Source organism: Stenotrophomonas sp. PD6 (assembly GCF_049199305.1).
In the GTDB taxonomy this organism is placed as follows: domain Bacteria; phylum Pseudomonadota; class Gammaproteobacteria; order Xanthomonadales; family Xanthomonadaceae; genus Stenotrophomonas.
Genome location: NZ_JBLZQD010000003.1, coordinates 312,110 through 366,699, shown reverse-complemented (window position 1 = coordinate 366,699; position 54,590 = coordinate 312,110). Strand labels below are relative to the sequence as shown.

The window sequence follows — 54,590 nt, the reverse complement described above, 5'->3', positions numbered from 1 at the left end:
GTAGAATCGCGAATCCAACGGTGAAGGATCACGACATGAATCGTATGCGGGCGGGGCGTGGCGGGTTGGCGATCACAACGGCTGCACTGGCGCTGCTGGCCGGTTGTGGCGACATGACCTTGTCCGAGCCAGGTGTGAAGGCACCCGAGGCAGAGGATGCGCACAAGCCCGTCGCTGAGCAGCCGGTTCGGACCGAGCCCGCTCCCGTGCAGGAACCTGCGCGAACCAACCCTCCACGGGAACCCGGCGCGACGCAGCCGTTCGCGTTCGAGGTGCCCGCCCGGGGCGACATTCCGCCCGCGACCTGTGCGTTCGACGGCTTCACGATGCCCGCCAACGCCAAGGTCTATGCGGCCGGTGCCTACGGCGGCAAGGAGGCCGACTTCCAGATCGACCAGAGTGGCCACCAGGCGACCACCATCCAGGTGGCGGTGCATGAACCCCACGCGCCGGTGGTGTTGTTGCTGGGCGCCTATGAGCCAACGGTATGGAGTGTGGGCTGGACGCGCGGCACCCGCATCGCCGCCGTGGTGGTGACCGGCTACCACCGGCAGCAGCTGACCGGCCTGCCTGCCAACGTGCCGCTGCTGATCAGTACCTACGACAACCGCGGGCCCTGCGGCTACGCGTACGTGGGCGGCGAGGGCTCGGCCAAGCTCAATCCGCTGGCACGTGAGGTGTTCGGGCGCGCGGTGGATGTGGCCTATCCGGCGCGTGATGGGCGCGCCGTGGTCGGCAAGCTGCCGCCGGGCGCTGCGCTGGTCACCGATGCGGCGGCAACGCCGGTGAAAGAGTTCCAGGTGAAGGACGCACCGCTGGCAGGGCAGGCGGGCATCGACGCGGCACTGCGCGACGGCACCCTGCGGCCGGCAACCCCTGCCGATTTGCGCGCATGGGAAGCTGCACGCCAGCGCAGCCAGGGCGCGCCGGATATCCCGCGCATCGAAGGCGGCGACACCGAGCGCTCATCGGGCATGCCTTACCGCAGCTACACCGTGCGCAAGGCGTTCGCGATTCCTGCCGGCCTTAACGGCGCCCACTCGGCGACGTTCTTCGTCGCGCCGGGTGTGCCCCTACCCACCGGCAACCCGGGACATTCGCAAGTGCGCCTCATCGAAGATGGGAGCTGCAGCGGCCCGACGTGCGGGATGCGATGACAATGCGACGCGCCTGTTCGCATTGGCTGGGACGTCATTCTTCCCGGATCAGACCCTTTGCGCTTTTGCTCTCTGTTCTTGCCGTCGCCGCGCCGGCCCATGCGATTCCCGGCGAGGAGTTCTGCGGCGAAGCGACCGCAGTCTATCTTCCTGAGCCCCAGGGAAAGCCGGCACCCAATATCGAGCTGGCCAACTTCCAGTTCACCAGTCCTGAAGACCGATGCGGGCGCAATCTCCCGAACGATGCGCTGATGAGGCTTCACGCGGAGATCAAGCCGCTGGCAGCGACTGCCTTTGCCGACAGCCGTGCCAGTTTTTCCGTCATGGTTCGTTACACGATCACGGCGGATAAACCGGCGACCTTCGACATGAAAGTGAGCGATGCACCCGAGAGCGAGCGGCCGCGCCTCACCCGCTTCTACACTGAAGCGGCCGCGCTGAACGACGCCCGTTCGACCAGTGGCACGGTCTATGTCGTCTTCCACTACAACATTTCCCCCCGAGCGGCCGTAGCGCGGCCGGCCAAGGGCGGGTAGGGACATCATGGAACGCGCCCGCAAACCCCTTGCCTGGCCACAGCGTTGGTTGACGTGGGGAGCAATGCTCACCCTGCTGCTGTGCTGCGCCGCGCCTGTAGTGGCGCAGACCGCACGCAAGCCTTCATCCTATGAATATCGGCCGGGCAGTGAAGACGCCCCCGTGCAGGCGACGACCGGTCCCGACTATCTGTCGCGCATCGACAGCCGTGCACAGTTCATGCAACTTGCTCGGGTCTACAACGCCGGTACGGCGCTGGAGATGCCGCACCTGATCTTCGTGATCGACCGGAAGAACGCGGCACGCATCTACTACATCAACACGCCGCGGTTCGACCTGCATGAGCAGTTCGTTCGCCGCCAGGGGCTGGTGCGTTCCCTCGACAAGGCCACGCTCAACGCGCAGTACCGCGATCCAGAGCGGCGGTTCCTGTTCGGCACCCTGAGCTGGCAGCGTGACCTGCCGGGCTATACCTACGAATTCTGGGAAGGCGACAAGCTCACCGCTCCCCTGCTGCGGCAGACTGACGAAGTGCTGCATGCCTCGTTCCGCGACCCTATCCGCTTCAAGACCAATTCCACCCAGCACGAGCAGCTGGCCGGCAGCATGAAGCTGGCCTACGTCAGCCAGGAGGCGCTGATCCGCGAGCAGCGCTTCCTGCCACTGAACACCGGCCGCGCCGAAGGGCGGATTCGGATCGTCCGGTCGGAGGCGCAGCTGCGCACTCTGACCCCGCGCGATATCCCGGTGCTGGACGAGGTGCCCATCGCGCTGGCGCCGGTAGCAGGCCTGGTAACGCAGCGCCCGTCCACGCTGCTGTCGCACGTCAACCTGCTGGCCAAGGGCTGGGGCATTCCCAACGTGTATGTGCGCGATGCGCAGAATGCGCTGCGCCAGTACGACGGGCGCTGGGTCGCGCTGGAGGTCACCAATAACGACTACCGGGTAACGCCGCTGGCTGGCCCCCCGAAGCTCCCCGCCGCCACGTCGGCTCGCCCGGTGGCACGCAACCTGCCGCGCCCGGACCTGTCGGTCGTGGCGCTCAAACCGCTGGCGGCATTGCGTGCGCGCGACAGCAGCCACTGCGGAGTAAAGGCCGCCAACCTGGGCACGCTGAAGACAGCGCTGCCCCCGGCCGCGCGCGTGCCCGACGGGTTCTGCATACCGTTCGCGCACTACCAGGCGATGACGCAGCGTCTGCATGTTCCGCAGCGCTTGCAGGAACTGCAGCGCCGCGCGGGCTTCGGCACCGACCCGAATGTGCGCCGTGACGCGCTGGCCACGCTACGCGCTGAAATCAGCAACGCCGCGCCCGATCCCGCGTTCGTGCGCGCGCTGGACACGCAGTGGCAGGGGCAGTTGAAGGGCGCCGGCGTATTCGTACGCAGCTCCTCCAATTCGGAAGATCTGCCGGGCTTCAGTGGCGCGGGTCTGTACACCACCGTGCCCAACGTGACCCGCGCCGATGCCGTGGCCAAGGCCGTGCAGACGGTATGGGCGTCGGTCTACAACTTCGAGGCGTACGAGGCACGCACGGCCGCAGGCCTGGGCCAGGATGCGGTGGCCATGGCGGTGCTGGTGCAGGTGGCCGCGCCGTCGGACAGTTCCGGGGTGATGATTACCCGCGACCCCTTCGATGCCGCCCGTCGCCACATCACCTACATTTCAGCCAAGCGGGGCCTGGGCATCCGTGTGGTGGAGGGCAAGCGCCAGGCTGAGCAGGTGATGTATTCCACCTGGTCCAAGGCGGTGCAGGTACTGAGCCGGTCGGCGGAAGACACCCAGCTGGTGACGAATGCAGGGGGTGGCGTGCGCGAAGTGCCCATCACCGGCTCGCGCCAGGTGCTGACCGATGCGCTGATCGCGCGGCTGGCCAAGGTGGGCGCAACCACCAAGCAGGCACTGGGTGGCGTGGACCAGGATATCGAGTGGGCGGTGGTGGGCGATGAGGTGCTGATACTGCAGTCCCGCCCTTATGTGGACGGGAGCGCAAAGTAGCGGGGTGCAATGGCGCTTCGGCCTCAACGCGGTGCGAGAAACCGCTGCATGCGCTCCAGTTCGTCATTCAGCGCCGTGCGGAACGTCGCGCCTTTAGGCGCGGCGCCCGAGGCATAGCCGAACGTCGATTCCAGTCGTCCGTCGCGTACCGCCAGATTGGCCCAGCCGATGACCTGGTCACCCCAGAGCATGGGCAGTGCGTAGTAGCCGAACTGGCGCTTGGCGGCGGGGGTGTAGGCCTCGAACTTGTAGGTCCAGCCCCAGAGCAGCGTGAACCGCCGGCGGTCCCAGACCACGGGGTCGAAGGGGGCGAGCAGGCGCAGCTGGTCGTCGACGGCATAGCGCCGCGAGCGCGGGTTCTCATCGGCTGGCCAGTACCACGTGGTGCCGTCGATGCGGGACGAGGCCAGGTGCTCCTGCGCCAGCCGCAACGCCGTGCGGGTGTGCGCGGCCAGGTGTGGTGCGCCATAGCCGAGCAGCCGGGCCAGGTAGGTCAGGCTGGCGGCCGGCAGGGGCGCGTACTTGCGCACCACCAGATCGATCAACGCTGCTGCGCGCAGGGCGCGTCCTGCGGGTGTCTCGTCTGCGTCCAGGTGTTCCGCCACCTCGTACACCCGCGTGCCGCTGTCGCGTCGTTTCACCCGCAGCAGACCGCGGTAATGCATGCCGTCGAGCAGGTGCGTGCTGGCGTTGCTTGAGCCGCCCCAATAGTTGGTCACGCGCCCGTGTGCGAAGTGCTGGTCTACCTCGCGCGGATGCACGCTGCCACGCTCGCGCACGAAGGCCAGCACGTCGGCCGCCTTGCGCCGCGTGGCCGCGTCCCACGCGTTTTTTGCCTGTCGCGGATGGATCAAGGCCAGGTGCGTGCGTGGCAGGAAGCCATAGTTGACCAGGTAGTCCTCGTCGATCGCCAAGCGCGCGTAGCTGCGTTCCAGATCGCCGGCGTGGTAGTCCCTGACGCGGTGGCGCAGGGTCAGGTCCTGCGCTCGCGCGGGTGCCCGGATCGGGTCGGCCTGCAGGAAGCCCAGCCGTCGGATCGCCGCCGGCAGCGTGGTCGGCGTAAACAGGGTGCGCGCCACCGCGTAGCGGCGCAGGTCATCGAGACTCACTTCATTGGCCATGGGGCAATTCAACCGGGTCGGTAGGGCCGCTGCGCCTGCCTGCGATCAACCGCGCCGCATCCTGGGAAGGCGGCAGGCCGAAGGCACGCGCGTATTCGCGGGTGAACTGGGTGGGGCTCTCATAGCCCACCTCCAGCGCGGCGGCGGTCACGCTCATGCCGTGGGCGCACAACATCTGGCGGGCCTGCAGCAGGCGCAGCTGCTTCTGGTATTGAAGCGGGCTCAGGGCGGTGGCCGCCTTGAAGTGACGATGAAACGCCGATTCGCTCATGGCGACCTGTGCGGCGAGCGCGGCGATGCGCAGTGGCTGCGCGTAGTCGCGGCGGATGCGCTGGATCGATGCACTGATGCGGGCGAGCGCGGAGTCCGGCGTGGCGAGCTGGCGCAGCATGGGTCCCTGCGGACCCTGCAGCACGCGGAACAGGATTTCGCGCTCGTAGGCGGGTGCCAGCGCCGGGATCTCGGCGGGGTGCTCCATCAGGCGCAGCATGCGCACCCAGGCGTCGATCAGCTCGGGAGTGACGGCCGCAACATTGAACGCTTCGGTCTGCGCCACCGGCTCGTTGGGTCCGGTGATGGGGGCGATGGTGTCGCCCAGCAGCGGGGAGAGGATGTCCGCGTCCAGCGTGAGGCTCACCGCCAGGTAGGGCTCACCGGTGCGGGCAGGGTGCACGGTGCCCACCGCCGGCAGGTCCACGGACATGACGAAGTACGTGGCAGGGTCGTAGTGGAGGGACTTCCCGCCCACGGTCATGGTTTTACTGCCCTGCAGGATCAGGTTGATCATGGGCTCGTAGACGGCGGCCAGCGCATGCTCGGGCACCTGGCCCTGCACCATGGCAACGCGGGGAATACCGGTCTCGGTACGGCGATTTTCGGCATGTGCCGCGAGTCGACGCAGTTCCTGCAAAGCGCTGTCCATGCCCGCATTGGACACCCACCAGCCAGGGCTGACAAGGCGGAAAGCAGGAATAGGCAGGAATCGGCGAGGATCGGGCCGGCGCTTGGAGGCTGGCGCTCCTAGCCTGTGCATCACCTCATTGCACAGGAATACCCGTATGAAACACGTACTGATCACCGGTGGCAGCCGAGGCATCGGCGCCAGCGCCGCCCTGCACTGCGCGCAGCGCGGAATGGGCGTCATCCTTACCTACAACGCGCAGCCGGACGCTGCTGCACGCGTGGTGGAGCGGATCCACGCCAAGGGTGGCAAGGCGGTTGCCCTGCAGCTGGACGTGGGCAGCAGCGGCAGCTTCGCGGCGTTCGCCACCCAGCTGAAGGACACGCTGCGGGACACCTGGGACGCGACCCGTCTGAGCGGGCTGGTGAACAACGCCGGCTTCGGGCTGTTCAACCCGATCAAGTCGGTCACTGAGGCGCAGTTCGACAGCCTCTTCAACGTCCACCTGAAGGGGCCATTCTTCCTCACGCAGGTGCTGCTTCCGCTGCTGGCTGACGGCGCAAGCATCGTCAACATCACCAGCGCCACCACGCGGGTGGCCACGGCCGGCGTGGCGCCATACGCCGCCTTCAAGGGCGGGCTGGAGGTGCTCACCCGCTACATGGCCAAGGAATTCGGCGAGCGCCGCATCCGGGTCAATGCGGTGGCACCCGGGGCAATCCGCACCGATCTGGGCGGCGGGCTCAACGACGAGTTCGAAGCCCTGCTGGCCGCGCAGACGGCGCTGGGCCGGGTAGGGGAGCCGGACGACGTGGGCCGCGTTATTGCCGGGCTGCTCGGCGACGATCAGGCCTGGGTCAATGCGCAGACCATTGAAGTAGCTGGTGGCTACAACATCTAGCGTCCTGCCCCACGCTACCGGGCGGGTACCCTCCGCGTCGATTCCGCCGCATAGTGCACTCCCCGCCAGCGAGTCCGCCCCGTGAGCACAGCCCTTCCCACGACCGTGTTCGCGCCCAGGCGCGGGAACCTGTTCTGGTTGCTGCAGACCGGTGGCTGGTTTTCGTACTTCCTGCTGAGTTTCCTGGCCGCCATGGGCGACGGCAAGCCGCTGGGGTATGGAGTGGCGTCGCTGTCGGTTGCGCTGTGTGGGTTTGCCACCACCAGCGTGTTGCGCCTTGGCTACCGCCGGCTGTGGGGCAAGCCCCTGCGGGTGATGGTGCCCGGCGCGGCGCTGATGCTGGTGGTAGCCACACTGGTGCAGATGAAGCTGCACGTGGGCATCACCTTCAGTTACTGCGACGACTGCCGCATCCACAGCCTGCTGGGCTATGTGTGGTATTTCGCATCGGCGTTCTACCTGCTGCTGTCGTGGAGTGGGCTGTACTTCGGCATCAAGCTGGCACAGCAGCTGCAGCAGCAGAAGGAAACCGCGCTGCGCGCCGCCAATGCCGCCCACGCCGCGCAGTTGCGCATGCTGCGCTACCAGCTTACCCCGCACTTCCTGTTCAACACGCTCAATGCCATTTCGACGCTGGTGATGGATGATCGGCGTGATACGGCCCACCGCATGATCTGCAGCCTGTCATCATTCCTGCGCCATTCGCTGGAGTCGGATCCGGAGCAGGCGGTAACGCTGGCGGAGGAGGTAGAGGCGCTTGAGCTCTACCTCGACATCGAGCGCCTGCGCTTTGGCGACCGGCTCAGCGTGGTGCTGGACATCGAGCCGGCGGCGGACGCGGCGCTGGTGCCCAGCTTGATCCTGCAGCCGCTGGTGGAGAACGCCATCAAGTACACGCTGGCGGCCAGCGAGGCGGGCGGCCGTATCGAGCTGGTAGCACGCCGGAGCGGCGACATGTTGGACCTCCATGTGCGCGATGACGGACCGGGCTTCGCTGCACCGACCCGCGGCCGCGGTCCCGGCGTGGGCCTGGCCAACACCCGCGAGCGCCTGCGTGTCCTCTACGGTGAGCAGCAACTGCTGGACATTGTGGCCCGGCAGCCGCGTGGTACCGACGTGCATCTGCGCCTGCCTTTCACCGCAGCGGCGGGAGGCTGAGGTGACGCGCATCCGCACGTTGATCGTGGACGATGAGCCGCTGGCACGCCGTGGCCTGCAGCTGCACCTGCAGCGCCATGCCGATATCGAGTTGGTGGGTGAGGCCGGCAGCGGTACACAGGCGACACAGGCCATTGCCGCGCTGCGCCCGCAGCTGATGTTTCTGGATGTGCAGATGCCCGGCATGGACGGTTTCGGGGTCCTTCGCGCGCTGCCGGCCACGCAGATTCCGCTCACGGTGTTCGTTACCGCCTTCGACCAGTACGCGATTGCGGCGTTCGCGGCCAGCGCATTGGACTACCTGCTCAAGCCGGTCGACGACCGCCGCCTGGACGAAGCGGTGGAGCGTGCGCGCGCACGGCTGGCCGCGCGCAAGGCCGAGGACCATTACGAGCGGCTGCTCCGGCTCATGGCCGCGACGCCCGGCGTGGACCGCCCGCAGCTGGACGCGCTGATGCTGGACGAAGTGAGCCGTACCGGCGGCACGCTGAACCTTCGCGATGGGCAACGGTTGGTCCGCATCGACCTCGATGCCATTCGCTGGGTGGATGCGGCAGGCGACTACATCTGCATCCATACCCACGACCAGACCCACGTTCTGCGCGGCACCATGCAGGAGCTGGAGGGCCGCCTGGACCCGCGCCGGTTCGCACGGGTGCACCGCTCCAGCATCGTCAATCTGGAGCGGGTGACGCAGCTGCGCCCCCACCACAACGGGGAGTACTTCCTGATGCTGGATTCGGGCCATGAGCTGAAGCTGTCGCGCAGTTACCGCGACAAGGTGCGGGTAGTGGACGGGCGGCTGCTGGCTGCGGTCTAACGCTTCATCGCAAACCGGCCACGGTTCGTCGCAAACCTGCAGACAGGCGCCCGCGGCTGTCGTTGAATGCATCGACACCCCACGACCGGAGGAACGATGCCTGCGTTTGCCTTGTTGCTTGCCGCTGCCGCCGCAGCGAACACCCCGTCCCCGTTGGATGGAGCCACGGTGGCCGCCATCGAGGCCACCTGCTTTGACTATGTGGACGGCCAGCTGGAGGCGAATCCCGAGCGGGTAGCACGGTCGCTGCATCCGGACCTGGCCAAGCGCATGGTGCTGGGGGATACGCCGGACGAACGGTTGGGCCTGCGCCGCATGAGCAGGGAAGAGCTGGTGGGGCTGACCCGGCAGGGCGCGCTGAAGACGCCGAAGGAACAGTGGAACCGCACCTGCCGCGTACTGGACGTGACCGCCAACGCGGCGTCGGTGCGGCTGGAGACGCCGTGGTTCGTGGACTACTTCCACATGGGGCGCTTCGGCGAGCGCTGGATCATCGTCAACGCACTCTGGTACAGCAAGCCCGCGCCGGCACGCACACTGCCGGTGGCGCGTGAGGAGGCGGCGCAGCTGACAGGTACAGGCTGGCTGTCGGGCACCCGCAACGACTACAACCTGAGCCTGGATGCGGCGGGGCAGCGCATGGTGTTCGCGCGCTCGGACGCCGGCTTCAAGAACAGCCGCATCTGGTACGCCCGGCGCGATGGCCAGGGCTGGAGCGAGCCGGCGCAGGTGTCGTTCTCCGATCCGCGCTACAAAGACTCGGACCCATGGCTGACGCAGGACGGCGGCACGCTGTACTTCGTCTCCAACCGCCCGGTGAGTGGTGACGTGCCGAACGCCAGCCTCGACATCTGGCGCGTCGTCGTGCGGGCCGAGGGGTTCGGTACGCCCGAACACCTTGCCGCAGTGGCATCGGACGGTGACGAGCTGGGCCCGGAGCTGCATGACGGCGCGCTGTACTTCAACAGCTCGCGCAAGGGCGGCCCCGCGCAACTCTCGCTCTACCGCGCAGCGGCCAAGGGCAACGGTTTCGATGCGCCGCAGGCGTTGCCTGCACCGTTCAACGACGGGTCCATCCAAGGCGATTTCACGCTCTCGCCCGGCGGCAAGATTGCGCTGTTCTGGAGTCGTCGCGGGGAGGTAACGGATATCGACCTGTTTGCGAGTTGCAAGGGGCCCGAGGGCTGGTCGCCGGCAGTGCGGCTGCCGGCGCCGATCAATGGCAAGGGCATGGACTTCACCCCCGCGTTCAGCGCGGATGGCCAGACGCTGTACTTCGCCAGCCTGCGCGGCGCCGAGGGGGCGGCCGATTCGAACGGCGTGTTGAACGGGCAGTCCAACCTCTACACCGTGCCAGCGCGGCTGGTGCGTGCCGCGTTGGCGCAGGAGCCCTCCTGCTGACCGTCCCGGGCTTGCGCAGCGAGCGGGTGGCGCGGCTTCCGTAGCCTGTGCTTTGATGGGGGCGCATGCAGCCGCATGTGCCCGGAGAACGCCGCCATGCCGTTGGCCCGCATTGATCTACGCAAGGGAAAGCCGGCCGAGTATCGCCGGCGTGTCGGGCAGGTGGTGTACGAGGCCATGCTCAGCGTGGGCGTACCGCCTGATGACCGGTTCCAGGTGCTCACCGAGCATGACCCCGATGGCTTGGTCTACGACCCGGGCTACCTGGGTATCGCACGTACCGACGATTTCATCTGCATCCAGGTCACCTGGAACGAGGGGCGCACGCTGGAGCAGAAGAAGGCGTTCTACCTGGCCATCGCCGATGGGCTGCACGCGGCGGTGGGTATCCGCCGCGAGGATGTGTTCATCAACCTGGTGGAAGTGAAGCGGGAGAACTGGTCGTTCGGCAATGGGCTGGCGCAGTACGCGCCCTGAAAACGGCTCAGCCCTGCGGCGCGCCAGCGAACGTCATGTCAGTCAACGAGGGCCAGTTGCCGCTTGAAGCTCGGCCACAACGCCAGCTTGTGGGTGATGCTGGTGATGGTCCGTCGCGTGTCGGTGGGATGGGGCCTGGAGGCAGTGCTGCTCTTTCCCTGCCGCCACAGGCCGAACATCACGACCTCCGCGCCTACCGGAAAGGATTGCAGCCACGCGCTATCGGCGTGGCCCACACTGACTTCGTAGAAGTCCCTGCGATCGGTCACACCGGTGTGCTGGTACTTCGGGGCGCAGTTGAGGAACACGGTGCCGGGCTGCGACGCACGGTGTGACCTGACCGTGCCGACCAACGCCATCGGCAGGTCGGTAGTGCTCGCACCCAGCCGTTCCCATGCGGCGTCGTAGCGCTCCTGCGTGTAGAAGAAATTCTCCCAATCAACCTTCTTCTTGCCCAGCCGCAAGGTCACCTGGGCCGCCAGCAGGTCGTCGCCTTCGCACATCGTCCGCAGGATGAGCAGGTCGGCGAGGGTGCGCAGGTAGCCATCGAGCGGCAGGTCCGTCTGCTGACGTTCGCCGCCGCCACGCTTCAGGGCCTGCTGCAGGAGCAACAGGCGCAGCTCATGTTTCCCCTCGCCCAGCGGCGGCAGGAAATCCGGATCGGTGCCGGCCGCCAGCACGGCCTGCAGGTGAGCGGGCGCGTTGTACCTGCAGCCTGGCTGGTGCTCGGCACCCTTGGTCAGGGCAATGTAGCCGTGCTCGGCCACGAATTTCACCGAGGCACCGCACCCCGGGCTGTCGCACAGCAGGGTGGGCAACGTCTGCTTGGCGTCATGGCGTTTCTGAAGGTCTTCGATGCGGTGCAGGGTGCCGTGGGTTCCAACGGCCCTGCGCATCTTGATTCCACGACTCATCCAGCCATCAACCCGGGAACGCCGGGAAGCGCTCGTCGGGGTGGTGCTTTTTCCATTCGGTATGCGCCACGGTGCCTTCCCAGGCCAGGAAGGACTGCGGGATGCGGCCGCGGCCCGACCAGGTTTCCTGGCTGTGCGGCAGCCAGTAACGCGGCGGGAGCTCCTGCCCAGCGGCCTTGGCCGGCTTGGCGCGTTTGACCGGGCTGGCCGCTGCCTCGCCCGCGACCAGCGCACGGATCCGGCGCTGCTGCTCGGGGCTGAAATCGGCATAGCTGGCGTTGAGCAGCACGGTGACGCGGTCATACGCCTCCTTGGTGGCGGCCCGCAGAACGGCCTGCGGGGTGGGGGAGGCGGATGATTTACGGGGCATGGGATTCCAGGGAAGGAAGAACTGACGGTGGGCACGATAGCAAATGCCTGCGTGAAGCTGTCGATGGCCGAGCGCGGCCGTCGGGTGGCTGAAGGGGGACGTGAGCCCCCCTCTTTCGAGGCATGCACGCGGGCGGCGATGGGTCCTGAATGTGGGCGACCCCATCGAACACGGGCGGTGACCAGTGCAGTTCCTGCACGCCACATTTCCAGATCGGCTGGCGGGCACCGGCGCGCTCATGCTGCGCCTGCTGTTGGCATCGATGCTGGTCTGCCCCTGGGGGCTGCGCGCGGCGTTGCCGGCCGCCGACCTGCTGGGCTGGGCCTGGCTTGCCGCGCTGCTGCTCGCCTCGGGCAGCCTGTCCCCGCTTGGAGCTGGGGTATCGCTGGTGGTGGGCAGCCTGGACCCCGGCCTCGACGGCTGGCCCTTCGCAGGCCTGGTGATCTCCCTTTCGCTGGTGGGCCCCGGGGCTTACTCGCTAGATGCGTTGCTGTTCGGTCGCCGCGTGCTGCGTCGCCCGGCAAGCCGGGGCGGCAACAACCCGAAAGAGTAGTCGTGGTCTGGACCGTTTGGGGGTGGGGGCAGGCAGCCCGTGGGGCCACCATGTCCGACAACTCCCGCGAGGTCGACGCCCGTGCAAGCCAACCCAACGGCACCCTCGGTCGAACACGTGATGGGCCCCGCTGCCCGCATGACGGTGCATGGGGCTGCGGGGAGCTCGTTGGCGGTGGCCAAGGCGATGGAGTACATCGACGCCAATCTCTGCGAGCCGTTGCAGCTCAGTGCGATCGCTGCCGTGGCGTGCATGAGCCGCTGCCACTTCGCACGCCTGTTCCGCCACCAGGTCGGGGTCAGTCCGATGGAATACCAGCGCCTGCGACGCATCGAGCGCGCCCGGCACCTGCTGCGCAAGGATGGGCGGCGCATCGGCCAGATCGCCACCGACCTGGGCTTCTACGACCAGAGCCACTTCGTGCGCTGGTTTCGCCGCACGCTGGGATGTACGCCCACCGCCTATGCACGCGCCGCACATCCGTTCGCGTGTGAGCCTGCCGACAGGGCGAGCTGAGCTTTTTTGTATGATGGCCTGAGCGCCGCCTGCGACGTCGCGTGCGCGGGGGCAAGGGGCTGACAATGACGTTCATATTCCGGGGCATCGCCTGCGCATGGCTGCTGCTCCTCAGTGGACATGCAGCCGCGCTGGATCCAGCCCGCAGTCTGGCGCAGTTCCACCACACGGCATGGACGGTGAATCAGGGCGCGCCCGGGCAGGTCACCGCGCTGGCGCAGACAGCGGATGGCTATCTCTGGCTTGGAACGGAAATCGGCCTGTATCGGTTCGACGGCGCGCGCTTCACCCGCTTCGTGCCGCCGGGGAACAACGGCTTCCCTGCGACAAGTGTTTCGACGCTCTATACCTCCGCCAGCGGCGGGCTGTGGGTGGGCTTCCGCTATGGCGGCGTGAGCCTGATCGAGGGTTCCCGGGTCCGCCACTACGGCCAGCGTGATGGCCTGCCCACCAGTACGGTGTTCCGCTTCGCGGAAGACGGTGAGGGCCGATTGTGGGCCGCCACGTTCACCGGCCCGGTGTCACTGCAGGGCCAGCATTGGGTGCGTCCCACGCCGGCCATGGCGTATCCGGGCCGCCAGGCGCGCACCCTGTTCACCGACCGCGACGGCACGCTGTGGGTGGCAACGGAACGCGGCATGGTGGTCCTGCGACGGGGCGCCCGTGCGTTCGCCAGTGTGCCGGCCAGCGTCGGGCGGGTCAGCCAGATCGCGCAGGCGCCCGATGGGGCGATCTGGGTGGCCGAGGCCGATGGCGGGGTGCGCCCGCTGCTGGAAAAAGGCGAGGCAGGTGCCTCCGCGGGGCTGCTCTTCGACCGGGACGGTGTGCTGTGGGCGACCACGCTGGGGTCGGGGCTGCTGCGCCGGTCCGCGCAGCGCGTGCCGGCGGGATTCGAGTCCTTCCGCCGTACCGACGGGCTGAGCTCCGACTACGTGCAGCCGCTGCTCGAAGACCGCGAGGGCAACCTGTGGGTGGGCAGCAGCCGCGGGCTGGATCGGTTCCGCCACGCCAACCTGATCCAGGTGGGCATGCCGGAAGGGGCGCAGGAATTCGCCATTGCCGCCGACGGCGATGCGTTGCTGGTGGGCACCCGCAACCATCCCCTGCAGCGCGTGGACCTGTCATCGCATCAAGCGCTCGGGCTGTCGTCGGCGATCACGGCCATGCACCGCGATGCCAGCGGACGCATGTGGCTCGCCGGCCCCGATGGGCTGTGGCGGAAGCAGAGCGAGCATTTAGAGAAGGTGTCCGAGCTGCCGGTTTCCGGCCGTTCGGGCGTGCAGGCCATGGCGACCACGCGGGATGGCGCGCTTTGGATGTCGTTGAATACCCCCGGCCTGCACCGTTTCGCGCAGGGGCGCTGGACGCACATAGAGAATCAGAAGGGGTTACCGCCCGGGGATTCACCGCTGGTGATGCAGGCCGACACACGCGGCCGCCTGTGGCTGGGGTTCGCACGCAATGCCGTGGCGGTCATGCAGGACGGGGTGTTCTCCACACCGTGGTCCGGTGAACCGCTGGACGTTGGCAACGTCACCGCGCTGTTTGAAGACCGGCAGGGCATGTGGATCGGCGGCGAGCGCGGCCTGGCGCAGGTGGTCGGAAACACGCTGCGCAATGTGGTGCCCGGGGTACGCGAGGACCTGCGTGGCATCAGCGGCATCGTTGCCGACGCGGCCGGTGACCTGTGGTTCAACGGCGCGCGCGGCGTGGTGCGGGTGCGCGCCGGTGACGTTGCTAAACTCTTCGGCGGGCAGGGCAGGCCGCGGTACGAGCGGTTCGATGCCCTGGATGCCTTGCCCGGCATCGCCGCACAGTTCCGGCCGTTGCCTACCGCGGCACGGACGCAGGATGGGCGACTCTGGTTCTCGACGACCAGTGGCCTGGTCGCGATTGATCCACGCAAAACGGTGCGCAATCCGGTACCGCCGCCGGTCGAGATTCTCTCGCTGGCGGTCGACGGCGCCGACGTGCCGATCCAGGCCGGCAAGGTGGACTTGCCGGCGGGCACGCGCAACCTGCGCATCCGCTTCACTGCCCTGAGTCTGTCCATTCCCGAGCGGGTGCGCTTCCGCTACATGCTCGAGGGTTTCGATTCGCACTGGTTCGAGGCATCGCCGGCACGCTCGGCCTTCTACAACGCACCGGGTTCGGGCAAGTACGTGTTCCGCGTTGCGGCGAGCAACAACGACGGGGTGTGGAACGAACAGGGTGCACAGCTGGCGATCTCGATCGCGCCGCACTACTGGGAAACCGGCTGGTTCCGCGTGCTCTGCGTTGCTGTGGTGGCAGCGGTGTTGTGGCTGCTCTACCTGGGGCGACTGCGGCAGTTGGCCGCGCGTATCCGTGCACGTCTCGATGAGCGGCATCTGGAACGCGAGCGGATTGCCCGGGACCTGCACGATACGCTGCTGCAGAGCACGCAGGGATTGATCCTGCGGTTGCATGCGTCGAGCAGGAAACTGGCACCGACCGATCCGGTGCGGATCGAACTGGAAGCGGCGATGACCATGGCCGAGCGGGTGGCGGCCGACGGCCGTGAGCGCGTGCGTGGATTACGCGGGGAGGTGGGCCATGCGCAGGAGCTGGGCACGGCGTTGATGGCGGTACTGGAGGAGTGCGACGGGATGGAGATGCCGGCGGTGCGGCTGGTGGTGGAAGGCACGCCGCGGCCGATGCAGCGTTGCGCGGGGGAAGAGGCCTACATGATCGGCCGCGAGGCGATGCTCAATGCATTCCGCCATGCGCGTGCCACCACCGTGCAGGTCTCCATCAGCTATGCCCGCCAGGCGTTCCGGCTTCGCATCCATGACGACGGGGTGGGCTTTTCGCAGGATGCCGGGGCGCCGGAAGGACACTGGGGCCTGGAAGGCATGCGCGAGCGTGCCGCGCGTACCGGTGGCAGCGTGACCATTCTCTCTGGCCGGCCGGGGCGCGGTACCGAGATCGACCTGCAGATCCCGGCCGCTTTCGCCTGGGAATCGCGTTACCGCCCAGGTGTGGCAGGGCTGCGTGATCGCCTGGGGGCGTTGTTCAGCCGCCTGCGGTCGCTGGCCGGCAGATAAAGCGCAACGGCGTACAAGCGCCGTTGCCGCGCGTCTGTTTCCATGCGGGTTGCCGCCCACGAGGAGGATGCATCGATGCCCCCACGCCAGCTGGATACGCTGACGTTCACCCGCCGCCAGGCGCTTCAGGTCGGCGCCTCGGCGCTCGCCGTGATGGCGCTGCCCAGTTTCGCCACCGCGCGCACCTCTACGCCACCACTGGAAACCACGCATATGTCCGATAACTTCGTCACCACCAAAGATGGCGTCCGCATCTTCTACAAGGACTGGGGCCCGCGCGACGCGCAGCCCATCGTCTTCCACCACGGTTGGCCGCTGTCGTCGGACGACTGGGACACCCAGATGCTGTTCTTCCTGCAGCACGGCTATCGCGTGATCGCGCATGACCGTCGCGGCCACGGTCGCTCGGCCCAGGTCAGCGACGGGCATGACATGGACCATTACGCGGCCGACGCGTCCGCCGTGGCCGAACACCTGGACCTGCGCAATGCGGTGCACATCGGCCATTCGACCGGCGGCGGTGAAGTGGCGCGCTATGTGGCCAAGTTCGGCCAGCCGCAGGGCCGCGTTGCCAAGGCGGTACTGGTCAGTGCGGTGCCGCCGCTGATGCTCAAGACCGCTTCCAACCCGGGCGGGCTGCCGATCGAGGTGTTCGATGGTATCCGTGCAGGCGTTGCGGCCAATCGCGCCCAGCTGTTCGTGGATTTCCCGACCGGCCCGTTCTATGGCTTCAACCGCCCCGGCGCGAAGATCTCCCAGGGCGTGATCCAGAACTGGTGGCGCCAGGGCATGATGGGCAGCGCGAAGGCCCACTACGAAGGCATCAAGGCGTTCTCGGAAACCGACCAGACCGACGACCTCAAGGCGATCACCGTGCCCACGCTGGTGCTGCACGGCGACGACGACCAGGTGGTGCCGATTGCCGATTCCGCCGAGCTGTCGGTGAAGCTGCTCAAGAACGGCACGCTCAAGGTATACAAGGGCTACCCGCACGGCATGCTGACCACGCACGCCGATGTGATCAACCCGGACCTGCTGGCCTTCATCAAGTCCTGATCCAAACGGCCTACGGGGACCCGGTCCCCGTAGTGCCACGCCATGCGTGGCAGCGCAATCTCAACCCGCGACGTTGGGCATCCGGAACGTAAACGCGGTCCCGGCCGCCTCACTCGACGCCACCGTCAGCGTCCCCGCATGCGAGCGCGCGATCTCCGCCGCGATATATAGCCCCAGCCCCAACCCCGGCCGCGGAAGCGACCCTTGCTCACGCGAGAACGGGCTGAAGATGCTGCCCAGCATGTCCACGGGAATATGCCCGCCATTGCGAACGGTGAGCACCAACGCCTCTGCATTGGCCTGCACCTCCAGCGCGATGGGCGCCGTGCTGTCGCCATGCTGCGCGGCATTGGTCAGCAGATTGGCAAGCAGCTGCGCGAGCCGGTTGGAATCGCACATCACGGTGCACCCCACCTGCATCCGTACGGCGATGTCCGAACGCCCGGTCGCGGTCACCACCTCGTTCACGACCTGCTGCAGTTCTGCATCCAGGTTGGCGACCGGTCGCAATGCGATGGGAATACCGCCGCCCAGGCGGCCACGGGCGAAATCCAGCACGTCGCTGACCAGCCCCTGCATGCGCGTCACGCTGGCCGTGATGTGGTCGAACATGCGCTGCTGGCGGTCCGAATGCGGCTCCATCTCCAGCGTTTCGGCAACGATGCCGATCGACTGCAGCGGATTGCGAAGGTCGTGGCCCAGCACGGCGATGAACTGATCGCGCAACTCGGCGATCTGATTGGCATCGGAAAGCGCGACGGCGGCCTGTTCAAGGCGGTCTTCGGTGTCCAGGTAATTGCCGACCAGTTCGGCCAGCAGCTCCATGGAGCGCAGGATATGTGCCTCGTCGAAATCGCCCGGCGCCGAATCGATGGCGCACAGAGTGCCGAAGAACGTCCCGTCCGGCCGGAAGATCGGCACCGACGCGTAGCTCTCGAGCCCATAGATGCGCGGCGTATGGTGCTTCGAGTAAACCGGGTGCTGGCTGGCATGCGAGAACACGACCGCCTTGGCCGACTGTCGGATCTCGTCGCAGATGGTCGTCTCCAGCACCAGCTGGCCACCGGGTACCAGGCCGAAGCCCAGGGTGTCGTAGGTCGCGCACGCGGTCCAGGTGGTCTCGGTCACGCGGGCAACCGCCGTGAACCGTGATCCGGTGATGTGGGCGACCGTTTCCAGGATGCGCGGAACGGCCTTGATCCGGCTGATCTCGGCGATATCGCGGAGCAGTGCGGGATCGGTCACGGGGGCGGTGGGGGCGGGGTCTGACATAGGGGACAAATGGTCACATGAAACGTGAGCTGCTGCCCGTTTTTTCGCGTCCTCCCCCGCCACAGATTCTCCACCGCCCCCGGTGGATCACACCTGCGCCATACCGCCATCGACGAACAGCTCGATACCGTTGATGAAGCTGGCCTGGTCCGATGCCAGGAAGGCGACTGCGCGGGCCACTTCCTGCGGTTCGCCCAGCCGTCCGAGCGGTACCTGCGCTGCAAGGTGGTCGAACAGACCCTGTCGGGCGTCGTCCGGCACCAGGTCGCCCAGGCCGGGGGTGCGGATCGGGCCGGGGCTGACCACGTTGACGCGGATGCCCCGCTCCTTCAGATCCAGTGCCCATGAGCGCGCAAAATTGCGCACCGCCGCCTTGCTCGCGCTGTACACGCTGAAGTTGGCCGTGCCCTGGATCGAGACCGTCGAGCCGGTAAGGATGACCGACGCGCCATCCACCAGCAGCGGCAGCGCCTTCTGTACGGTGAAGAGCACGCCGCGCACGTTGGTGGCGAAGATGCGGTCGAAGTGCTCTTCGGTAATCGCCCCCAGCGGCAGCATATCCCCGCCGCCGGCGTTGGCCAGCAGGATGTCCAGCTTGCCGGCCTGACGGGCGATCTGTGCGTAGACCGCGTCCAGCTCGGAGGGGCGCGAGGCGTCGGCACGGATGCCGGTCGCGCCCGGTCCGATGGACGCCACCGCCGCGTCCAGTTCGGCCTGGCGCCGGCCGGTGATGAAGACCGTGGCGCCCAGCGACGCGAGGTGCTGGGCGCTGGCCAGGCCAATGCCCGAGGTGCCGCCGGTGATGAGGGCGATCTTGCCGTTGAAGGTAGTCATGGTGCTCTCCTGCGTGGGGCAGGGGAGGATTCCCGCTGCCGATGGGAGAACGATAGGCCCATGGCATTTGTGGATAAATATCGAAAAAATACAATCACTATTCACCGGTGTGCATAATCGGGCCCATGAACCAGCTCATCGCCATCCGCGCCTTTGCCCGCGTCGTCGAGGCCGGCAGCTTCACCCGCGCCGCCGACTCGCTGGACATGCCCAACGCCACCCTGAGCAAGCTGGTGCGCGAGCTGGAGGCGCACCTGGGTGTTCGGCTGCTGCAGCGGACCACCCGCAGGGTGTCGGTCACGGCCGAAGGGCAGGCGTACTACGAGAGGGCAGGGCGCGTCCTGCGCGACCTGGAAGACATCGACGCGTCGTTCAGTGCGGCGCGGGGTACGCCGCGCGGACTGCTGCGGGTGGACGTGGGCGGCTCGACCGCGCGCGACGTGCTGGTGCCGGCATTGCCGGACTTCATGCAGCGGTACCCGGACATCCGCATCGAACTGGGCGTCTCTGATCGGGCGGTGAACCTGATTGGCGAAAACGTGGACTGTGTGATCCGCGGCGGGCCGCTGGACGACTCGTCGCTGGTGGCGCGCCATCTTGGCGATGCCGTCCTGATCACCTGCGCCAGCCCGGCGTATCTGAAGGCATATGGCCTGCCGGCGTATCCGCAGGAACTCCATAACGGGCACCGGCTCGTGAGCTATCTGCTGTCCTCCAGTGGGCGCGCCGTACCGTTCCGCTTCCGCAGCGCAGAGGGGCTGCTGGAGATCAAGCCCGAGCACCGCCTGGGCATCAATGAAAGCAATGCGCATCTGGCCGCTGCGCTTGCGGGTATGGGACTGGTGCAGACCTTCAGCTACGCTGCCGGCCCCGCGCTGCGCAGCGGTGCGCTGGTGGAGGTACTGCAGCCGTGGCGGCCGGCACCCTATCCGTTCCATGTGGTGTACCCCAACAACCGGCACGTCACCCACCGGCTCCGGGTGTTCATCGAGTGGCTGGCCGAGCGGATGCCGGGCCTGCTGGCGGATGGCGGCGCAGAGGGGCCGTCGCCACGGGTGCCTCCGGCCGCTTCATACTGACCGCTCGCCCGACCGGAAGGAGGCCATGCCATGGATGCACTGTCTTCGCGCTGGGGGAACGCGATGCGTTCCTTGCCGGCGGTCATTCTCTGGCTGGTCGTACTGCTGATATCAACCGAGTTCCTGCTCGCCGTATACGGGAAATACCACCTGATGGCGGGGCCTGCCTATGAGCGCTTCGTGGATCGCCATGGCTGGCTGTGGCTGCATCTGGCGGGGGGGGGCGTCGCGATCGCGCTGGGTCCCGCGCAGTTTCTGGCCCGGTGGTGGTATCGGCGCCCGGCACTGCATCGCCGGCTGGGATACGTCTACTTCGGCGGGGTGCTGGTGGCGAGCGCTGCGGCCGCCGGGCTGATCGCCACCACCCCGGCGCCGCTGTCGATCCGGCTTGGCTTCGCCTCCACGGCGTTGGCGTGGTTGACGACCGCCTGGTGGGCGATGCGCTCGATTCACCGGGGCCAGGTGCAGCGGCACAGGGCCTGGATGATCCGCAGCTATGCGGTCACGCTGGCTCCCGTGGTGTTCCGGCTGATGCTGCCTTTGGCCATCGCATCGGGAGTGTCGCCAAGCGCTGCGCTGATTTCCGGACTGCTCTGGTCGAGCTGGTTGATTCCGCTGGGATGTGTGCAATTATTCGGAACCCGCCTGGGGGCGCGGATCCGCTGAGCATCGGGGAAGATGCTTCGTGTGGCGCGGAATAGCACGCGCGATCGGGCTCCCATACACACCGAGGTAAGCATGGCAGACCCGTACAACAGCGCAGCACGCCCACCGACCGCACTTCGTCTTGACGATTCCATGGTGACCACTGCCTTCGAGCTGCCAGGCTTCCGGGTCGCACGCAACCTGGGCGTGGTGCGCGGCATCACCGTGCGTTCGCGTTCCATCGTGGGCAACTTCCTCGGCGGCATCCAGACCCTGTTCGGCGGCAACATCACCATCTACACCGAACTGTGCGAGCAGGCCCGCGAGGAAACCTACCGCGACATGGCCAAGCACGCGCGGATGCTGGGCGCCAACGCGATCATCGGCATGCGCTACGACGCCACCGATATCATGACCGGCCTCACCGAGGTGCTGTGCTACGGCACGGCGGTGGTGGTGGAGCCGATGCGTTGATGCTGGCGGGGTCGTGATACCTACGGCGTATCGCAGCCCCCTGCAGGCGGTATTGGCATTGTAGGCGCGTCCGCCCTGATGCTGTCCGGATGCAGACGCACGGCGATATCTCATTCGAAGGGCAGGTCGGGCTGGTTACCGGCGCGGCCGGTGGCCTGGGCCTGGCCTACAGCCGGCTGCTGGCGAAGCGTGGCGCGCGGGTGGTCATGCAGGATGTCGGGGCCGGGCTGGATGGAAACGGCCAGGACCCGCGCCGGATCGATGCGAAGGTGGCTCTGCTGCGCGGCACCGGGTTGGACGTGCACGCCGCGCACACGGCAATCGACCAGCGCGACGGTTGCCGCACGCTGGTCAACGGCATCCTGGCCCAGCACGGTCGTCTCGATTTCATCATCCACAACGCCGGTTGGGTGGAGTACCAGCAGATCGATGTGGTGGAAGAAGACCGGTTCGACCGCATGATGACCATCGCCGCCAAGGCCCCGCTGTGGCTGGCCGAGGCGGCGTGGTCGGCGATGCAGTCGCGCCACCATGGGCGCATCGTGCTCACCACCTCCGACCGCGCGCTGTACCCCGAGTATGTGCAGAAGGGGCTGGCTGCCTATGCCGCGGCGAAGATGGCGGCGGTGGGCATCGTCAACGTGCTGGCGGCTGAGGGCGCGCCACACGGCATCATGGTCAATGCGATCTCGCCGGTGGCAAAGACCCGCATGTGGGGCGTGGAAGGCGAGCCGGAGGAACTGCATCCCGATGCGGTCGCGCCCGGCGTGGCATTCCTCGCGTCGTCGGCGTGCAGCGAAGGCGGCTGGATCCTGCGGGCAAGCAATGGCCAGTTCCACGCCATGCGCAGCGTGGAAGCCGAGGACGTGGCCTATCCGCGTGACCTGCGTGCCACCGCGGCCGACAGCATCGAGGACATCGCCACGCAGTGGTCACGCATCGCGCAACCCACGGTGGAGCCGCGCCGTTAGCGGCAGGTCATACTGGCGGTGGTTCCGCTCATCCGCGCAAGCACCCACATGGTCGATCTTCGTCTTCTCCGCCAGTTCGTCGCCGTTGCCGAGGAGCTGCACTTCCATCGCGCCGCCGCCAGGTTGCACATGTCGCAGCCACCGTTGACCGCAGCGATCCGCAGGCTGGAAGACGAGATCGGCAGTGCGCTGATCGAGCGCGGCAACCGCACGCTGGGGCTCACGGCGGCCGGTACGGTACTGCTTGCCGAAGCACGGTTGCTGCTGCAGCAGGCTGACCATGCGCTGGTGTCCACCCGTGATGCCGCCGCCGGTCGCACCGGTACCGTACGACTGGGCTATGTAGGCAGCGCGCTGTACGGACGGCTGCCCGGCGTGATCCGTGCCTTCCGGCAGGCCAGCCAGGACGTGCGCCTGGAGCTGATCGAAGCCACTTCCGCGCGCCAGATCCAGATGCTGCGGGAGCAACGCCTGGACGTTGCGGTGGTGATTCCGCCGGTGTACGAGGCCGAAGGCATGCAAATGAAAGACTTCGACGGCGACCGCCTTGCGATCGCATTGCCGCTTGCGCACCCGTTGGCGCAGTCGAGCGATATCACTGTGGCCGCACTCGCCGACGCATCCTTCGTATTGTGGCCGGCGCGCGAGGGGAGGGGCTTCCACGCGCAGGTGGTGCGGCTCTGTGCCGCCGCTGGCTTTACCCCTCGCGTGGTGCAGGAAGCGCATGGCATGCACGCGGTGCTGTCGCTGGTGGCGGTGGAGGCGGGCGTGTCGATCGTGCCGGCCAGCATGCGCGGATTCCGCAGCGGGGAAATCGTCTATCGACCTCTGGAGGGCGTGGAGGCGGCGTTCGATCTTCAGCTCTGTGTGCGCGGCGGCGTCGTGCCGCCTGCGGTGGCCGCCTTCCTCGAGCAGGCGGTAGCCGGCTGATCACCGCGTCCGCTTCAGCCACGCCCTGACGACCAAGCCAATCAGGGCGGCGAACACCGCCCACGACACCATGTCGAACACCCCGTCGCCGATCAGTGCGCTGACCAGGCCCAGCACGCTGGCCGCGGCGATCCATGCCGGCGCGGTGAACGGGCTGCCCGTAGCGGCGGAAGGCTTGTTCATGCGGCACCCCCGTTCGCACCGGCACGTTCGATTTCGGTAACCCGCGCCTCGGTGCTGCCGCGCTTGAACCACAGGTACAGGCCGCTGATGAGGACCAGGATGGTCAGCAGGTCCAGCACTGCCCACAGGATCTTGAGCGGCAGGTTGCCGTAGTTGCCGAAATGCAGCGGCTGGCTGAGCAGCAGCACGGTCATGTAGGTGGGCAGCTGCGGCTGGGCCGTGAGTTCGCCGGTGACCGCGTCGATCAGCACCGGGCGGTACATGCGCTCGGTGATGGGCGTATTGCCCTGCATGAACACCCCGAAGTGGTGGTCGCCGCTGTAGCCGGTGCCGGGGAAGCTGACGAAGGCCGGGCGCATGTCCGGTTCGGCGGCGCGCGCAGTGTCCACGGCCGCCTGCAGCGAGGCCAGCGTGGTGGGGCGCGGTTGGCCGGCGTAGCGGGCGGCGAACTCGCCGAGCTGCTCGCTCTGCCATGCGGTTTCCAGCGGCTTGGCCACGGTGTTGATCACGCCGGTGATGCCCACCACCAGCGCCCAGCCCAGCGTGACCACGCCGATCACGTTGTGCAGGTCCAGCCAGGCCAGCCGACGGCTGCGGCCGGTCCGCAGCGTGCCGAAGCGCTGGCGGCGCATGAACGGGCCATACAGCACCAGGCCCGAGATGATCGCCACCGCGAACAGCAGCCCCATCGCGCCCATGAACAGCAGGCCGGGCAGGCCGAGGAACAGGTCGGTGTGCAGGCGAAGCAGGAAGTACATCACCCCTTCATTGAACTGCGGGGCGGGCACTACCTCGCCGCTGCTGGCGTGCAGCAGTGCCGTCTTCATCTGTGGCGGCGGGGTGTCGACGCGCGCCCCGGTGTTCACGTAGACCGTGTGGCCTTCCCAATCCCAGCCGACGAACAGCGGCACGTTGCCCGGGTACTGCGCCAATGCGGTGCGTACCTGGTCGTCCAGGTTGCGGTGCGGTGCGTTGTCCTGGGGATGCTCCACATGCGGTTCGGAGAGGTGGTCGATTTCCTCGGCGAAGATCAGCGGCAGGCCGGTAAGGCACAGCAGAAGCAGGAACAGGGTGCAGATCAGGCTGGTCCACTTGTGAACCAGGAACCAGGCTTTGATGGTGGTGCGTTGCATTGAATTCTCTGGCGATCAGAACCGGTACGAAATCGTGCCGGTCACGGTGCGCGGGTTGCCGGTGAAGCAGTCGCCGAAGTTGCGGCAGGGGGCGAAGTACTTCTTGTCGCTGAGGTTGGTGATGTTGAGCGCCATCGTCCAGTCCACGACCTGCACTTCAAACAAGGCGTCCACCAGCGTGTAGCTCGGCGTGCGGATGAAACCACCGTAGCCCAGCGACTGGGTGTTGCCCACGTAGCGGCCCCCCAGGCCCAGGCGCAGGCGCGCGTCGGCGTCGAGCTGGAAGCCCTTGCCCAGCCACAGCGAGGCCAGTTCCTGCGGGGTGTCGTTGAGGCGCTGGTTCACTTCCATGGCGAAGTTGCTTTTGGTCACTTCGGCCTTGTTGCGCGAATACGCGGCGGTCAGGGTGAAATCGTGCGCGAACTGGAACTGGCCCTCCAGCTCCACGCCCTTGGACTGGATTTCGCCGGTCTGGATGACGTTGAGCACGTTGTCCGGATCGTTGGTCTGGCGGTTGGTTTCGGTGATTCGGTAGGCCGCCAGGGTGACCAGCATGTTCGAGGCCGGCTGCCACTTCACGCCGCCCTCCCACTGGTCGCCCTGCATCGGCTTGAACGCGCGGCCGTACAGGTCCTGGCCGGTGACGGGCAGGAACGACTCGCTGTAGCTGATGTACGGCGACACGCCGCCGCCCACGTCACCGATCAGACCCGCGCGCCAGGTGGTGGCATTGTCGGTCTGGCTGGGCAGGCCCTCGGTCTTGCTGCGCGCATGGTCGCGGCGCGCACCCAGCACCAGCGACACACGGTCGGCCCAGCGGATCTGGTCCTGCAGGTACACGCCCAGCTGGGTGGTCTGCTGGTCGGGCAGGCGGTCCCAGCCATTGATGGTCACGCCGGTGGAGACTGGGGTGTAGATGTCGATCGGCGTCGGCGTGGCATCCAGGTTGTAGGACTTCTCGCGGTAATCGCTGTAATCCACGCCGGCCAGCAGCAGGTGCTGGAATGCACCGGTGGCGAAGTCGAACTGCACCGCGTTGTCGCTGGTCAGCGAACGCACGTCCGGGCGCACGCCGTAGGCATTGCGGTTGAGCACGCGGCGGTCGGCGTCGATGAACGGGTCGGTCGGGTTGCTGTAGGTGTCGGGATACAGCTCGCGGAATTCCGTGCTGCCATCAAGGTAGCGCACGGCCGAACGCAGGCTGATGGTGTCGTTGAAGCGGTGGTCGAACAACGCGGTGACGCTGTAGACCGTGGAATCGAGTTTGTCGAAGTCGCGGTCGCCGAGGAAGGTCGACGGGTCCAGGCGCGGCGTTCCGGGCGGCGCGCGCAGGGTGGCCGCCACCGGCAGGAACTGCTGGCTGGAAGCGGTCTTGTCGTGCTGGTAGCTGGTCAGCAGGGTGAGCGTGCTGCGCTCGCCGCGCCAGCTGATCGACGGCGCCAGATACACGCGGTCGTCGCTGATGTAGTCGGTCTGCATGCCCGAATCGCGGACCAGGCCGACCACGCGGCCGGCCAGGGTGCCGGCGTCGTTCAGCGCGCCACCCACATCGCCCTGGAACTGCTTGCGGTCGAAGGTGCCCAGCTGCACGCCTACCTCACCACCCACGTCGGTGAAGGTGGGGCGTTTGGTCATGGCATTGATGATGCCGCCGGTGGCGCCGGCACCGTACAGCACCGACGACGGGCCGCGCAGCACTTCCACGCGCTCCAGGCCGTACACCTCGGTACGCGCCATCGGGTTGAAGCCATAGCTGCGGCGCAGGCCGTCCAGGTACTGCACCGGGTCCAGCCCGCGCACGCTGCTGCCGTCGCTGCGGGTATCCAGGCCGTAGGCATCGGCGGTGACGCCGGCGCTGTAGCGAAGGGTCTCCTGCAGGTTCTGCGCACCGCGGTCGGTGAACAGGCTGTTGGTCACCACGCTGATCGCCTGCGGCGTCTGGGTGAGCGGGGTATCGGTCTTGGTCGCGGTGCTGGCGCGGTCGGCCACCACGGTCACCGCGTCCAGGGTGCGGGCGCTGCCGGCGTCCTGGGCATGGGCCACGGCCGAGGCCAGCAGGGTGGGGGCCAGCAGCAACAGGCAGGAACGGCGAGACAAGGCAGCCATGACGGGAATCCCCAGGAGCGAAGGCCGCGATTATCCGAAGCTGAGGATGCGAACGCAAATGAATCTCAGCTGCGACCGGGTGATGCTTTCATCCTGCTGCCACATCCCCTGCACGGCCCCTACGCGTGCCGGGCCATAACGTAGACCGTCCCCACGCCAGATCCGGAGACGCCCCATGAATACCCTGCAGACAGCCGCCAGAGCCATGCGCAACGGGCTGGAAGAAGTGGCGGCATTGCTGGTGGGTGAGCGTGCGGAAGACCTGCGCCGCGACGACAGCGCGGCCCCCGGTGTGGGCATCCCGATGCCGCGCCGCGCGCCGCTGAAGCGCCCGCTGCTGCACGGCCGCAAGGGCATGGCGCCCTGGCAGAAGGTCTCCGGCGGGCGCCGCTGAACAGGCGAGGTTGAAGGGTTTCCCAGCGTCGCAACCCAACCTGAACAGGCAGACATGCTGCACACGCGCGGTTGTGGCTAACTAGCGCCCCAACCAACCGACGGAACGATGCGTGAAGACAGCAGGACGATGGGCGCTGGCAGGCGTGATGCTGGTGGCGGCGCTGTGGGTGGCGGGCATGCTCGCCTATCAGCTACCGGGGCCGGGTTGGGTGCGAGGCGTGCTCATGGCCGTCTGGGCGGGTTTCGCGTTGACCACGGCGGTGGCGGTCGGTCGCGCGCGCGTCGGTCGTTGGCCGGGCGCGGTGTTCCTGCTCGCACTGGTGGCCACCGGTGTGTGGTGGCTGCTGCTGACGCCGCGCCAGGACCGGGTCTGGGCCGACGACGTGGCCCAGCGGCTGAAGGTGGTGAGCTTCGATGGCCAGCACGTGGTGCTCGACAACGTGCGCAACTTCACCTGGCGCACCGATGACGACCACGACGCGCGCTGGCAGCGCCGCGGATACGACTTGGACCAGCTGCGTTCGGCCGACCTGATCCTGTCGTACTGGATGGGGCCGACGATCGCCCACACGCTGGTGTCGTTCGGTTTCGCCGACGGGCGCCAGCTGGTGTTCTCGCTGGAGATCCGCAAGGAGCGCGGCGAATCGTTCTCGGCACTGGGCGGGTTCTTTCGCAAGTTCGAGATGACCCTGGTGGCGGCCGAGGAAACCGACATCGTGCGGGTGCGCAGCAACGTGCGCGGCGAGGACGTCTATATCTACCGGTTGCAGGGCATGACCGGCGAGCAGCTCAAGGGCCTGTTCGTGTCCTACCTGGGGGAGGCGCGCAAACTGGACGCCGCGCCGGCGTTCTACAACACGCTCACCAGCAACTGCACCACCATCGTTTACGAACTGGCCAAGCAGATCGCGCCGGGCCTGCCGTTGGATTACCGGCTGCTGGCATCGGGCTATTTCGCCGAATACGCGCGCGACCTCGGCGTGCTCACGCCGGGCGTGGACTTCGCCACGCTCAAGGCGCGCGGGCGCATCACCGACCGTGCGCGCGCGGCCGGCGACGACCCGCGCTTCTCACAACTTATCCGCCAAGGCGTGCCCGGCGTGGATGCCGAGGTGCAGCCATGAGCCGGTTCCTGCGCCGTGGGATGCCCCTGCTGGCCGTGCTGCTGTCGCTGCTGCTCTCGAGCGGCTGCGCGATGGTCACCATGAAGCAGGTCAAGCCCACCGACTACCTGGCCAGCAAGCGCGGTGACGTGCTCACCTCCGGAAAGTTCAGCATGGCCTCGCAGGAGACGCTGAGCGTGATCGGGCTGGATGTGGCGCTGTGCGAGAAGGATATTGCCGCCTGCGAGAAGACCCTGAAGGAGACCCGCGACCTGCCCGAGGAGCAGCGCCTCTCGACGCTGTCCGAGCTGTGGGTGAAGAACGCGCTGGCGCTGACGCCCAAGCCGAAGGACCGCGACAAGACGCCGATGTCCGACGCAGCGCTGGACGCCTGGCTGGAGGCGGCGCGGTATGCGTATGCCTACCTGTTCTTCAGCGGGCGCACGCCGTCGGAGCGGGCCTTCGAGGACCGCCAGACCCAGGTGCGCGACTACTACAACTACGCGGCCGAACAGACCGCCACGGTGGTGTTCAAGCGCAGCCGCGAAAGCGCGCTGGAAGGCGAGGACTACAACGCGGCGGTGGCCGGCGAGCGCTGGACGCTGACCTCGGACTTCGACGCGCTGCGCCTGACCAGCATCCCCAGCACCATGGTCTCGGCCTCCTCGGTGAGTTTCGCCGGCCTGCGCAGCACCTACCGGCGCGATGGCTTCGGCGCCGAGCTGGTGGTGGTGATGGACCCACCGAAACTGATCGCGCCGGTGGACGGCGAGAAGGCGGTGATCCCGCAGTACAGCGAGATGTCGGCGATCAATGCCACCGCGCTGCTGCGCTTCAAGGGCGACACCCTGCAGCAGGTGTTGGACACCACCCAGGTGTTGTTCGATGTGTATTCGCCCGAGTCCACCGAACGCGTGGACCTGCATGGCGAGAAAGTGCCGTTGGCGGGCAACTTCACGGCGGCCTACGGCATGTGGCTGGCGCAGTCGGGCTTTGCCACGCAGTCGCTGCGCACGTTGTTCGGGCTGAGCCAGGGCATTGCCGAGCCGCACATGTACCTGATGCAGCCGTGGGACCCGAACCGTCGCATCATCTTCATGCTGCACGGCCTGGGCAGCAGCCCGGAGGCGTGGGTGAACGTGGCCAACGAGATCCTGGGCGACCCGGAGCTGCGTCGGCACTTCCAGGTCTGGCAGGTCTATTACCCGACCAACGCGCCGATTGCGCTGAACCGCTACGAGATCGACCAGGCGTTCGACAACACGCTGAAGCATTTCGATCCGAAGGGCACGTCGCCGGCATCGAAGGACATGGTGTTCATCGGCCACAGCATGGGCGGGGTACTGGCGCGCCTGTTGGTGACCAGTTCCGGCGACACGCTGTGGGACCAACTGCTGGCCAACTATGACCTCAAGGGCGAACGCCTGAAGCGGGTGGAAGCCAAGTTGGGGCCGCTGCTGCATTTCGATGCGGAGCCGAACGTGGAGCGTGCGATCTTCATCGCCGCCCCGCACAAGGGCACCGACATCGCGGGCAACCGGGTGGGGCGCTTCATCGGCCGCCTGGTGCGCCTGCCGATCACCCTCCTCGGCAAGTTCGAGGATGTGTTCCAGACCCTGCAGCAGTCCGAAGTGCAGTCGGCGCAGGCGACCAAGCTGCAGATTCCCAACAGCATCGACAACCTCAAGGCCAGCGATCCGTTCGTGAAGGCCTCCAGCGCACTGCCGATCATGCCGGGGCTGAAGTACCACTCCATCATCGCCCAGCGCAAACCGGGCGTGCCGCTGGAGCAGTCCGACGACGGGCTGGTGCCGTATTGGAGCGCGCACCTGCCGGGGGCGGTATCGGAGAAGGTGATCATCTCCGGGCACAGCGTGCAGGAAACCCCGCAGGCGGTGCTGGAGATTCGGCGGATCCTCAGGGAGGATCTGGAGGAAGTCACGCCTTGATCACCGAGCAGAATCGGCCCCTCGCAGCCACCCATGGGGTGGCTCTGCAGGCGGCGCATCCGAAACACGCGGCGTATCCATACGCCGACCCTCCGTAGAGCCACCCCATGGGTGGCTGCGAGGGGCCGGAACAGCATCGCGCCGTCAAACCCGCCGTGCCACCACAACGCTTGCGGCGGCCAACAGCAGCATGATCGCGAAGATCAGCAGATAGCCCAGCGTCACATCGGTGCTGAGCAGCAGCGCGAACAACGAACCGGACACCGCCAGCGTGGTGGCCACGCCCAAGGCTTCACTGAGCTGCAGCGCCGAGGTGTTCGCGCCCTGCTGGGCAGGCGGCGACAACGACAGCGTCAGCAACGAGAGGCTGGGGTAGATCAGCCCCATGCCCAGCCCGGTCAACGTCCAGCCGGCCAGCGCAAGCCACAGCGGCACGCCCGGCTGGAGCGTCAGCGAGGTGGCGATGATGCCGCCGCACATCAGCAGCGCGCCCACATGCAGCAGTTGCCGCCGCGACCAGCCGTGGCGCTGGTGGCCTTGGAACCAGGAGCCGCTGAACCAGCCCAGCGCACCCATGCTCAACGCCACGCCCGCCAGCAGGGGACTGAGCCCGCGTTCGCGCTGCAGCAGCAGCGGCAGGAACGCCTCGCAGCCGAAGAACGCCGAGGCGGCGATGCCGCGCAGGGCAATTACGCTGGGCAGCCCGCGGCGAAGGCGCAGCGTGCCGGGCGGCAGCAGCCGCCAGCTGCACACGGCCAGCAGTGCGAGCGCGGGCACCAGCAGCGCCGCGGCGTGCCAGCCGACCTGCTGGCCGCCGACGTACAACAGCAGGGCGCCGAGCGAGGCGCCCACGGCCCAGCGCACTACGTGCGTCGCCGGTGCTGGTGTGGTGTCCAACGCGCGGACGTCGCGCAGGGCGGGACGCAACAGCAAGGCCGCGGGGATCGCCAGCAGCGGCACCGCCAAGAAGACCCATCGCCAACCGACGTGCTGCACGATCAGCCCGCTGATCGCCGGGCCGACCAGCGAGGGCACCACCCAGCCGGCGGAAAACGCGGCGAAAACGCGCGGACGCATCGGCTCGGGGTAGGTGCGACCCACCAGCACATACAGCGCCACCGAAATCGCGCCGGCGCCGAGGCCCTGCAGCAGGCGGCCGAGCACCAGCACGGACATGTGCTGGGCCAACCCCGCCAGCAGCAGCCCGGCGATGAAGCAGACCAGCCCCAGCCACAGTGGCCGCGCCGGCCCCTGCTGGTCGCTCCAGCGCCCGGCCAGGGTCATGCCGATGACGCTGGTGGCAAGGGTGCCGCCGAACGCGAGCGCGTACAGCCGCAGGCCGTTGAGGTCATGGGCGACGGTGGGCATCGCGGCGGCCACGGCCAGCGCTTCGAACGCGTGCAGTGACACCAGCGCCACCATGCCGATCGTGGTGGCGCGGTACGCCGGGGACAGGATCGACGGTGGTGCATCGGGCGCGACGGTGGGCACGGCGGGGGCGGCAACATCGGAAGACATGCGGATTCCAGGCAACGAAGGATGCGCGTCGCTTGCAGTGCGCGGCGCGGTCCCGCACGATGCGACCTTAACCATGGTTGAGGTCAAGCGTGATCGCGCAGGAGCTGAGTGTAGGCGAGGTGTCGCGCCGCAGCGGGGTGGCGGTGTCGGCGTTGCATTTCTACGAGCGCAAGGGCTTGATCCGCAGCCTGCGCACGGCGGGCAACCAGCGCCGCTTCAACCGCGAGGTGCTGCGCCGGTTGGCGGTGATCCGCGTGGCCCAGCGCGTGGGCATGCCGCTGGAGGCGGTCGCGCAAGCCTTCGCGGCGCTGCCGCAGGACAAGACACCCACACGCGCCGAGTGGGCGAAGATGTCGGCGCTGTGGCGCGCCGAACTGGACCAGCGCATCGAGCAGCTGTTGCTGCTGCGCGACCAGCTGACCGACTGCATCGGCTGCGGCTGCCTGTCGTTGAAGCGCTGCCGGCTGGCCAACCCGGGCGACGCGCTGGGCGAGCAGGGCGATGGGCCGCAACGTTGGGGGTGACGCACCGCGCTCAGCCACGCATGGCGTGGCTCTACCGCGCGATGATTCATCGCATCACGGCGTAGAGCCACGCCCTGCGTGGCTGAGCGCGGTGCCGGGTTACGCCACGGCGTAGAGACACGCCATGCGTGTCCCCGCGTTACCGCATCACCACACGGCAATGACCTGCCCGCTCTGCACCCCCTCCACGCTGCGCTGATACGCCAACGACGCCCGATGCGCGCTCACCGGCTCGAACCCCGGAAAATACGCGCCGTAATCGTCCATCGATTCAACCAGCACGTTTGGGCTCACCACGTTGATGCGCAGCCCGCGCGGCAGCAGGTCGCACGCGGCGGCGCGCACGAAGCCTTCCAGTGCGGCGTTGACGGCCGTCGCATTGGCGCCATCGCGGATCGGCTGCGCGCTGACGATGCCGCTGGTCAGCGTGATCGAGCCCCCCACGCTGAGGTGGTGCTGCGCGGCCAGCGCCAAACGGACCTGCCCCAGCAGTTTGTCCTGCAGGCCCAGGTTGAACTGCGCCGGCTGCATGTCGGCCAGCGGCCCGAAGTGCAGGCGGCCGGTCGTGGCGACCACCGCGTCCACCGTGCCAACCTGCTCGAACAGCGCACGCACGCTGGCATCGTCGGTCAGGTCCACCTGCACATCGCCGCCGTGGCGACCGGCGCGGACAATCTGGTGGTGGGCACCCAGCGTTGCTGCGACCGCCTGGCCAAGCGTTCCGCTGGCGCCTACGAGAAGGATCTTCATGCCGCTCACTCCAGAAAGGGGGGGGGAATGTCGCCAGTCTGCGCCGCCCACGCAGGTTTGGTAACCGGGGTATGCTTTGCAGATTGCAAACCCTGAGTTATGAATGGATACGCTGCGCTGCATGCAGGCCTTCGTGGCCGTGGTCGACCGGGGCAGCCTGAGCGCTGCCGCCCAGCAGTTGGGCGTGTCACCGGTGATGGTGGGCAAGTACCTGCAGCAACTGGAAGCGCACCTGGGCGTGCGGCTCCTGCAGCGCAATACCCGCCGGCAGAGCCTGACTGACGCCGGGCGCAACTATCTGGCCGGCTGCCGCAGCGTGCTTGAGCAGGTGCAGCAGGCCGAGGCCAGCGTGGAAGGCCTGCAGGCGCAGCCGCAGGGCGTGCTGCGGATCAGCGCCCCGGTCACCTGGGGCAGCTGCGTGCTGGCGCCGCTGGTGGCCGATTACCTGGCTGCCTTCCCGCAGGTGAGCGTGGAACTGGACCTGAGCAACCGGCGCGTGGATCTGATCGAGGAGCAGTTCGACGCGGTGGTGCGGATGGGCCAGCTGGGCTCGGCCGAGTGGGTGGCGCGGCCGTTGCCGCCGTATGCCATGCAGATATGTGGTGCGCCTTCATACCTGCGGCGCCGCGGCATTCCACTGCATCCGTCGGACCTGCACGCGCATGATTGCCTTACCCACCTGGCCTGGCGCGGGGGTCACGGCTGGCGGCTGCGCGGGCATCCGGACCAGGACTGGTCGGCGCATTCGCGGCTGCTGTGCAATGACGGCGACGGGTTGCGGCGGGCGGCGCTGGCTGGGGCGGGGCTGATCCTGCAGCCGGCCGTTCTATTGGCGGACGATATCGCCGCCGGGCGGCTGCAGCCCGTGCTGGGCGATTACCTTCCCGAGCCGCGGCCGTTGCACCTGGTGTATCTGGCGGATCGGCGTCCACGGCCCAAGCTGGCCAGTTTTGTCGCGTTTTTGTTGGACGCGCTGGCGCCCGGTTGATAAGACAGCCACGCAGGGCGACGCGTCCCGTAGAGCCACGCCATGCGTGGCTGTGCGACCAACCCACACCGTTCGATCAATCGTTCGCCGCCGACAACGCCTGCCCACGCCGGGTCGCCGCGTCGATCGCACGCGCGACGATCGCCTCGAAATCCTCCCCTTGGAAACTCTCGATCGCCGCCTGCGTAGTGCCGTTCGGCGAGGTCACGCGGCGGCGCAGTTCGGCCGGCGCCTCGCCGGATTCGTCCAGCATGCGGCTGGCGCCGAGCAGGGTCTGTACCACCAGCGTGCGCGCCGCATCGGCCGGGAGCCCCTGGGCGATGCCGGCCGCTTCCATCGCTTCGGCCAGCAGGAACACGTAGGCCGGGCCGCTGCCGGAGACCGCGGTCACCGCGTCCATGCGCCCCTCGTCGTCGATCCACACGGTGCGCCCGGCGCTGGACAGCACCTGGTCGGCCTGCGCGCGCTGTGCATCGCTGACGCCCGCCGTCGCGAACAGGCCGGTGACGCCCGCGCCCAGCAGCGCCGGGGTGTTGGGCATCGCACGCACCACTGCCGCGTTGCCGCCCAGCCAGCGCTCCAGTTGCGGGCTGGTAATGCCTGCGGCGATGGACACCACCAGCGGGCGCTTGGCCTGCGCGATGTCGGCCAGCGCCGCGCACACGTCGCGCAGCACCTGCGGCTTCACCGCCAGCACCCACACGTCGCCCTGCGCGGCGGCCTCGCTCGCGCTGGCATAGGTCTTCACCCCGAAGTCCGCGGTGAGCTGCGCGCGCAGGTCGGCGACCGGCTCGGCCACATGGATCTGGGTGGGGGCGGTGCCCTGGCGGACCAGACCGGCGATGAGGCTGCGGGCCATGTTGCCGCCGCCGATGAAGGTGATGGATGCAGCGGTCATTCGATTTCCTCGGTCGTGAGTCAGCGGGGCAGAGCCCCGCTCTACGGATGGGGCGTGGAACAGGTGGTCATGCGCGTGCGCCGAACAGGGCGGTGCCGACGCGGACCATCGTCGCGCCATGGGCAACAGCCTCGGCGTAGTCGCTGCTCATGCCCATGGACAAGGTGTCGACCTGCGGGTGCTCGGCGGCGAGCGCCAGGAACAAGGCCTGCATGCGTTCGAAGGCCTGCGCGCGGCGCTCCACCTGCGGCCACGGGGCGGGGATCGCCATCAGCCCGCGCAGGCACAGCCGGGGTTCGGCGGCGATGGCGGCAGCCAGCGCCGGCACCGCGTCCGGCAGGCAGCCGTGCTTGCTGTCTTCATCGTCGATATTGACCTGCACCAGCACATTCAGTGGCGCCAGGCTGGCCGGCCGGTGCGCAGCCAGCGCGGCCACCAGCTTGGGGCGGTCCACGCTCTGCACCCAGTCGAAGCGCTGCGCGGCCAGCTCGGCCTTGTTGGACTGCAGGTGGCCGATCAGGTGCCATTCCAGCCCCAGTGCCGCCAACGCGTCGATCTTGGCGACCGCCTCCTGCACGTAGTTCTCGCCGAACGCGCGCTGGCCCTGCGCCGCCAGCGCCGCCACCGCCTCGGCCGGTTGGGTCTTGGATACCGCCAGCAGGCGGGGGTCTGGCCGCCCGGCGGCGGTGGCCGCGTTGTGCAGGTTCAGCAGCAGGGCAGGCAGGGGCAGGGCAGTCACGGGTGGGTACTCAAGGGGCAGCCGTACAAAGGGCAGCTTTGGAAAGAGGATTTTCAGGTGGATCAGGGAGGCTATACTGCCGCTCGGGGAAAGATCCTTCCAGTCGCAGCAGTCTATGGGGAGTAGCAGCGTATGGATATCGCCGAGCTGTTGGCGTTTTCCGTGAAGAACAAAGCGTCGGACCTTCATCTGTCGGCAGGCCTGCCGCCGATGATCCGCGTGGACGGCGATGTCCGTCGCATCAATATTCCGGCCTTGGACCACAAGCAGGTGCACGCGCTTGTCTACGACATCATGTCGGACAAGCAGCGCCGCGATTACGAGGAATTCCTCGAGGTCGACTTCTCGTTCGAGATTCCGAGCCTGGCGCGCTTCCGCGTCAACGCGTTCAACCAGAACCGCGGCGCCGGTGCGGTGTTCCGTACCATTCCGTCCGAGGTGCTGACCCTGGAAGACCTGGCGGTGCCGCCGATCTTCCGCGAGCTGATCGACCAGCCGCAGGGCCTGATCCTGGTGACCGGCCCGACCGGTTCGGGCAAGTCGACCACGCTGGCGGCGATGATCGACCACATCAACAAGAACGAATACGGCCACATCCTCACCGTCGAGGATCCGATCGAATTCGTGCACACCTCGCAGAAGTGCCTGATCAACCAGCGCGAAGTGCACCGCGACACGCACGGCTTCAACGAAGCCCTGCGCTCGGCGCTGCGTGAAGATCCGGACATCATCCTGGTGGGCGAACTTCGCGACCTGGAAACCATCCGCCTGGCGCTGACTGCCGCGGAAACCGGCCACCTGGTGTTCGGCACCCTGCATACCAGCTCGGCGGCCAAGACCATCGACCGCATCATCGACGTGTTCCCCGCCGGTGAAAAGCCGATGGTGCGCTCGATGCTGTCCGAATCGCTGCGTGCGGTCATCTCGCAGGCGCTATTGAAGAAGGTCGGCGGCGGGCGTACCGCTGCGTGGGAAATCATGGTGGGCACCCCGGCCATCCGCAACCTGATCCGCGAGGACAAGGTGGCGCAGATGTATTCGGCGATCCAGACCGGCCAGCAGATGGGCATGATGACCCTGGACCAGCACCTGCAGGACCTGGTCAAGCGCAGCCTGATCACGCGCAACCAGGCCAAGGAATACGCCAAGGACAAGCGTATCTTCGAATAACGGTAGCGCCGGGCGCTGCCCGGCGCGACAGATTCGGTAGTGCCGGGCTCCGCCCGGCCCTCGGCAAAGGTCTCCGGAGCACACCGCAATGAACACCACCAGCACCACCATCGACTTCACCTCGTTCCTCAAGCTGATGGCGCACCAGAAGGCCTCGGACCTGTTCATCACCGCGGGCATGCCGCCGGCGATCAAGGTCAACGGCAAGATCTCGCCGATCACCCAGACCCCGCTGACGCCGCAGCAGAGCCGCGACATGGTGCTGAACGTGATGACGCCGGCCCAGCGCGAGGAATTCGAAAAGACCCACGAGTGCAACTTCGCCATCGGCCTGTCCGGCGTGGGCCGGTTCCGCGTGAGCTGCTTCTACCAGCGCAACCAGGTGGGCATGGTGCTGCGCCGGATCGAAACGCGCATTCCCACCGTGGAAGAGCTCAGCCTGCCGCCGATCATCAAGACGCTGGCGATGACCAAGCGCGGCATCATCCTGTTCGTGGGCGCGACCGGTACCGGCAAGTCGACCTCGCTGGCCGCGATGATCGGGTACCGCAACCTCAATTCGACCGGCCACATCATCACCATCGAAGACCCGATCGAATTCGTGCACAAGCACGAAGGCTGCATCATCACCCAGCGTGAGGTCGGCATCGACACCGACAGCTGGGACGCCGCGCTGAAGAACACCCTGCGCCAGGCGCCGGACGTGATCATGATCGGCGAAGTGCGTACCCGCGAAGGCATGGACCACGCCATCGCGTTCGCCGAAACCGGCCATCTGGTGCTGTGTACCCTGCACGCCAACAATGCCAACCAGGCGATGGACCGCATCATCAACTTCTTCCCGGAAGACCGCCGCAACCAGTTGCTGATGGATCTGTCGCTGAACCTGAAGGGCGTGGTGGCACAGCAGCTGGTGCCCTCGCCGGACGGCAAGTCGCGCAAGGTGGCGATGGAGATCATGCTGGGCACGCCGCTGGTGCAGGACTACATCCGCGACGGCGAGATCCACAAGCTGAAGGAGGTGATGAAGGAGTCGGTGCAGCTGGGCATGCGCACCTTCGACCAGAGCCTGTTCGAGCTGTACCAGGCCGGCGAGATCAGCTACGAAGACGCGCTGCGCTACGCCGACTCGCAGAACGAAGTGCGCCTGCGCATCAAGCTGTCGCAGGGCGGCGACGCCCGCACGCTGTCGCAGGGCCTGGATGGGGTGGAGATCTCCGAAGTCCGCTGAGGGCGCGGGGACGGAAAAGGGGCGCGTACGGTGCAATGCCGGCGCGCCCTTGTTGTAGGTGGTGCTTCAAGGGGCCGGCACCGCGCCGGTAGCACTGCAACTGAAGAGAATGCACATGGAACTGCATGATCCTTACCGCGCGCCTGCGCGTTCTGCTACGTCGCCGGGGCCGTCGATGCCGGTGGACATGTCGGGCATTGCGTTCGGCAGCGATGACACCGTCTCCAGCGCGGCCACGATTGCGGCCGGCTATACCTCCTCGATCATCGCCGCCAGGTGGCTGGCCACGATCATTGATTCCGTTCTACTGCTGGCAGTCTTGTTCATACCCGCGGTGGCGCTGGACAAGTCCGTCGGCGAGATCGTCATCTGGGTATCGTTGGCGTTGATCGCGGCGTACTTCCCGGTGATGGAAACCCGGTTCGGTGGCTCGCTGGGGAAGCTGGCGACCGCAACCCGGGTGGTGAACATCCGCGGTGAGCGGCCCAACTGGTGGCAGGCGATCGTGCGTACCCTGCTGCGCCTGATCGAGGTGAATCCGTTCCTGTTGGGCGCGATTCCGGCGGGCCTGATTGCGCTGTGCTCATCGAACCGCCAGCGCCTGGGCGACATGCTGGCCGGCACCTACGTGCTGCGCCGCGCGGATATCGGCCGCATCCGCAAGACGGGAACGGCGCGGGTCGCCGAGCCGGTGTGGTCGCAGGCCAGCGCGCCGGTACCGGTGCCGCCCCCGCTGCCGCCGTCGCCGTCAGTGCCCGGGTCCGACGACACGCGCTGGGCGAGGCCCTGATCGGGCAGGGGTAACTGCATTGATTCGATGGGATTGATGAATTTTGTTCATTACCCACAGCGCGCGGCGCTATGCAATCGGCGCCAACGGCGGGCGTATCGTGGCGGGGTCGCATCGGGCAGTCGCCCGGTGCCGCCCCATCCATGACCCGGCTCCCGCCGGAAGGAGCACCACATGCAGACACGAATCCTTGGCAACAGCGGCCTGCGCGTTTCCGCGCTTGGGCTGGGCTGCATGGGCCTGAGCCACGCCTACGGCACCGCCCCTGATGTGAGCGATGGCATCGCCCTGCTGCACGCGGCGGTGGAGCGCGGGGTGACCTTCTTCGACACCGCCGAGGTCTACGGCCCGTTCCGCAACGAGGAACTGCTGGGGCAGGCCTTGGCGCCGTACCGCGATCAGCTGGTCATTGCCACCAAGTTCGGCTTCAAGGGCGGCAAGACGGATACCGGCCTGGACAGCCGCCCCGAGAATATCCGTGCCGTGTGCGAGGCCAGCCTGCGGCGGCTGAAGACCGACCGCATCGACCTGTTCTATCAGCACCGGGTGGACCCGAACGTGCCGATCGAAGAGGTGGCCGGTACCGTCAAGGAGCTGATCGCCGAGGGCAAGGTCAAGCATTTCGGCCTGTCCGAAGCCGGCGAAGACAGTATCCGCCGCGCCCATGCGGTGCAGCCGGTGGCGGCCCTGCAGAGCGAATACTCCCTGTGGTGGCGCGAGCCGGAGCAGAGCGTGCTGCCGGTACTGGAGGAGCTGGGCATCGGCTTCGTGCCATTCAGCCCGCTGGGCCGCGGCTTCCTGACCGGCGCGATTACTGCCGACACCGAGTTTGCCGCCACTGACTTCCGCAGCACCCTGCCGCGCTTCGCGGTGGAGGCACGCCGCGCCAATCAGGCATTGGTGGAGGCCATCGGCACGATCGCCAGCGCCCGCCAGGCGACCCCGGCCCAGGTCGCACTGGCCTGGCTGCTCTCGCGCAAGCCGTGGATCGTGCCGATTCCCGGTACCACCAAGCTGCATCGCCTGGAGGAAAACCTGGGCGCGGTGGACCTGGTGCTGGGCGATGCCGACCTGCAGCAGATCGCGGCGGCGCTGGACGGCATCGCCATCGTGGGCGACCGCTACAACGCCGAGCGGCAGAAGCAGGTCACCCGCTGAGGCGGAGGGCGGGCACGGATGTCGATTCGGTGCCCGCCCCAACGTCGTAATGACTGAACCCACCCAGAGGAACAGGTCATGAGCGACACCACTCCCGTCAAAGGCCCTGCGTCGTACTTCCCCTCAATCGAGAAGACCTATGGGCAGCCTGTAGGTCATTGGTTGGCTCTATTGGCCACCCAGGGCGGTCTCACCCACATGGCGCTGGTGAGCTTCCTCAAGCAACAGCACGGTCTGGGGCATGGGCACGCCAACGCGCTGGTGGCACACCACATGAAGGACCGGGCGGGCTGAACACGGCAATCGTTGCAGGATGAATCAATTTCACCTGCAACTGTCACGCCGATCGTGTCTAATACCGCTCCCCACGTGTCTGGCCCCACCCCCCATGTCCCTTGAATCCCATGGCCCCGCGCCGTGCGACGACGCCGACGGCCATCTGGTCACCGCCGGTCCGCTGACCCCTCCACCGGACAGCGCCGGCACCGTGGCCGACGAAAAAGCGCTGCGCCACTCGGTTGCCGAAGACGTGCAGGGCATGATCCTGGCCACCCTGGTGGCCTCGCTGGGCCTGGCGATCTTCGCCAAGGGCGGGCTGATGATCGGCGGCATGGCCGGGCTCGCCTTCCTGGCGCATTACGCGTTTGGCTGGAACTTCGGCCTGGTGTTCGTGCTGGTCAACCTGCCGTTCTACTGGGTGGCGGTGCGGCGCATGGGCTGGGAATTCACCCTGAAGACCTTTGCCGCCGTGACCGCCTGCGGGCTGCTCACGGATCTGCTGCCGCGCTGGGCCGACTTCGCGCACATGAGCTCGCTGTACTCGGCGCTGGTCGGTGGCGCGCTGGCGGGGCTGGGCATCCTGTTCTACATCCGCCACCGCGCCAGTCTGGGTGGCATCGGCATTCTGGCGGTGTACCTGCAGCGGACCCGCGGCTGGAGTGCCGGCAAGGTGCAGATGTCGTTCGACACCCTGCTGATGGGCGTGGCGTTCTTCGTGCTCTCGCCGGACAAGGTGATGTATTCGGCCATCGGCGCGGTGGTGCTCAGCCTGGTGCTGATGTTTAATCACCGGCCGGGGCGTTACATGGGGGTGTGAGGCCCGCCTTCAGCGCCGTGTTACCGTCCACGGCGGTTTGATTTTCGCCAGGCGCTTGTAGACCGGGCAATCGGTTGCATGCGCCCCCGGCAGATAGCCCAGGCTCATCAGGAATTCGCCGGTGATCTCGCCGCCGGTGAAGCGGAAGGTCTTCTTGAACAGCTTCACCCACTCGGCCTTGTCGCGCGGGTGGTGCGCATCCAGCCAGCCCGCGAAGCTGCCATGGCTCGCCCGCAACTGCTGGATGACCTGCGCGTTGTGGATCGCCGCGTGCACCTTGAGCCGGTTGCGGATGATGCCGGCGTCATTGAGCAGGCGTTCCACATCCCGCTCGCCGTAGGCGGCCACGGTGTCCACGTCGAACTGGTCATAGGCGGCGCGGAAGCCCGCGCGCTTCTTCAGGATGGTCTCCCAACTGAGTCCGGCCTGGTTGATTTCCAGCACCAGCCGCTCGAACAGCTCCGGCTCCTCGCGTTGCGGGAAACCGTATTCGTGGTCGTGGTAGTGCCCATGGACCGGATGGCCGGGGGCGATGAGGCAGTAGCCGCTCATGGCTGCTCCTTGCGGGCGGGTTCGTCGACATTCTGCGCGCTGCCACCGGGAAGCGCGATGCGGGGCCAGCGCGAACGGGAGAGTTCGATATGGCCGGCGAGCAGTGCCTCCCTGCTGGCCTGGGCGTCATCCCCGTCACGGCTGCGGTAGAACGTCAGCGTTCCGGCATCCTGCCAGAGGCCATTTTCGCGGGTATGCAGGCTGCAACTCGGCGCCATGCGCTCGGGTACCCTGCACAGCAGCATGTCATCCACGCCGTCTTCGTCCAGGTCGCGACGCAGGGCCACGCACTTCGCGCCCAGCTCAAGGCATTCCGCCGTGTGGAGCTTGCGGTCCAGCAGCGCCTGCCACCAGTCTGCGTCCGGTGCCGGCAGGCTGCCGGGCACGCTGACCTGGCGACGCAGAGCGCCGAGGTCGCGGATGCCGTCGTCGATGTCATCGAGGTCGTTGCCGCTCCAGCGCGCTTCCTGCGCCAGCACCGCGCTCACAACCTTCGTCGCACGCGCATCGCTGCTGACGCGTGGGTCGCGCTGCAGGTCGCGCAGTGCCTCCACGCCGCGCCGCCCCAGTTCGAAGCGCAGGGCCAGGACGTCCTTGGTACTGATGGCGGGTGCCGTCGCCTGCAGTCGCTCCATCTGGCTGGCCACGCTGATGCGCACGCCATCCAGCACGGGCGAATTGGCCACCAAGGCTGCGCCCAGCACCGTCCAGCACATCCAGCGGTTGACCCTTTCAACCGGCTGCAGCCAACGACCGCGCCGACGCAATACCGCCTGTGCATACCCCAGCGCGTAGCCGCAGACCAGCAGCACCACCAGCACGCCCCAGAAGCGTTCCAGGGTCCAGCCGTACTGCACGATGCGCAGGCCGAGTGCGTACAGCGCAAGCCCGGCGTACAACGGCAAGGCCAGCAGGCTGGCATCCACCAGGCGGCGCAGCCAGAGCGGATAGGGCGCCCGCTCGCTGTCGTGCTGGTACACCGCGTTGACGAAGGCTACCAGCAGCAGCGAGACGGTCAACAACAGGGCCGTGGCTGAACGCGTGCGCCACAGCGCGTCCAGCCCGGTGAAGGGCAGGCTGAGCACGAACAGCACGGCAATGAAGGACAGCAGCGGCAGCAGGCCACGGCAGATGGCGAACAGCACCTGCCGTGTCACCTGGATGGCCCGGTGCTGGGTGCGGCCGATCAGCACGCCGAAGCCGAACAGCGAGCCGGTGGCCAGCGCGATGAAGGCATCTTCGCGGAACAGATCACGGAAGAAGCGCACGTCCACCAGTTGGAACAGCGCCGACCACAGCCACAGCAGCAGCCAGGTCAGGCCGGTGAAGGCCACGGCCAGCGCCAGGGTCAGCCCGTTCTGCCAGGCGCGTTCGAACAACGCGTCGTAGCTGGCGCGCCAATGGCCGTGCTGCAGCCGGAACTGCCACCACGGCAGGGTGACGAACACTGCGACGGCCATGCTGATCGAGAAGGGCCACAGCAGCACCGCATCGTTCAGCCCGGTGGCACCGCCGCCCAGGTTCCAGCCGATCCAGGTCGCCAATGCCAGGACCACGGCCGAGCCCACTACCGCGTGCAGCCACAGCCGGCGATCGCGCAGCTCCACCAGCGTCAGCGCCACGGCAGTGGGAATGGTCAGCACCCAGCTGTACCAGCAGTAGCGCCCGCAGATGTGGTTGAACGGCCAGCTGTCGGCGGCTTCCTGCGCGGTGTACAGCATCAGGCCCTGCAGCAGCGCGATCAGCACGATGGTGCTGCGCGAGGCCAGGGGGAGGGGCGGGTGGTGATTCATCATGCGCATCCTTGCTTGGGTGCGGGCATCGTAGCCGAGGGCTCACGCCCGTGCCGATGCCCAGCGGTTAGAATGTGCCCATGTCCGAGCTGTCCACTTCCCTTGCCCATCACCTGCTGGTCGCGCTGCCGTCGCTGACCGATCCCACGTTCGCACGCAGCGTGGCGCTGGTCTGTCAGCACGACGCCAGCGGTGCCATGGGTGTACTGGTCAACCAGCCGTCGGAATACACCCTGGGCGATGTATTGGCCCAGATGGAGATCCAGGCCGACGACCCTGAACTGCGGGACCAGGTCGTGCTCAACGGCGGCCCGGTGCACCCGGAGCGCGGCTTTGTGATCCATGACGATGAACGCAGCTGGGAGTCCAGCATGCAGGTCGGTGAGGGGGTGTTCCTGACCACCTCGCGCGACATCCTGGAGGCCATGGCGCGTGGCGAGGGCCCGCGCAATGCGCTGGTCACGCTGGGCTGCGCCGGATGGAGCGAGGGGCAACTGGAAAACGAGATCGCCGAGAACAGCTGGCTGACCGTGCCGGCCGATGCCGACCTGCTGTTCGCCACGCCGCTGGAACAGCGCTGGCAGGGGGCGGCCTCGCGCATCGGCGTGGATCTGTTCCGCCTGACCGATTACAGCGGCAATGTCTGAGCCGGCCGCGCCCCTGCCCGTCAATGCCCATCCCGGCGGCATACGTCGCGACGGCACGGTGCTGGGCTTCGATGTCGGCTCGCGCCGGATCGGCGTGGCGATCGGCAGCTCGTTCGGGACCCATGCGCGCGCCATCGCCGTCGTCGACGTGCACAGCGCGGGTCCGGACTGGGCGGCGGTCGAGCGCCTCATCAAGGAATGGCGTCCGGACGGCCTGGTGGTGGGCGACCCGCTCACCCTGGACGGCCAGGACCAGCCGAACCGCAAGCGTGCGCAGGGCTTTGCCCGCCAGCTGCGGGAACGTTTCAAACTGCCGGTGGTGCTGATCGACGAGCGCTCCAGCTCGGTCGAGGCGGCACGCCGGTTCGCGGTCGAACGCGCCGAAGGCCGCAAGCGACGCCGCGACGCCGCGACCCTGGATGCGGTGGCCGCGGCGGTGATCATCGAGCGCTGGTTGTCCTCGCCCGACGACGCCACTCCCGTTTCCTGACGCACAGACCTTGCCCATGACTGCCTCGCAACTCGATTCCGACGGACGCCTGCGCCACCTGCTGACCCTGGAAGGTCTGCCCCGCGAAACCCTGCTGGCGCTGCTCGACCGTGCCGGCCAGATCCGCGATGCCGCGGTCGGCCGGGTCGGCAACAAGCGCCATGTGCTGGGCGGTTCGGCGGTGTGCACGCTGTTCTTCGAGCCGTCCACCCGCACCCGCAGCTCGTTCCAGCTGGCCGCACAGCGGCTGGGCGCGGACGTGCTGAACTTCGATGCGTCCACCTCCTCCGCGCGCAAGGGCGAAACGGCGTGCGACACGCTGAAGAATCTCGAGGCGATGGGCGTGCGCGGCTTTGTGGTGCGTCACCCCGACGATGGGGCGGTAGCCGAGCTGGCTGCCGTGGCGGGCGAGGGCACGGCGCTGATCAATGCCGGCGATGGCCGCAGCGCGCACCCGACCCAGGGCCTGCTCGACATGCTCACCCTGCGCCAGGCCAAGGGCAGTGATTTTTCGAAGATGAAGGTGGTGATCGTCGGCGACGTGAAGCACTCGCGCGTGGCCCGCACCGACCTGCATGCGCTGCGCACGCTGGGCGTGGGCGAGATCCGCGTGTGTGGCCCGCAGTCGCTGCTGCCGGACGACGAGACGCTGAAGGGCTGCGTCGTGGGCCATGATTTCGACGCGATGCTGGAAGGCGTCGATGCGCTGATGATGCTGCGCCTGCAGCGCGAGCGCATGGAAGAGGGGCTGGTGCCCTCGATCGAGCAGTATCACGCCCAGTACGGGCTCAATGCCGAGCGCCTCAAGCGTGCCGGTCAGGATGCGGCGGTGCTGCACCCGGGCCCGATCAACCGCGGCGTGGAAGTCACCGACGAGGTGGCGGACGGCCCGCAGTCGTGGGTGCTACGCCAGGTCGCCAACGGCGTGGCCGTGCGCATGGCGGTGCTGGAAACTCTGTTGGGCTGATCCGCCGGGGTATCGACCAACGGTCGATACCTACCGGTAGGGGACGACCGTTGGTCGTCCCGCCCCATCACCGCCTCTGCGCGAACAACCACGCCCACATCGCCGGGTCCGCGTACGTGGCGTCCCACGCGTTGTGGTTGCCTTGCGGGTATTCGGTGTAACGCACGTCCGCCGCGCCGGCATGGTCAAACGCCGCCTTGAGCCGGCGGTCGTCCTCCGGCAGCACCACATCATCCTGCGCGCCATGGAACATCCAGATCGGCGTGGTGTTCAAGCGCGCCGCGATGGCGGCATACGGATCGGCTTCCGCCGCCACCGATTCCACGAACAACGATGCACGCACCGCGTGAGGTGCCAGCACCGCGCCGCACACCGGCACGATGGCGGCGAAGCGGGTGGGGTTGTCCAGCGCGATGTTCCAGCTGCCATAGCCCCCCATCGACATGCCGGTCAGGTACTGCCGCGCGGGATCGGCGCCAAATTCGGCCATCGTCGCGTCCAGCGCGGCCAATGCAATGCGGTTGTTGATCCCCGACCACTCCTCGTCCTTCGGCGCCTGCGGCAATACCACCAGCGCCGGGAAGTCGCGTGCATGCTCTCGCAGGTGCGGCCCCAACCCGGCATGGGTCTGGCGTTTGCCGTCGCTGCCACGCTCGCCCGAGCCGTGCAGGAACAGCACCACCGGCAGCGTCCCACGCTGCGCCTGGGCGTCGCGCGGCACGAACACCTGGTACCGCGACTCGCGTCCCTCCACGGTCACGCTGCGCGCCACGAAGTGCCCCGTATCGGGGGCAGGCGTCGAGGCACATCCGCTCAAGGCGAGCATGCCAACCACCCACACCCACCATGCCGCGCGCTGTCGTGCCATTGTCCGTCCCCGACTGGAATCGTTTTCAGTCTAGGCCGCTGCGCGACGCGGGGCATCTTGCAGTGCATCAGTCCGAGCGGGGGGCCGAGGCCAGGATGGCCAGGTGTTCGATCGCCTCGGGGTGGCCCTCGGCGGCTGCGGCCTGCATCTGCGCCAGGCTGGGGTGGAGCACCAGCAGGATCGGGTTCTCGCACTGCGGGCAGTCGAACTCGGCCTCGTCTTCGTGCAGTTCCATGCTCATCTGGCACGAGGTGCCCTGCCATTCGCAGGCGGGGCAGGTATGCACCTGCTCGCGCCAGCCGGCGATGAAGTAGTTGTCGAGGGTCAGCGCCATGTCGTGGTTACCGGGTCAGTGCAGCAGGATCAGGGTGGCAAGGCCGAGGAAGCTGAAGAAGCCGATGACATCGGTGACCGCCGTGACCACCACCGTGCCGGCCACGGCGGGGTCGATGTTCATGCGCTTGAGCATCAGCGGCAGCAGCACGCCGGCCAACGCGGCCGCGCAGAAGTTGATGATCAGGGCCAGGGCGATGACCAGCGAAAGCAGGTAACTTCGGAACCAGATGAAGGCGATGATGCCCACCACCGTGCCGATCATCGTTCCGTTGATCAACGCCACCCGCGATTCCTTCCACAGCAGGATGCGCGCGTTGCTCTGGCCCACCTGGCCCAGCGCGATACCGCGCACCATCAGGGTCAGCACCTGCACGGCGGCGTTGCCGCCTACGCCTGCCACGATGGGCATCAGCACCGCCAGGGCGACCACCTTCTGCAGGGTCAGTTCGAACTGGCCGATCACGGTGGCGGCCAGGAACGCGGTGCACAGGTTGATGCCCAGCCACACCACGCGACCGCGCACGGCGCGCTTGATCGGCGAAAACAGATCTTCTTCCTCGTCCAGACCGGCGGCGCCCAGCGCCTGGTGCTCGGCCTGCGAACGGATGATGTCGACCACGTCATCGATGGTGATGCGGCCGAGCAGGATGTTGTTGTCGTCCACCACGGGCGCGGAGACCCAGTCATGGTCGGAGAACTGCCGGGCCACTTCGTCGGCGTTCTCGCCCACGTCGATGGCCGGTTGCTCATCATCGATCAGCCGGTTGATCGGGGTGTTGTCTTCGTGCGTCACCAGCGACGCCAGCGACAGCCGGCCCAGGTACTGGTGGCGGCGGCTGACCACGAACAGGTGGTCGGTGTGGTCGGGCAGTTCGCCGCGCAGGCGCAGGTAGCGCAGCACCACGTCGACGTTGACGTCGGCGCGCACGGTCACCACGTCCGGGTTCATCAGGCGGCCGGCGGTGTCTTCCGGGTAGGACAACACCTGCTCGAGCCGTTCGCGGTTCTCGCGGTCCATCGACTTGAGCACTTCGTCGATGACCGTGTCCGGCAGGTCTTCGACCAGGTCGGCAAGGTCATCGATGTCCAGGTCTTCGACCGCGGCGATGATTTCGTCCGGGTCCATGTCGGCCAGCAGGCTTTCGCGCACTTCCTCGCCGACGTGGACCAGCACCTCACCGTCGTCTTCCGGGTCGACCAGCCCCCACACCACTTCGCGCTTGCCCGGCGGCAGCGATTCGAGCAGGTTGCCGATCTCGGCCGGCGCCAGCGTGTTGACCAGCCGGCGCACGGGACCCAGCCGTCCGCTGTCCAGTGCATCGGACAACAGTCGCAACTGGCGCGCCGTCTTGTCGTGGCGTACGGCTTCGGCCATGCACAGCTCCCGCGGCAAAAAGAAAAAAGGCCGCTATCCCGGACAGGATGCGGCAGAGGGGGTGGTCACCGCGTCATTATCGCTTGGATGGATGACAAGCAGGTAGGTCGTATGACCTATCGCTTCGGGGGCGATTTCAAGGGTATGACCGGGAGAGCCTCGAAGCAGTGCAGCGCGCTGGCAAGAAAAGCTGTGCCCCCGGGAACATATGCATCGGTTTTCACGAGCCGACCACTCACCCGGACCCGCAAGGGGGGGCGATTACGGTATGCCTGCATGCCGAACGCAGCGGTGAGGAAGGCCTCCACCGCGGGATCCTTCTGAAGTCCGTCCGTGAAGTCCATCCAGATACCCGAGCCAAAGCCCGCCTTGCATTCATGGAGCGACAGGCCGTGTCGTGTGCCCGCGTAGCAGCCCGCGACTACCACCTGCTTCCCCAAGGGCGCATTCTTGATGAGCGCGGCGACGGGCATATCAGAGGGTTCATCTGGACAGGTGGCGCCAAACGCCGGGGCCCCGGCGAGAACAAGTAGCGACGTCGCTACCGACGCAATCAGGGGGTGCATTTGCCGATCTCGCAGGTGGTGTTCACGCTTTTGCGCGCTTCATCGTTGATAGTCGTGTTATCGCGCCCTGTCTCAACTTCCCAGAGACCCCAAGGCGAGCGGACACCCAGCGATTGGTGATAGGCGGCTTCGCCTGAGATTGCACTGGGCTGCTGGACCCTAGCTATGATTATCGATCCAGCGCTCGATGCCGCGCCGGTCGCGTGCGGCCAGCAGCTTCGGCGCGGCCGACTGCAGTGCGGACAGGTCGCTGTCGCGCACCGCGCGGCGCACTTCCAGCAGCGTGCCCGGGTGGAGGCTGAACTCGGTCAGGCCGAGCGCCAACAGCAGGCGGGTCATGCGCGGGTCGCCGGCGATTTCACCGCACACCGCCACTGGTACGTTGTACTCGCGGCCGGTGCGCAGGATGTGTGCCAGCAGGCGCAGCACCGCCGGGTGCAGCGGCGAATACAGCTCGCCCACCGCCTCGTTGTTGCGGTCGGCGGCGAGCAGGTACTGGACCAGGTCGTTGGTGCCGATCGACAGGAAGTCGACCAGGTCGATGAAGCTCTCCAGCGCGATCGCCGCGGCCGGCACTTCGATCATCGCCCCGAACGGGATGTTCTCGGCGACCTCGTGGCCCTCGGCGCGCAGCAATTCGGCCTGTTTGTTCAAGCGCCGGCGCACGGCCAGGAGCTCTTCGCGGGTGCTCACCATCGGCAGCAGGATGCGCAGCTTGCCGTACGCCGAGGCGCGCAGGATCGCGCGCAGCTGGGTGTCGGCCACCTTCGGGCGCGCCAGCGACAGGCGCACGCCACGCAGGCCCAGCGCCGGATTTTCTTCGTTGCTCAGGGTGAGCCCGGTGCGGTCGGCCTTGTCCGCGCCCAGGTCGAGGGTGCGGATGGTCACCGGCCGTCCGCTCATGCCGAGCGCAGCGTCGCGGTAGGTTTCGAACTGTTCCTGCTCGTCGGGCAGTTCGTCGCGCTGCAGGAACAGGAACTCGGTGCGGTACAGGCCCAGCCCGTGCGCGCCCAGTGCATGCGCCTCGGTGACGTCCTCGCGCGATTCGGCGTTGGCCAGCAGCGCGATGTCGACGTTGTCGCGGGTGCGGCTGGGCTTGCTGCGCAGCCGGCCCAGCTCGCGCTGCTCACGGGCCTGGTCGCGCAGCCGCGCGCGGTAATCGCGCAGGTCCGGCGGCAGCGGGTTGACGGTGATCTGGCCGGTGCTGCCGTCGATGCCCAGTACGTCGCCGTCGGCGATCTTCTGCAGCAGGTTGGGAACGTTGACGATCAGCGGCAGGTGCAGGCTGCGCGCCAGGATCGCGCTGTGCGACAGCGCGCTGCCGGCAGCGGTGACGATGCCGACCACGCCATGGGCCTGCAGCTGGGCCAGTTCGGACGGCGCGATGTTGTCGCAGACCAGGATTTCCCCGGCCAGCCCCTTCACGTCCGGCGGGCGCTTCTGCAGGAAGGCGTGGATGCGCCCGATCACATGGTCCAGGTCGTCCATGCGGCTCTTCAGGTAGGCATCGTCCATGCCATCGAAGACCTTGGCCAGGCGGTCGCGCTGCAGGCGCAGCGCGTAGCCGGCGCTGTAGGGGCCGCTGCGGATCAGCTCATCCAGGCCGAACAGCAGTTCCGGGTCGTCCAGCAGCAGCGCATGCAGGTCGAGGAATTCGCCCACTTCCTGGTTCAGCGCGCCGTGCAGGCGCAGGCGCAGGTCGTGCATTTCCGCGCGGGCCGCGTCCACGGCCTCGTGCAGCCGTTGCAGCTCGGCCTCGATCTTGGCCGGGGGAATCCGTTGTTCGGCCACGTCCAGGGCATGCGGCAGGCGCACCCGGGCGCGGCCGAGGGCGTTGCCACGCGAGGCGCCGTGGCCGGACAGCAGCAGGGCACCCGACGCGGTTCGTGCCGGTGCGCTGCTGCCCGATCGAGGCGCCCCCGGCATGCTCAGCTGTCCTCGTCGAAGCGTCGCTCGAACAGGGCCACCACGGCGTCCATGGCGGCGGCTTCGTCTTCGCCATTCAGGCGCACCGTAACCGCAGTGCCCTGGCCGGCGGCCAGCAGCATCACGCCCATGATGCTCTTGGCGTTGACCTCGCGGCCACGCGCGATCAAGGTCACGTCGCTCTTGTAGGCGGACAGCAGCTGCACCAGCTTTGCAGTGGCGCGGGCATGCAGGCCCAGGCGGTTGGATACGGTGAGTTCACGTTCAAGCATCGTCGACAATCGCTCCATTGCGAGTGCCCGCCGCCGCAGTGGCGGGCAGTTGATCCAGTCCCTGTTCCGGATAATTCATCACTCGCAACAACATCGGCAGGCTCAGCGCCGAGACCCGGCGTGCCGGGGTGCCCAGGCGGGCCAGCTGCGCTGCCAGATTGCTCGGGCTGGCGCCATACAGATCGGTCAGGATCAGCACGCCCTCACCGCTGTCGACCCGCCGCAGGGCGGCGGAGGCGAGCGGAAGCAGGGCATCCATGTCTGCGTCGAACGGTACTTCGAAAGCTTCGGTCTTCAGCGGCAGGTGCCGCAGCAGCCGGGTCGCCACGTCCAGCAGGGACGTGCCGACGCCGGGATGAGTTACTAGGAGAATGCCACAGGTCATTGCCGAACGTTAACATCCCAACATGAATTGGGGATACACCACGGTAGCAACGCACCGTTGGTCCGTTGACCGCATCCGCTGGCCTAATCCAGTTCGCGGTGGAACGTGGCCACTTCCGGCCAGCCCTGGTCGCGCGCGTGCCGGGCCAGACGCTCGGCCAGGTATACCGAGCGGTGCTTGCCGCCGGTGCAGCCGAAGGCCACGGTGACGTAGCTGCGGGTGTCGTTGCCGAGCCGTGGCAGCCAGGTGTCCAGGAAGTCGACCAGCTGGGCAACATAGCGCTGCACGTCCGGCTGGGCATCCAGATACTCGCGCACGCCGGCCTCGCGACCCGACATCGGCCGCAGTTCCGGGTCCCAGTGCGGGTTGGGCAGCACGCGCGCGTCGAACACGAAGTCGGCCTCGGCCGGCACGCCGCGCTTGTACGCGAACGATTCGAACAGCAGCGACAGCTTGTTGCCGTGGCTGAGCGCGAACTCGGTCACCACCTTGCGGCGCAGCTGGTGCACGTTGAGCGTGGTGGTGTCGATCACCGCATCGGCGGCACGGCGCAGCGGGGCGGTCAGCTCGCGCTCGCGGGCGATCGCCTCGGGCAGCGACAGCCCCAGCTGGCTCAGCGGGTGGCGGCGGCGGGTGTCGGCGTAGCGCTTGAGCAGGGCTTCGTCGGTGGCATCGAAGAACAGCAGCTGCGCGTCCAGTCCGGCTGCCTTGGCATCCTCGCGCCAGTGTGAGAGCTGGCTGAGGTCGCTCTGGCCGCGTACGTCGATGCCCACGGCCAGGCGGCGCGGGGCGTCGGCATCGTGGCCGGCCAGCAGGCTGCGCACGAAGTCCGGCAGCAGGTTGATCGGCAGGTTGTCCGAACAGTAGTAGTCCAGGTCCTCGAAGGTCTTCAGGGCGACTGTCTTGCCGGAGCCGGACAGGCCGCTGACGATGATCAGGGTGGCGGCGGTCGGTGCGGGGGCAGGGGTGTTCATGGGGTACGGCGTTCCAGCAGGTTGCTGTGGCGGGCAATGAACATCGCCGCCGGGTCGATGCCCTTGGTGCGCAGGATGTGCAGCCGGGTGGCCGCCTCGGTCAGCACCGACAGGTTGCGGCCGGGCATGACCGGCAGGGTGATCAGCGGCACGTCGAGGTCCAGCACGTGGCGGGTGCCGGAGTCGCCGGTGAGGCGTTCGTAGCCGTGTGGGGTGGGTTCGGTCATGGGCTTGGTCAGGTGCACGATGAGCCGAAGGTACTTGTTCTTCTTTACCGCCGTGTCACCAAACATCTCGCGCACGTTGAGCACGCCCAGCCCGCGCACTTCCAGCAGGTCCTGCAGCAGTTCCGGGCAGGTGCCGTCGAGCACGTCCGGGGCGATCTGGGTGAATTCGGGGGCGTCGTCGGCCACCAGGCGATGGCCACGGCTGAGCAGTTCCAGTGCCAGCTCACTCTTGCCCGACCCGGCCTCGCCGGTGATCAGCACGCCGATGGAGTAGATCTCCATGAACACACCATGCAGGATCACCCGCGGCGCGAGCGTGCGGGCCAGGTGGTAGGACAGGTGGTTGAGCAGTTCGTGGCCGCGCTTGGGCGAGATCCACAGCGGCGTCTGCGATTCGTCCGCCGCGGCGCGCAGGTCTTCCGGGCAGGGCTGGTTGCGGGTGATCACCAGCGCCAGCGGGTGCGACAGCATGATCCGTTCGATGGTTTCCCAGCGCTGGCGCGAATCCAGCGAGTCCAGCCAGGACAGCTCCTCGGTGCCCAGGATCTGCACCTTGTTCGGGTAGATCGCATTCAGGTACCCGGCCAGCGACGGGCGCCGCGACACGGTGTTGCCGGCTTCCAGCTCGCGGCGCTCGCCCTTCTGGCCGGCGACCCAGCGCAGGCCGAGCCGGTCGCGTTGCTGTTCGAACAGTTCACGCGCGGTGATGCTGGTATTCATGCGGCGCTCGCCGGCGGGGGGAATTCGATCACCTGGCGCAGTGCCGCGCCGTCGCGCGCTTCGCGCAGCGCCTGGCGGATGGCCGGCTCGGAAAACAGCTCGGCCAGCTCGGACAGCAGCATCAGGTGTTGATGGGTGTAGTGGCTGGGCACGGCGATGGCGAACACCAGGTCCACCGGTTCGTCGCCGCCGAAGTCCACCGGCGTCTCCAGCCGCAGCAGGGCGCCGCGGGGGCGTTCGAGCAGCGGGGCGCGGCCGTGGGGGATGGCGATGCCGTGGCCGATGGCGGTACTGCCCAGGGTCTCGCGCTCGCACAGGTTCTGGTAGAGCAGTTCGGCATTGGCTTCGCGGCAGGCCAGCAGCCGGGCGGCCGCCTTGAGCACACTGTCGCGATCGGCGGCCGGCAGCACCTGGGTGCGCACGGCCGCCAGTAGATCAGTCAAAGGCATGGAAAGGGGGGAGCGGGGGCGTCAGGCGCCATTGTCACCCAAGGGAGCCGGAACCGGGGCGTGCAGGTGCTTTTTCTCCTTGTGCTTGATCACCAGCTGGTCGAGCTTGTCAGCCAGGATGTCGATGGCGGCATACATGGTCTGGCCGTCGGCCTTGGCATGGAGCGCTTTTCCGGCGAGGGTCACGTCGGCGTCCACGTGATGCTGGGTCTTGTCCAGCTTGAGCGTCACCCGGATCTGGCAGTGCTGGTCGAAATGCTTGCCGACCTTGCCGACCTTCTCCTGCACATAGTTCTGCAGGGCCGGGGTGATTTCCACGTTGTTGCCATACGTCTGAATTTCCATCGGTGCTTCTCCTCTTCGGATGTGCCAATGAACCTTCCCGCCCGGCGCGGTGGAGCGTCAGGCGATGCGTACTCGTTCGTGCGAGGCGGAAATGTTCATGGCCTCACGATACTTCGCCACGGTGCGTCGCGCCACCGGTATTCCCGAGGTCTTGAGCAGGTCAGCCAGCTTGGCGTCAGAAAGCGGCTTGCGCGGGTTCTCGTCGTCGATCAGGCGCCGGATCATGGCCTGGATGGCGGTGCTGGAGGCCTCGCCGCCGCTGTCGGTATCGATCCCCGAGGCGAAGAAGGCGCGCAGCGCCAGCGTGCCACGCGGGGTGCGCACGTACTTGCGGGCAATGGCCCGGGAAATGGTCGATTCGTGCAGGCCCAGCTCGCCCGCCACCTCGCGCAGGGTGAGCGGGCGCAGGGCCTGCTCGCCGAACTCCAGGAAGGCGGCCTGCTGCTGCAGCAGGCAGCGCATGACCCGCAGCAGGGTCTCGCCGCGTGCCTCCAGGCCCTTGAGCAGCCAGCGGGCCTCCTGCAGGTGCGCACGCAGGTAGCCGGCGTCGCTTTCGCCACAGCGGCGGATCATCTGCTCGTAGCCGCGGTGAATCACGACCCGGGGGCCGGCATGCCCGGCGAGGGCGGCGCGCCAGGTGCCGTTCTGGCGCCAGACCACGCAATCGGGCACCACATAGCTGTCGTGGGCCAGTTCGCCGATCTGGGAGCCCGGGCGCGGGTCCAGCGTGCGCAGCAGCTGCACGGCTGTTTCCACGTCGGCCACCGGCTCGCGCAGCTCATGGGCCAGGCCGTTCACGCCGCTGCGTGGCAGGCG

The 54,590-nt window shown here is 67.5% G+C and carries 56 protein-coding genes and 1 pseudogene (1 of these 57 cut by a window edge); 31 read left to right on the top strand and 26 right to left on the bottom strand.

Annotated elements, in window-relative coordinates:
* Window positions 1-35 precede the first annotated feature (35 nt).
* The 3 genes from ACOZHM_RS07475 (at window position 36) to ACOZHM_RS07465 (ending at window position 3,692) form a co-directional block, all read left to right on the top strand.
* Window positions 36-1,157: a hypothetical protein gene (locus tag ACOZHM_RS07475; protein ID WP_421568558.1), complete on the top strand. Its 1,122-nt coding sequence runs from the start codon at window positions 36-38 to the stop codon at window positions 1,155-1,157.
* Window positions 1,158-1,159: 2 nt separating this feature from the next.
* The gene (locus tag ACOZHM_RS07470) at window positions 1,160-1,693 is read left to right on the top strand and encodes a hypothetical protein (RefSeq protein ID WP_421568557.1); all 534 of its coding nucleotides are present in this window, start codon (window positions 1,160-1,162) and stop codon (window positions 1,691-1,693) included.
* A 64-nt stretch (window positions 1,694-1,757) separates the two neighbouring features.
* On the top strand, window positions 1,758-3,692 hold the full coding sequence (locus ACOZHM_RS07465) for a PEP/pyruvate-binding domain-containing protein (RefSeq protein WP_421568555.1): 1,935 nt from the start codon (window positions 1,758-1,760) through the stop codon (window positions 3,690-3,692).
* A 23-nt stretch (window positions 3,693-3,715) separates the two neighbouring features.
* Here the strand turns inward: ACOZHM_RS07465 and ACOZHM_RS07460 are convergent, their stop codons facing one another.
* Entirely contained in the window at window positions 3,716-4,813 is a 1,098-nt protein-coding gene (locus ACOZHM_RS07460; RefSeq protein ID WP_421568553.1) for a DNA glycosylase AlkZ-like family protein, read from the bottom strand.
* Entirely contained in the window at window positions 4,803-5,735 is a 933-nt protein-coding gene (locus ACOZHM_RS07455; protein WP_421568551.1) for an AraC family transcriptional regulator N-terminal domain-containing protein, read from the bottom strand. Before ACOZHM_RS07455 ends, ACOZHM_RS07460 begins: the two co-directional genes overlap by 11 nt.
* 136 nt (window positions 5,736-5,871) lie before the next feature.
* Between ACOZHM_RS07455 and ACOZHM_RS07450 the strand changes: the two genes are divergently transcribed.
* From ACOZHM_RS07450 to ACOZHM_RS07430, 5 genes and pseudogenes are all read left to right on the top strand, one after another.
* The gene (locus ACOZHM_RS07450) at window positions 5,872-6,615 is read left to right on the top strand and encodes an SDR family NAD(P)-dependent oxidoreductase (RefSeq protein WP_421568549.1); all 744 of its coding nucleotides are present in this window, start codon (window positions 5,872-5,874) and stop codon (window positions 6,613-6,615) included.
* A gap of 81 nt (window positions 6,616-6,696) precedes the next feature.
* Window positions 6,697-7,773, top strand: a complete 1,077-nt coding sequence (locus ACOZHM_RS07445) for a sensor histidine kinase (protein ID WP_421568547.1) — start codon at window positions 6,697-6,699, stop codon at window positions 7,771-7,773.
* A 1-nt stretch (window position 7,774) separates the two neighbouring features.
* The gene (locus ACOZHM_RS07440) at window positions 7,775-8,593 is read left to right on the top strand and encodes a LytR/AlgR family response regulator transcription factor (protein ID WP_421568545.1); all 819 of its coding nucleotides are present in this window, start codon (window positions 7,775-7,777) and stop codon (window positions 8,591-8,593) included.
* A gap of 96 nt (window positions 8,594-8,689) precedes the next feature.
* Window positions 8,690-9,115 (top strand): annotated as a pseudogene (locus tag ACOZHM_RS07435) (nuclear transport factor 2 family protein); the annotation flags it as partial.
* A gap of 975 nt (window positions 9,116-10,090) precedes the next feature.
* Window positions 10,091-10,471 carry a tautomerase family protein gene (locus ACOZHM_RS07430; RefSeq protein ID WP_421568543.1) on the top strand — a complete coding sequence of 127 codons (381 nt, stop codon included), beginning with the start codon at window positions 10,091-10,093 and terminating at the stop codon, window positions 10,469-10,471.
* Window positions 10,472-10,509: 38 nt separating this feature from the next.
* Here the strand turns inward: ACOZHM_RS07430 and ACOZHM_RS07425 are convergent, their stop codons facing one another.
* Together ACOZHM_RS07425 and ACOZHM_RS07420 are read right to left on the bottom strand one after the other, a co-directional pair.
* The gene (locus ACOZHM_RS07425) at window positions 10,510-11,367 is read right to left on the bottom strand and encodes a hypothetical protein (protein ID WP_421568541.1); all 858 of its coding nucleotides are present in this window, start codon (window positions 11,365-11,367) and stop codon (window positions 10,510-10,512) included.
* Between the two features lie 25 nt (window positions 11,368-11,392).
* Window positions 11,393-11,755: an H-NS family nucleoid-associated regulatory protein gene (locus ACOZHM_RS07420; RefSeq protein WP_421568539.1), complete on the bottom strand. Its 363-nt coding sequence runs from the start codon at window positions 11,753-11,755 to the stop codon at window positions 11,393-11,395.
* Between the two features lie 184 nt (window positions 11,756-11,939).
* Here ACOZHM_RS07420 and ACOZHM_RS07415 point away from each other — a divergent pair, with 184 nt between their 5' ends.
* The 4 genes from ACOZHM_RS07415 (at window position 11,940) to ACOZHM_RS07400 (ending at window position 16,945) form a co-directional block, all read left to right on the top strand.
* A complete protein-coding gene (locus ACOZHM_RS07415; protein ID WP_421568537.1) occupies window positions 11,940-12,308 on the top strand; it encodes a hypothetical protein in 369 nt (122 codons plus the stop codon).
* A gap of 81 nt (window positions 12,309-12,389) precedes the next feature.
* Entirely contained in the window at window positions 12,390-12,824 is a 435-nt protein-coding gene (locus ACOZHM_RS07410; RefSeq protein WP_421568535.1) for a helix-turn-helix domain-containing protein, read from the top strand.
* Window positions 12,825-12,889: 65 nt separating this feature from the next.
* Window positions 12,890-15,889: a sensor histidine kinase gene (locus ACOZHM_RS07405; RefSeq protein ID WP_421568533.1), complete on the top strand. Its 3,000-nt coding sequence runs from the start codon at window positions 12,890-12,892 to the stop codon at window positions 15,887-15,889.
* 213 nt (window positions 15,890-16,102) lie between these two features.
* Window positions 16,103-16,945, top strand: coding sequence for an alpha/beta fold hydrolase (locus tag ACOZHM_RS07400; RefSeq protein WP_421568631.1), 843 nt, complete (start codon window positions 16,103-16,105; stop codon window positions 16,943-16,945).
* A 60-nt stretch (window positions 16,946-17,005) separates the two neighbouring features.
* Here the strand turns inward: ACOZHM_RS07400 and ACOZHM_RS07395 are convergent, their stop codons facing one another.
* Together ACOZHM_RS07395 and ACOZHM_RS07390 are read right to left on the bottom strand one after the other, a co-directional pair.
* Window positions 17,006-18,190, bottom strand: coding sequence for a GAF domain-containing sensor histidine kinase (locus ACOZHM_RS07395; RefSeq protein WP_421568531.1), 1,185 nt, complete (start codon window positions 18,188-18,190; stop codon window positions 17,006-17,008).
* Window positions 18,191-18,304: 114 nt separating this feature from the next.
* Window positions 18,305-19,051, bottom strand: a complete 747-nt coding sequence (locus tag ACOZHM_RS07390) for an SDR family NAD(P)-dependent oxidoreductase (protein WP_421568529.1) — start codon at window positions 19,049-19,051, stop codon at window positions 18,305-18,307.
* A gap of 125 nt (window positions 19,052-19,176) precedes the next feature.
* On the opposite strand from ACOZHM_RS07390, the gene ACOZHM_RS07385 reads away from it, so the two are divergent.
* The 5 genes from ACOZHM_RS07385 to ACOZHM_RS07365 all read left to right on the top strand — a co-directional run bounded on the left by ACOZHM_RS07385 (window position 19,177) and on the right by ACOZHM_RS07365 (window position 23,150).
* Window positions 19,177-20,130 carry a LysR family transcriptional regulator gene (locus tag ACOZHM_RS07385; protein WP_421568527.1) on the top strand — a complete coding sequence of 318 codons (954 nt, stop codon included), beginning with the start codon at window positions 19,177-19,179 and terminating at the stop codon, window positions 20,128-20,130.
* A gap of 30 nt (window positions 20,131-20,160) precedes the next feature.
* Entirely contained in the window at window positions 20,161-20,796 is a 636-nt protein-coding gene (locus ACOZHM_RS07380) for a DUF2306 domain-containing protein (RefSeq protein WP_421568525.1), read from the top strand.
* A 72-nt stretch (window positions 20,797-20,868) separates the two neighbouring features.
* A complete protein-coding gene (locus ACOZHM_RS07375) occupies window positions 20,869-21,249 on the top strand; it encodes a YbjQ family protein (protein WP_421568524.1) in 381 nt (126 codons plus the stop codon).
* Window positions 21,250-21,338: 89 nt separating this feature from the next.
* Window positions 21,339-22,220 (top strand): SDR family NAD(P)-dependent oxidoreductase, encoded by an 882-nt coding sequence (locus tag ACOZHM_RS07370; protein ID WP_421568523.1) that lies wholly within the window; start codon window positions 21,339-21,341, stop codon window positions 22,218-22,220.
* Between the two features lie 48 nt (window positions 22,221-22,268).
* Complete coding sequence (locus tag ACOZHM_RS07365; RefSeq protein ID WP_421568521.1) at window positions 22,269-23,150, top strand: LysR substrate-binding domain-containing protein; 882 nt, start codon at window positions 22,269-22,271, stop codon at window positions 23,148-23,150.
* On the opposite strand, the gene ACOZHM_RS07360 is transcribed toward ACOZHM_RS07365, so the two are convergent.
* From ACOZHM_RS07360 to ACOZHM_RS07350, 3 genes are read right to left on the bottom strand one after another with little or no spacing between them, the layout of a single operon-like run.
* On the bottom strand, window positions 23,151-23,333 hold the full coding sequence (locus ACOZHM_RS07360) for a hypothetical protein (protein ID WP_421568519.1): 183 nt from the start codon (window positions 23,331-23,333) through the stop codon (window positions 23,151-23,153).
* Window positions 23,330-24,466, bottom strand: coding sequence for a PepSY-associated TM helix domain-containing protein (locus tag ACOZHM_RS07355; RefSeq protein WP_421568517.1), 1,137 nt, complete (start codon window positions 24,464-24,466; stop codon window positions 23,330-23,332). The genes ACOZHM_RS07360 and ACOZHM_RS07355 overlap by 4 nt, the downstream gene beginning before the upstream one ends.
* Window positions 24,467-24,481: 15 nt before the next feature.
* A complete protein-coding gene (locus ACOZHM_RS07350) occupies window positions 24,482-26,572 on the bottom strand; it encodes a TonB-dependent siderophore receptor (protein ID WP_421568515.1) in 2,091 nt (696 codons plus the stop codon).
* A 175-nt stretch (window positions 26,573-26,747) separates the two neighbouring features.
* On the opposite strand from ACOZHM_RS07350, the gene ACOZHM_RS07345 reads away from it, so the two are divergent.
* The 3 genes from ACOZHM_RS07345 (at window position 26,748) to ACOZHM_RS07335 (ending at window position 30,020) form a co-directional block, all read left to right on the top strand.
* Complete coding sequence (locus ACOZHM_RS07345; RefSeq protein WP_421568513.1) at window positions 26,748-26,966, top strand: hypothetical protein; 219 nt, start codon at window positions 26,748-26,750, stop codon at window positions 26,964-26,966.
* A gap of 148 nt (window positions 26,967-27,114) precedes the next feature.
* Window positions 27,115-28,092 carry a DUF4105 domain-containing protein gene (locus tag ACOZHM_RS07340; protein ID WP_421568629.1) on the top strand — a complete coding sequence of 326 codons (978 nt, stop codon included), beginning with the start codon at window positions 27,115-27,117 and terminating at the stop codon, window positions 28,090-28,092.
* Window positions 28,089-30,020 carry an esterase/lipase family protein gene (locus tag ACOZHM_RS07335; RefSeq protein ID WP_421568511.1) on the top strand — a complete coding sequence of 644 codons (1,932 nt, stop codon included), beginning with the start codon at window positions 28,089-28,091 and terminating at the stop codon, window positions 30,018-30,020. Before ACOZHM_RS07340 ends, ACOZHM_RS07335 begins: the two co-directional genes overlap by 4 nt.
* Before the next feature lie 144 nt (window positions 30,021-30,164).
* Here ACOZHM_RS07335 and ACOZHM_RS07330 read toward each other — a convergent pair whose 3' ends face one another.
* On the bottom strand, window positions 30,165-31,538 hold the full coding sequence (locus ACOZHM_RS07330) for an MFS transporter (protein ID WP_421568510.1): 1,374 nt from the start codon (window positions 31,536-31,538) through the stop codon (window positions 30,165-30,167).
* Window positions 31,539-31,627: 89 nt separating this feature from the next.
* Between ACOZHM_RS07330 and soxR the strand changes: the two genes are divergently transcribed.
* Window positions 31,628-32,062 (top strand): redox-sensitive transcriptional activator SoxR, encoded by a 435-nt coding sequence (gene soxR / locus ACOZHM_RS07325; RefSeq protein ID WP_421568508.1) that lies wholly within the window; start codon window positions 31,628-31,630, stop codon window positions 32,060-32,062.
* A gap of 147 nt (window positions 32,063-32,209) precedes the next feature.
* Here the strand turns inward: soxR and ACOZHM_RS07320 are convergent, their stop codons facing one another.
* Window positions 32,210-32,812, bottom strand: coding sequence for a short chain dehydrogenase (locus tag ACOZHM_RS07320; RefSeq protein ID WP_421568507.1), 603 nt, complete (start codon window positions 32,810-32,812; stop codon window positions 32,210-32,212).
* A gap of 103 nt (window positions 32,813-32,915) precedes the next feature.
* Between ACOZHM_RS07320 and ACOZHM_RS07315 the strand changes: the two genes are divergently transcribed.
* Window positions 32,916-33,800 (top strand): LysR family transcriptional regulator, encoded by an 885-nt coding sequence (locus ACOZHM_RS07315; RefSeq protein WP_421568506.1) that lies wholly within the window; start codon window positions 32,916-32,918, stop codon window positions 33,798-33,800.
* Window positions 33,801-33,876: 76 nt separating this feature from the next.
* Here ACOZHM_RS07315 and proC read toward each other — a convergent pair whose 3' ends face one another.
* Window positions 33,877-34,698: a pyrroline-5-carboxylate reductase gene (gene proC, locus ACOZHM_RS07310; RefSeq protein ID WP_421568504.1), complete on the bottom strand. Its 822-nt coding sequence runs from the start codon at window positions 34,696-34,698 to the stop codon at window positions 33,877-33,879.
* A 67-nt stretch (window positions 34,699-34,765) separates the two neighbouring features.
* The gene (locus tag ACOZHM_RS07305; protein ID WP_421568502.1) at window positions 34,766-35,437 is read right to left on the bottom strand and encodes a YggS family pyridoxal phosphate-dependent enzyme; all 672 of its coding nucleotides are present in this window, start codon (window positions 35,435-35,437) and stop codon (window positions 34,766-34,768) included.
* Between the two features lie 132 nt (window positions 35,438-35,569).
* On the opposite strand from ACOZHM_RS07305, the gene ACOZHM_RS07300 reads away from it, so the two are divergent.
* From ACOZHM_RS07300 to ACOZHM_RS07275, 6 genes are all read left to right on the top strand, one after another.
* A complete protein-coding gene (locus tag ACOZHM_RS07300) occupies window positions 35,570-36,607 on the top strand; it encodes a type IV pilus twitching motility protein PilT (protein ID WP_070208322.1) in 1,038 nt (345 codons plus the stop codon).
* Window positions 36,608-36,695: 88 nt separating this feature from the next.
* Complete coding sequence (locus ACOZHM_RS07295; RefSeq protein ID WP_421568500.1) at window positions 36,696-37,838, top strand: PilT/PilU family type 4a pilus ATPase; 1,143 nt, start codon at window positions 36,696-36,698, stop codon at window positions 37,836-37,838.
* 115 nt (window positions 37,839-37,953) lie between these two features.
* A complete protein-coding gene (locus ACOZHM_RS07290; RefSeq protein WP_421568499.1) occupies window positions 37,954-38,628 on the top strand; it encodes an RDD family protein in 675 nt (224 codons plus the stop codon).
* Between the two features lie 174 nt (window positions 38,629-38,802).
* On the top strand, window positions 38,803-39,786 hold the full coding sequence (locus tag ACOZHM_RS07285; RefSeq protein WP_421568497.1) for an aldo/keto reductase: 984 nt from the start codon (window positions 38,803-38,805) through the stop codon (window positions 39,784-39,786).
* Window positions 39,787-39,864: 78 nt separating this feature from the next.
* Entirely contained in the window at window positions 39,865-40,080 is a 216-nt protein-coding gene (locus ACOZHM_RS07280; RefSeq protein WP_421568496.1) for a DUF4287 domain-containing protein, read from the top strand.
* A gap of 94 nt (window positions 40,081-40,174) precedes the next feature.
* On the top strand, window positions 40,175-40,882 hold the full coding sequence (locus tag ACOZHM_RS07275; protein WP_421568494.1) for a YitT family protein: 708 nt from the start codon (window positions 40,175-40,177) through the stop codon (window positions 40,880-40,882).
* Between the two features lie 9 nt (window positions 40,883-40,891).
* Here ACOZHM_RS07275 and ACOZHM_RS07270 read toward each other — a convergent pair whose 3' ends face one another.
* On the bottom strand, window positions 40,892-41,434 hold the full coding sequence (locus ACOZHM_RS07270; RefSeq protein WP_421568492.1) for a DNA-3-methyladenine glycosylase I: 543 nt from the start codon (window positions 41,432-41,434) through the stop codon (window positions 40,892-40,894).
* On the bottom strand, window positions 41,431-43,227 hold the full coding sequence (locus ACOZHM_RS07265; protein ID WP_421568490.1) for a DUF4153 domain-containing protein: 1,797 nt from the start codon (window positions 43,225-43,227) through the stop codon (window positions 41,431-41,433). The genes ACOZHM_RS07270 and ACOZHM_RS07265 overlap by 4 nt, the downstream gene beginning before the upstream one ends.
* An 80-nt stretch (window positions 43,228-43,307) precedes the next feature.
* Here ACOZHM_RS07265 and ACOZHM_RS07260 point away from each other — a divergent pair, with 80 nt between their 5' ends.
* The 3 genes from ACOZHM_RS07260 to ACOZHM_RS07250 are packed head-to-tail and all read left to right on the top strand — an operon-like array spanning window position 43,308 to window position 45,331.
* On the top strand, window positions 43,308-43,874 hold the full coding sequence (locus ACOZHM_RS07260; RefSeq protein WP_421568489.1) for a YqgE/AlgH family protein: 567 nt from the start codon (window positions 43,308-43,310) through the stop codon (window positions 43,872-43,874).
* The gene (gene ruvX / locus ACOZHM_RS07255) at window positions 43,867-44,364 is read left to right on the top strand and encodes a Holliday junction resolvase RuvX (RefSeq protein ID WP_421568487.1); all 498 of its coding nucleotides are present in this window, start codon (window positions 43,867-43,869) and stop codon (window positions 44,362-44,364) included. Before ACOZHM_RS07260 ends, ruvX begins: the two co-directional genes overlap by 8 nt.
* A 16-nt stretch (window positions 44,365-44,380) precedes the next feature.
* Window positions 44,381-45,331 (top strand): aspartate carbamoyltransferase catalytic subunit, encoded by a 951-nt coding sequence (locus tag ACOZHM_RS07250; protein ID WP_421568486.1) that lies wholly within the window; start codon window positions 44,381-44,383, stop codon window positions 45,329-45,331.
* Between the two features lie 67 nt (window positions 45,332-45,398).
* On the opposite strand, the gene ACOZHM_RS07245 is transcribed toward ACOZHM_RS07250, so the two are convergent.
* The 11 genes from ACOZHM_RS07245 to ACOZHM_RS07195 all read right to left on the bottom strand — a co-directional run.
* Window positions 45,399-46,199 (bottom strand): alpha/beta hydrolase-fold protein, encoded by an 801-nt coding sequence (locus tag ACOZHM_RS07245; RefSeq protein WP_421568484.1) that lies wholly within the window; start codon window positions 46,197-46,199, stop codon window positions 45,399-45,401.
* A gap of 67 nt (window positions 46,200-46,266) precedes the next feature.
* A complete protein-coding gene (locus ACOZHM_RS07240) occupies window positions 46,267-46,533 on the bottom strand; it encodes a hypothetical protein (RefSeq protein WP_421568482.1) in 267 nt (88 codons plus the stop codon).
* A gap of 15 nt (window positions 46,534-46,548) precedes the next feature.
* Complete coding sequence (mgtE, locus tag ACOZHM_RS07235) at window positions 46,549-47,910, bottom strand: magnesium transporter (RefSeq protein ID WP_421568481.1); 1,362 nt, start codon at window positions 47,908-47,910, stop codon at window positions 46,549-46,551.
* 725 nt (window positions 47,911-48,635) lie between these two features.
* Window positions 48,636-50,402, bottom strand: coding sequence for a phosphoenolpyruvate--protein phosphotransferase (ptsP, locus tag ACOZHM_RS07230; protein ID WP_421568479.1), 1,767 nt, complete (start codon window positions 50,400-50,402; stop codon window positions 48,636-48,638).
* Between the two features lie 2 nt (window positions 50,403-50,404).
* The gene (locus tag ACOZHM_RS07225) at window positions 50,405-50,674 is read right to left on the bottom strand and encodes an HPr family phosphocarrier protein (RefSeq protein WP_421568478.1); all 270 of its coding nucleotides are present in this window, start codon (window positions 50,672-50,674) and stop codon (window positions 50,405-50,407) included.
* On the bottom strand, window positions 50,667-51,059 hold the full coding sequence (locus tag ACOZHM_RS07220) for a PTS sugar transporter subunit IIA (RefSeq protein ID WP_068849788.1): 393 nt from the start codon (window positions 51,057-51,059) through the stop codon (window positions 50,667-50,669). The genes ACOZHM_RS07225 and ACOZHM_RS07220 overlap by 8 nt, the downstream gene beginning before the upstream one ends.
* Window positions 51,060-51,142: 83 nt before the next feature.
* Window positions 51,143-52,033, bottom strand: coding sequence for an RNase adapter RapZ (rapZ, locus tag ACOZHM_RS07215; protein ID WP_421568476.1), 891 nt, complete (start codon window positions 52,031-52,033; stop codon window positions 51,143-51,145).
* On the bottom strand, window positions 52,030-52,980 hold the full coding sequence (gene hprK, locus ACOZHM_RS07210) for an HPr(Ser) kinase/phosphatase (protein WP_421568475.1): 951 nt from the start codon (window positions 52,978-52,980) through the stop codon (window positions 52,030-52,032). Before hprK ends, rapZ begins: the two co-directional genes overlap by 4 nt.
* Entirely contained in the window at window positions 52,977-53,429 is a 453-nt protein-coding gene (locus ACOZHM_RS07205) for a PTS sugar transporter subunit IIA (RefSeq protein WP_421568473.1), read from the bottom strand. The genes hprK and ACOZHM_RS07205 overlap by 4 nt, the downstream gene beginning before the upstream one ends.
* A 21-nt stretch (window positions 53,430-53,450) precedes the next feature.
* Complete coding sequence (hpf, locus tag ACOZHM_RS07200) at window positions 53,451-53,774, bottom strand: ribosome hibernation-promoting factor, HPF/YfiA family (protein WP_421568472.1); 324 nt, start codon at window positions 53,772-53,774, stop codon at window positions 53,451-53,453.
* A 57-nt stretch (window positions 53,775-53,831) separates the two neighbouring features.
* On the bottom strand, window positions 53,832-54,590 hold the 3' portion of the coding sequence (locus ACOZHM_RS07195) for an RNA polymerase factor sigma-54 (RefSeq protein ID WP_421568627.1). It continues 645 nt past the right edge of the window; 759 of the gene's 1,404 nt are visible here — the last part of the coding sequence; its start codon lies beyond the right edge, outside the window — the gene reads right to left on this strand; the stop codon is at window positions 53,832-53,834.

Excerpts from the sequence above, each read along its gene's own strand:
- ACOZHM_RS07475 (WP_421568558.1), top strand. The coding sequence starts at position 36 with ATGAATCGTATGCGGGCGGGGCGTGGCGGGTTGGCGATCACAACGGCT.
- ACOZHM_RS07470 (WP_421568557.1), top strand. The coding sequence starts at position 1,160 with ATGCGACGCGCCTGTTCGCATTGGCTGGGACGTCATTCTTCCCGGATC.
- ACOZHM_RS07465 (WP_421568555.1), top strand. The coding sequence starts at position 1,758 with ATGCTCACCCTGCTGCTGTGCTGCGCCGCGCCTGTAGTGGCGCAGACC.
- ACOZHM_RS07460 (WP_421568553.1), bottom strand. The coding sequence starts at position 4,813 with ATGGCCAATGAAGTGAGTCTCGATGACCTGCGCCGCTACGCGGTGGCG.
- ACOZHM_RS07455 (WP_421568551.1), bottom strand. The coding sequence starts at position 5,735 with ATGGACAGCGCTTTGCAGGAACTGCGTCGACTCGCGGCACATGCCGAA.
- ACOZHM_RS07450 (WP_421568549.1), top strand. The coding sequence starts at position 5,872 with ATGAAACACGTACTGATCACCGGTGGCAGCCGAGGCATCGGCGCCAGC.
- ACOZHM_RS07430 (WP_421568543.1), top strand. The coding sequence starts at position 10,091 with ATGCCGTTGGCCCGCATTGATCTACGCAAGGGAAAGCCGGCCGAGTAT.
- ACOZHM_RS07425 (WP_421568541.1), bottom strand. The coding sequence starts at position 11,367 with ATGCGCAGGGCCGTTGGAACCCACGGCACCCTGCACCGCATCGAAGAC.
- ACOZHM_RS07420 (WP_421568539.1), bottom strand. The coding sequence starts at position 11,755 with ATGCCCCGTAAATCATCCGCCTCCCCCACCCCGCAGGCCGTTCTGCGG.
- ACOZHM_RS07405 (WP_421568533.1), top strand. The coding sequence starts at position 12,890 with ATGACGTTCATATTCCGGGGCATCGCCTGCGCATGGCTGCTGCTCCTC.
- ACOZHM_RS07400 (WP_421568631.1), top strand. The coding sequence starts at position 16,103 with ATGTCCGATAACTTCGTCACCACCAAAGATGGCGTCCGCATCTTCTAC.
- ACOZHM_RS07390 (WP_421568529.1), bottom strand. The coding sequence starts at position 19,051 with ATGACTACCTTCAACGGCAAGATCGCCCTCATCACCGGCGGCACCTCG.
- ACOZHM_RS07385 (WP_421568527.1), top strand. The coding sequence starts at position 19,177 with ATGAACCAGCTCATCGCCATCCGCGCCTTTGCCCGCGTCGTCGAGGCC.
- ACOZHM_RS07380 (WP_421568525.1), top strand. The coding sequence starts at position 20,161 with ATGGATGCACTGTCTTCGCGCTGGGGGAACGCGATGCGTTCCTTGCCG.
- ACOZHM_RS07375 (WP_421568524.1), top strand. The coding sequence starts at position 20,869 with ATGGCAGACCCGTACAACAGCGCAGCACGCCCACCGACCGCACTTCGT.
- ACOZHM_RS07370 (WP_421568523.1), top strand. The coding sequence starts at position 21,339 with ATGCAGACGCACGGCGATATCTCATTCGAAGGGCAGGTCGGGCTGGTT.
- ACOZHM_RS07365 (WP_421568521.1), top strand. The coding sequence starts at position 22,269 with ATGGTCGATCTTCGTCTTCTCCGCCAGTTCGTCGCCGTTGCCGAGGAG.
- ACOZHM_RS07360 (WP_421568519.1), bottom strand. The coding sequence starts at position 23,333 with ATGAACAAGCCTTCCGCCGCTACGGGCAGCCCGTTCACCGCGCCGGCA.
- ACOZHM_RS07355 (WP_421568517.1), bottom strand. The coding sequence starts at position 24,466 with ATGCAACGCACCACCATCAAAGCCTGGTTCCTGGTTCACAAGTGGACC.
- ACOZHM_RS07350 (WP_421568515.1), bottom strand. The coding sequence starts at position 26,572 with ATGGCTGCCTTGTCTCGCCGTTCCTGCCTGTTGCTGCTGGCCCCCACC.
- ACOZHM_RS07345 (WP_421568513.1), top strand. The coding sequence starts at position 26,748 with ATGAATACCCTGCAGACAGCCGCCAGAGCCATGCGCAACGGGCTGGAA.
- ACOZHM_RS07340 (WP_421568629.1), top strand. The coding sequence starts at position 27,115 with ATGCTGGTGGCGGCGCTGTGGGTGGCGGGCATGCTCGCCTATCAGCTA.
- ACOZHM_RS07335 (WP_421568511.1), top strand. The coding sequence starts at position 28,089 with ATGAGCCGGTTCCTGCGCCGTGGGATGCCCCTGCTGGCCGTGCTGCTG.
- ACOZHM_RS07330 (WP_421568510.1), bottom strand. The coding sequence starts at position 31,538 with ATGTCTTCCGATGTTGCCGCCCCCGCCGTGCCCACCGTCGCGCCCGAT.
- ACOZHM_RS07320 (WP_421568507.1), bottom strand. The coding sequence starts at position 32,812 with ATGAAGATCCTTCTCGTAGGCGCCAGCGGAACGCTTGGCCAGGCGGTC.
- ACOZHM_RS07315 (WP_421568506.1), top strand. The coding sequence starts at position 32,916 with ATGGATACGCTGCGCTGCATGCAGGCCTTCGTGGCCGTGGTCGACCGG.
- proC (WP_421568504.1), bottom strand. The coding sequence starts at position 34,698 with ATGACCGCTGCATCCATCACCTTCATCGGCGGCGGCAACATGGCCCGC.
- ACOZHM_RS07300 (WP_070208322.1), top strand. The coding sequence starts at position 35,570 with ATGGATATCGCCGAGCTGTTGGCGTTTTCCGTGAAGAACAAAGCGTCG.
- ACOZHM_RS07295 (WP_421568500.1), top strand. The coding sequence starts at position 36,696 with ATGAACACCACCAGCACCACCATCGACTTCACCTCGTTCCTCAAGCTG.
- ACOZHM_RS07290 (WP_421568499.1), top strand. The coding sequence starts at position 37,954 with ATGGAACTGCATGATCCTTACCGCGCGCCTGCGCGTTCTGCTACGTCG.
- ACOZHM_RS07285 (WP_421568497.1), top strand. The coding sequence starts at position 38,803 with ATGCAGACACGAATCCTTGGCAACAGCGGCCTGCGCGTTTCCGCGCTT.
- ACOZHM_RS07280 (WP_421568496.1), top strand. The coding sequence starts at position 39,865 with ATGAGCGACACCACTCCCGTCAAAGGCCCTGCGTCGTACTTCCCCTCA.
- ACOZHM_RS07275 (WP_421568494.1), top strand. The coding sequence starts at position 40,175 with ATGTCCCTTGAATCCCATGGCCCCGCGCCGTGCGACGACGCCGACGGC.
- ACOZHM_RS07270 (WP_421568492.1), bottom strand. The coding sequence starts at position 41,434 with ATGAGCGGCTACTGCCTCATCGCCCCCGGCCATCCGGTCCATGGGCAC.
- ACOZHM_RS07265 (WP_421568490.1), bottom strand. The coding sequence starts at position 43,227 with ATGAATCACCACCCGCCCCTCCCCCTGGCCTCGCGCAGCACCATCGTG.
- ACOZHM_RS07260 (WP_421568489.1), top strand. The coding sequence starts at position 43,308 with ATGTCCGAGCTGTCCACTTCCCTTGCCCATCACCTGCTGGTCGCGCTG.
- ruvX (WP_421568487.1), top strand. The coding sequence starts at position 43,867 with ATGTCTGAGCCGGCCGCGCCCCTGCCCGTCAATGCCCATCCCGGCGGC.
- ACOZHM_RS07250 (WP_421568486.1), top strand. The coding sequence starts at position 44,381 with ATGACTGCCTCGCAACTCGATTCCGACGGACGCCTGCGCCACCTGCTG.
- ACOZHM_RS07245 (WP_421568484.1), bottom strand. The coding sequence starts at position 46,199 with ATGGCACGACAGCGCGCGGCATGGTGGGTGTGGGTGGTTGGCATGCTC.
- ACOZHM_RS07240 (WP_421568482.1), bottom strand. The coding sequence starts at position 46,533 with ATGGCGCTGACCCTCGACAACTACTTCATCGCCGGCTGGCGCGAGCAG.
- mgtE (WP_421568481.1), bottom strand. The coding sequence starts at position 47,910 with ATGGCCGAAGCCGTACGCCACGACAAGACGGCGCGCCAGTTGCGACTG.
- ptsP (WP_421568479.1), bottom strand. The coding sequence starts at position 50,402 with ATGCCGGGGGCGCCTCGATCGGGCAGCAGCGCACCGGCACGAACCGCG.
- ACOZHM_RS07225 (WP_421568478.1), bottom strand. The coding sequence starts at position 50,674 with ATGCTTGAACGTGAACTCACCGTATCCAACCGCCTGGGCCTGCATGCC.
- ACOZHM_RS07220 (WP_068849788.1), bottom strand. The coding sequence starts at position 51,059 with ATGACCTGTGGCATTCTCCTAGTAACTCATCCCGGCGTCGGCACGTCC.
- rapZ (WP_421568476.1), bottom strand. The coding sequence starts at position 52,033 with ATGAACACCCCTGCCCCCGCACCGACCGCCGCCACCCTGATCATCGTC.
- hprK (WP_421568475.1), bottom strand. The coding sequence starts at position 52,980 with ATGAATACCAGCATCACCGCGCGTGAACTGTTCGAACAGCAACGCGAC.
- ACOZHM_RS07205 (WP_421568473.1), bottom strand. The coding sequence starts at position 53,429 with ATGCCTTTGACTGATCTACTGGCGGCCGTGCGCACCCAGGTGCTGCCG.
- hpf (WP_421568472.1), bottom strand. The coding sequence starts at position 53,774 with ATGGAAATTCAGACGTATGGCAACAACGTGGAAATCACCCCGGCCCTG.